Source organism: Roseovarius sp. THAF8, assembly GCF_009363735.1.
GTDB lineage: Bacteria > Pseudomonadota > Alphaproteobacteria > Rhodobacterales > Rhodobacteraceae > Roseovarius.
On the sequence record NZ_CP045410.1, the window covers coordinates 844,615 to 900,416 of the forward strand.

Genomic DNA, 55,802 nt, shown 5'->3' on the forward strand with positions numbered 1-55,802 from the left:
CCACGTCCTCCGTCGCGCCTTCGATGCTGATGGAAAGCTTGTACTCCGACACTTCCTCGCGCCGTGCGGCACTGCGCATCATGTAGACCGAGATCGTGTAGGTCCCCGACGCAGGCAGCACCCCGTCGAACTGGTTCAGGTCGGGCACCATCTCGCCCATGGTCCCGGCATTGGCAATCGCCTCGTCGCCCGGCCCCTTACCGGGGGCGTAGACGTTGAAGTACGTGGCCAGGTTCGATGGCTCCAGCCGCACCTGCATCCGCTGACCGGCCTCCGCGCCCAGGGTATAAAGCACGCTCTCATACCCGGTGATCCTGTCGGTGATCGTCGTGCCGGACGTGCCCGCGGCGAAGCGCACCGTTTCCGTTCGCGCCTCATCCTGCGCCACCAGGGCGGCGGGTGCGCCGCAGGCCATCGCAATTGCGAAAAAAAGATTCCGAGTATTCATCAGGGACCTCCCTCCACTGAAATCATGCAGCAAAAGGCCCTGAAACATATAGAGGTAACGCGCTTTCGAAAAGAACACGGGCCTGTCCGCCGAGCCACGGACAAGCCCATCATAGCACATTCCACGCCCCAGCGACCAAAGATCGGGCCAATGGTCGGCGCGGCAAATCCGCCGCGCGGGGTCAGAAGTCGAACAGGTCTTCCAGGAACCCGCCGCGCTTCTTGCGCTTCTCGGGGCGACTGTCGGCCTGCCACACGCGGGCATCCGGCGCCTCGGGCGTGGTCCGCTCGATGATCTTGTCCAGCTCGCCCCGGTCCAGCCACACACCGCGGCATTGCGGGCAATAGTCGATCTCGACACCGGCGCGATCGGTGATCACCAGCGTTTCTCCGTCAACCGGGCATTTCATCGGGCAGTCCTCCTGTAACCAAACTGATGGCCTTCCAGATGGGCATCGCATGCCGGTTTCTCAAGCCTCGGCCCAGGACATGGCACCGCGCAGGCGGCATGTCGCACACCACGTGACACGATGGCCCAAGGCCGCGCGCCCGGCCGCCGTGACATGGATCACCCCCGCCGCAGCACCCGCCCGTCCGTCACCAACAACCCCAGCGCGATCAGGCAAAAGCCGCCCCAGGCCGCAGCCCCCAGCCGCTCGCCCAGGAAGGCCGCGCCAAGCCCTGCCGCGAAGGGCGGGATCATCAGCGTCACCAGCATCAGGTTCGCCGCTCCCGCCCGCCGCAGGATGGCAAAGTAAAGCAGGTAGGCCAGCGCCGTCGACAGCGCCGCAACCGACAAAAGCGCCGCCCAGACATGACCCGACAGGTCGAGGCGCGGCACCCCGTCCACCCAAAGCGCCAACGGCAGCATCAGGACGCTCGATCCCATCAGCATCCCCAGCGCGTTCATCTGCGGCGCCTGCCCCGCCAGTGCTCGCTTGGCCCAGACGCTCGCCAGCGCATAGCTCAGCGCCCCTCCAAGCACCGCCAGCTGCGCAAGGTTGCGCAAATCCACCCCGCGCAGCAGGTCCGGCCCCATGATCGCCGCCACGCCCATCAACCCCAGCAACGCCCCCACGATCTTGCGCGGCAACAGCGGCTCGTCGCGCAAGAGCAGCCCCGCCACCACCGCGCCGAAGACCGCCGTCGTGCCATTCAGGATCGACGCCAGGCCGCTTTGCAGCTCCACCTGCGCCCAGAAGATCAGCGAGAACGGAATCGCGTTGTTCAGCGCCCCCATCACCAGGTACGCCCCCCACACCCCCGGCGCGCGCGGCAACCGCAGCCCCAGCACGCACACGACGCCCAACAGGATCGGCACCGCCCAGAAAACCCGGTGCAGCGCGATGGTCAGGGGCGGCACCTCGGCCAGCGCGATTTCGGCGAAAAAGAACGACCCGCCCCAGACGGCGGCCAGTGACAGCAGCATCACGGCCGAGGCCGCGGATATCGAAGGGCTTGTGGTCATGCCCCTTGCTGGCACGACCGCAAAGGTGTCGCGACCCGTTTCTTGCGGGAAGCACCGCCCCGTCAGCCGGTCTCGATAAATGCCGCGCTCAGGCCATCCCCTCGCCGGTGCGCTTGAGACGCACGCCGTTGATCTTCCAGCCGCCGGGGCCCTGGATCATCTCGTATTCCAGCTCGTGATACACCCCGTCCGCGCCCCGGATCAGCACGTCCTGCATCAGCGCATCGCCTTCGTCCCGCTCGCCCAGGAACTCGACCTCCGCAGGCCGCCAGACCATCGGATAGCCGTTGCGCACCATCTGCCCGAACCGCTCGGATGAGCCGAAGATGCCCTGGATCATCGGGCTGGCATGTGTAAAGGCGGTGTCGAAATCGTCCTGCTGAAACGCATCCAGCTGGTCCGAGATCACCTGCCGCGCCGCATCATCCGCGCGGGCCGGCAAGGCCAAAAGGAAGATCACTAGGATAAAAGACAGAAAACGGGTCATGACAAAACTCCTTTTCGCAGGAGATAGCCCGTCCCGCCTCCGCATCAAATCCGGCTGCGTCTACGGCGCCTGGATCGACCGCAGGAACGCCACCAGGTCCGCCACCGGCGGCGTCACCATCACCGGCTGTCCCGCCTCGGTGCGCACCGCCACCTGCTCGGTACTATCGAAGAAATCGCCATAGACCGGCATGCTCGACCCGTGTGCCACCAATGGGTCGCGCCCGTCGATCCGCTGCGCCACCCGCTCGACGGGAAAGGCGCCGCCATGGCGCGCGGTCAGCGTCGTCAGGTCCGAAGGCTGCACCAGCAGCACCTCGCGCATCGGCCCCCGGCCATCCGCCTGCGGCCCGTGGCAACTGACGCAATGCTGCGCATAAAGCGCGGCACCCGTCCCGGCGTTCCCCTCCGCCAGGACCGGCACCGCGCCAAGGACCAGACTTGCAACCGCCCCGCTCAGCCGCAGGTGTCTGGTCCAAACCTTCTGCAAACCGAACATTTTCATGCGCTCCTCCGGGCGTTTGGCGCCGCCGCGCTCCGCGACCGGAATTTGTGCTCCGGCACGACTCAAACGGCGTACACCGGCCAGTATGCACCGATCCGAGCACGCGCACCTTGATATGGATCATACAGGCGCAGTTCTCGCTCCCCCGGTACTCTAGCGCACCTGCAACCCCGAGATCCGGGCCTGGATCGTGCTGCCAGTGTCATCACTATCTCCGGACACAGCCAATCCCACCAGCGACGTCGCCTGCCCGCCGAACGCACGGGCGTAATCAGACGCCAGATCGACGCTTTCGCGCGCCTCGCCCGTGCCCGCGCCGCGCAGCACCACAGTCTTGCCCCGCGCGCCCAGATAGGGGCTGTTCAGCACCGCGCCCCGCGCGTGCGCGCCACCCCAGACATAGACCAGCACCCGCACATCGTCGTTCGACAAAAGCCGGGTCACGCGGCTGACTCGCACGCGCTCGGCCTCGGCTTCGGGCAGAAACACGAAGTACAGGGCCAGGTTGCGGTCGTCGCCGCCCTTGCGGGCCAGATCGGTGGGCGGCACGCTTTGCGACACCTGCCAGCTCCACGACGCGCCATTGGCCTGCCATGCGCTCTGTGGCAATTCGCGGTAAAGCAGCGACACCGCGCCGTCCGACTCCACGTCCAGTGCCCTGCCCCTCAGCGAATACTCATTCCTCGAAAACAGCGAGAACCGCTGATGTTTCCAGCTTCCATCAAAGGTCACCGGCGCGGACCATGCCGCAGGCGCCGGAAGGCAGGTCAGGGCGGCCAGGGCGGCCGACAGAACAATACGCATAACAGTTCCTCCTCGTTACCCGCGGTGACCTAGCCGGCCCGCCCGCACGCGCCAGTCACCCTTGCGTGAGCCTCAGATGATCCCGTTCGGCGTTTGAACCCCTCCGGCCGCGACCCCGACCCATCTGCATCCGACACGCCACGAAGGACACGCCGCCCATGCCACCGCCCCTCGCCTTTCCCTGGAAACCCGCCCTGCGCCTCGGCGCCAGCCTGCTTGTGATGGCCCTCACCGGCCCCGACGCCCACAGCGCCGCCCTGCCCTGCGCACCGGAACTGGACCGGCTGCCGCCCCCCGGCGCCCGGGCCGCTTCGATTGATGCCTGCCACCCGGCAGACTGAAACCGCTCTTCTGTTTTTGCGGCCCGCGCCCTATATTTCCGGTACCAGACAACAGGAGCCTTTTGATGCACCGCGTCCTCACCATGACAGCCCTCTGCGTCAGCCTTGCCGGCGCCGCCCTCGCACAGGATTACGAAGAGCCCGACCCGGCCGACCTGGTGCCCGCCCATTTCAGCGCCGCCACCTTCGCTGAACTCGATCAGTACGATCTTTACGACGTGACACTGGCGCTCAAGCGCGGTCGCAACATCCGGTTGGCCGATTGCACCCCGTCGCAAAGCCGTGCCATCATCGAGGCGTCCTACGACCGCCGCGCCCCCGCGATGGACATGCTGCGCGCCACCTGCTCCGGCTAATCCGCGCCCGCCAGCCGCTGCGCCAACGCCCAGACGTCGGGCTCGACCGTCACCGGATCGCTGACCGCGCGCGCCTGCCCCGGCATCCGCGCGCCCTCGTCCCGCTGCACCGCTTCGGAAATCTGGCGGAGCCGGTCGAAAAACGCCCCGCCCGACACCTCCGGGTCCATGATCAGGTAGAAATCCCCGATATCATGCGGATCGCCCTCGGGCACCTTCAGCGGCCCCAGGTCCACACCCGCGCGACTGCCGGTCATGCCCGCTGCCAGCAGCTCCGCCATCAGGCCGAACCCCCAGCCTTTGTAGCCGCCCATGCTGACCAGCGAGCCCTTGAGCGCCGCCTCCGGGTCGGTCGTGGGCCGGCCCTCGGCATCCACCGCCCACCCTTCGGGGATGCTCTCGCCCGCAGCCTTGGCCATGGTGATCTTGCCCAATGCAACGGTTGTGGTGGACTGATCGAACAGCATCGCCACGCCGCCTTCGCCATCCGGTACGGCAAAGGAAATCGGATTGGTGCCGATCACGCGATGCTTGCCGCCCGGCGGCGCCACCACCGGCGTCGCGTTGGTCATGCCCAGCACGATGAACCCGGCCCGCGCGGTCTGTGCCGTGAAATAGCCCAGGCTGGTGCAGGTATGCGCGTGACAGACCGCCAGGCTGATCGTGCCCGCCTCGCGCGCGGCCTTCAGCGCTTCCGGCAGCGCCCTGGAAAACGCCGCCTGCGCGAAGCCGAACTTCGCATCCACCTCGACGACACCGGGCCGCGGCCTGCGCACCTCGGGCACCGCGTCCCCCTTGACGCGCCCCGTCCGCTATTGCCGGCAATAGCTTTCAAGATAGTAAAGCCCGCAGATCCGGTTGCCCAAACCTTCCGCCTTGCGCACCGCCGCCGCCACTTCGCCCGCGATCCAGTCCTCGGCGCCATGCCCGACCAGGGCCGCCTTCGCCGTCGCCTCGATCTCGTCAGGCGATACCTGCATGGCACCCCCCGTTCTCGCTTGCGTAGGGTGGGGTTTCACCCCACCACGATCCGCCCGTTCTCCAGCTTCACCACCCGGTCCATCCGCGCCGCCAACTCCAGGTTATGCGTGGCGATCAGCGCGGCCAGCCCGGTGCCCCGCACCAGTTCCATAAGCGCCGCGAACACCTGATCCGACGTGCCGGGGTCCAGATTGCCCGTCGGCTCGTCCGCCAGCAACAAGCGTGGGCTGTTGGCCAAAGCCCGGCAGAACGCCACCCGCTGCTGCTCACCGCCCGACATCGCACTGGGCCGATGGCCGGCCCGGTCGGCAATACCGACCTGCGTCAGCAATTCCGCCGCCCGCGCCTCGGCCACCTTGCGGCCGATCCCGTCGGCCAGCTGCGGCAGCACGATGTTCTCCTCGGCTGTGAACTCCGGCAGCAGGTGGTGAAACTGGTAGACGAACCCCACCTCCTGCCGCCGCATGATCGTGCGCCGGCGGTCCGACCGGCCCACCATGTCCTCGCCGCCGATCTCGACCGTACCGGCGTCGGCGGTGTCCAGCAGCCCCGCGATATGCAACAGCGTCGACTTGCCCGCGCCCGAGGGTGCCACCAGCGCCACCATCTCGCCCGCGCCGATCGTCAGGTCGATGCCCGACAGCACGCTCACTTCGTTGACCTTGCCCTTGTTATAGGCTTTCTCGACCCCTGCCAGCTTCAGCATCGCCTCACTCATAACGCAGCGCCTCCACCGGGTTCATCCGTGCCGCCCGCCGGGCGGGGAAAATCGTCACCACGAAGCTCAAGAACAGCGACAGCCCCACCGCGCTCATCACGTCCCAGAATTCCAGCTTGGCGGGCAGGAAATAGATCCCCCGCGTGTCCGGCGTCCAGATCGGCTGATCGCTGAAACTGTCGATAATGCCAAAAATCTGGTCGATATAGACGGCAAAGAGACACCCCAAAATCGTCCCCATCACCGTGCCGATGATCCCGATAAAGGCCCCGCACATGAAGAATACGCGCAGCACCGATCCTTCTGTCAGCCCCATCGTCCGCAGAATGCCGATATCGCGCCCCTTGTTCTTGACCAGCATGATCAACCCGCTGGTGATGTTCATCGCCGCGATCAGCACCAGGATCGACAGGATGATGAACATCACGTTGTCCTCCACCTCCAGCGCCCGCAGAAACCCGCTGCTGGAATCCCGCCAAGTCCAGATCTGCGTGTTCTCTCCGGCGGCGCGCAAAAGGTCCAGCGACATCTCGTCCACGCGCTCAGGCTCCTCGATCATCACCTCTATCTCGTCGGCCTTGCCCTCGCTGTTGAAGAAACTCTGCGCCTCCTCGAACGGCAGGTACACGCGCACCTTGTCGATGTCGTACCGCCCCGCGCTGAACACATAGACCACGTCATAGGCATTCACCCGCGGGCTGGTTCCCAGCGCAGTGCGGTTGCCGGTGGGATTGATCACCTTGATCTTGTCGCCCACGCCGATCCCCAGCGTGCTGGCAACGCCCGACCCGATGGCGATGGGAAAGACGCCCGTCTCGGCCGAGTCCTGCACGAAATCCTCGATATTCCCCTGGGAGGTCTCGGGGTCCACGATCCGCGGCAACCCCTTCAGGTCCTCCAACGTGATCCCCCGCACCTCGACGCCCGCGTTGCGGTCACGCACGCTGGCCAAAACCTGGTTCTTGATCAGCGGTGCGGCCCGCGTGACGCCCTCGACCTCGCGCAACCGCTCGGCCATCGCCTCGTAATCGGTGATCTGCCGGTCGATCCGCCCCGTCTGCTGGTCCACAGTGCCGGCATTGTAGACCGTCACATGCGCGTTCGAGCCCAGGATCGTGTCCACGAACTCCGCCCGGAACCCGGCCCGCACCGCCAGCGTGGCAATCAGCGCGAATACCGCCAGCGTGATGCCAATGAGGCTGATCCACGTCATGACGCTGACCCCGCCCTCGGCCCGCTTGGCTCTCAGGTAGCGCCACGCGATCATCGTCTCGAAGGCGGAAAACGGCTTGGGCTGAACTGCCACGATAGGACCTCTGGGTATCTTATGTGTATCTGCGGTGTATCCGGTGCCGGGATAAGGTCAACCCCGGTTTCGCAAAGCCCGCGCGGAATCAAGGCGCAGCTTGCTGCGCCGCCGCGCGATCGCCAGACCGCCCCCCGGGCTGGCGATTGGGTGACGTTGGCGCTTCGATCCGAGGTTTTCCGGAAGCGGCAAACATAAAGTGCATTCAAAACCGCTGGGTTCGCCATCCCGCGGTCTGGCAATCGCGCGGCTCATCCGCTGCCTGATCAGACACTCTGAACCTCTCGAAGGTCTGCGCCTTCCGCGCCCCACCTACTCCGCCGGCGTCGCCTCCGGCCTGCGCCGCACCATCCGGCCCAATCCACCCAGCAGCATCCCGATCAGCGTATACCCCGCCAGGAACCCTCCAAGACCGAAACCAGCCCCCGCAATCGTCACCGGCACCGCAGGCTCGAAATCGCCCCAGGTCTTCTGCGCCAGTTCCGGGTCCAGGTATTGCCACCCGATCAGCGCCGCACTGATCGAGTTGGTCGTCCGCAGGTGCTCCAGATGGGCAGACAATCGCTCATGCCGGATCAGGACCTGCCCCATGCTCTCGCTCCGCGCCCGCGCCATGGCGGTGCCCCGCGCCAGGTCGGTCAGCGCCGCGTCCCGGCTCAGACCAAGTGCCGCGGCATCGGCATCGAACCGCTCCACAACCCAGGCCAATTCATCCACAGCGCCCGAAAGACGCTGCTTATACTGTTGGGAAAACTCGGGAAACTGCGACGCGGCCAGTGCACAGCACAGCCCGCCCGCCAGGGCCAGTCCCTTGGTAATCATTGCTCTGCCTCGTTATGTCGTCTTTTGTTTTGAGGCAAGTATAGCGCGTTTCGCGCAAATCCAGAAACAAGATTATCGTGACCGGGCGCGGCACCGGCTCAGGCCCCGCGCCGCAGGCCCTTACATCCAGGTGTGAAACGACCGATCCGCCATCGGTTCCACCGTGCCGGCCTCACCGCGATGCGGCGCGTAGATCTCCCCGATCCTCTCGACTGCGGCCTCCGGCGCCATCTCCTCGCTTTCGCCCGTACGGCGGCTGGTCAGCTCCACCACCCCGTTCTTGAGGCCCCGCGGCCCCACGGTGATCCGCCACGGCAGGCCAATGAGGTCCATCGTCGCGAACTTGCCGCCCGCCCGCTCGTCGCGGTCATCATAGAGCGGATCCAGCCCCTTGGCCTTTAGCGCCGCATACAGCTTTTCACACGCCGCATCCGCCTCGCCGTCCCCCTGTTTCAGGTTCACGATCCCGGCATGGAAGGGCGTCACGCCCTCGGGCCAGATGATGCCCTTGTCGTCGTGGCTGGCCTCGATGATCGCCCCCACCAGACGGCTCACGCCGATCCCGTGACTGCCCATGTGTACCGGCACCGGCTTGCCGTCCGGCCCCTGCACCGTGGCGCCCATCGGCTCGGAATACTTGGTCCCGAAATAGAAGATCTGCCCCACTTCAATGCCCCGCGCCACACGGCGGCGGTCCTCGGGGATCTGGTTGAAGATCGCTTCGTCGTGGGTTTCGTCCGTCCGCGCATAGCGCGACGTGAACTCCTCCAGCACCGCCTGGCACTGCGCCTTGTCGGTGTAATCGATCTCGCGCTCGCCGAATTTCAGGTCGGTGATCTCGCTGTCATAGAACACCTCGGATTCGCCCGTCTCGGCCAGCACCAGGAATTCATGCGTGTCGTCGCCCCCGATCGGGCCGGAATCCGCCCGCATCGGAATGGCCTGCAACCCCATCCGCTCGTAGGTCCGCAGGTAGCTGACCAGGTGGCGGTTATAGGCGTGCAGCGCGTCCTCCTTCGTCAGGTCGAAATTGTAGCCGTCCTTCATGAAGAACTCGCGCCCCCGCATCACGCCGAAACGCGGCCGGATCTCGTCACGGAACTTCCACTGGATGTGATAGAGCGTCAGCGGCAGGTCCCGGTAGCTGCCCACATGCGACCGGAAGATATCGGTGATCAATTCCTCGTTCGTCGGACCATAGAGCATATCCCGGTCCTGCCGGTCGCGGATCCGCAGCATCTCGGGCCCATAAGCATCGTAGCGCCCGCTTTCCCGCCACAGATCGGCGGATTGCAGCGTCGGCATCAGCATCGGGATATGCCCGGCCCGCACCTGCTCCTCGTGGACGATATTTTCCAGCTTGCGCAACACCTTGAAGCCCAGGGGCAGCCACGAATAGATCCCCGCGCTGGCCTGCTTGATCATCCCCGCCCGCAGCATCAGGCGGTGGCTCGCGATCTGCGCCTCGGCAGGCGTCTCCTTCAGGACCGGCAGGAAATACTTGGACAGGCGCATGGGAAACCTCTGGTCGTTGCGTGCTTAGGCCCCGTTTATGGCCTCAGCGCCCGCCAGACAAGCCGGAAGGCGCTTGCAACGCTGCGCCCCTTGCGCGAAAAACAGGGCGACGCGTTTTGTTCCCCCGAGGTGGCATGGCCCTTCCCGTCCGGACACAATTTCAATTCTGGGGCATCGCCATCGCGCTGTTCCTCGTTGTCATGTGGTTCCTGGGCGACGTGATCCTGCCCTTCGTGCTGGGCGGCGCCGTGGCCTATTTCCTCGACCCGGTGGCGGACAGGATCGAACGCCTGGGCGCCTCGCGCGCCATCGCAGTGACGATCATCACGCTGGTGGCCATCTGCATCTTCGTCATCATGGTGCTTCTGGTCATCCCCACGCTGGTCAACCAGACCGCCAACCTGATCGACATCGCGCCGAAACTCTTTCAGGACCTTCAGGACTTCCTGACCACCCGCTTCCCCGACATCGTCGACCAGGATTCGACCCTGCGGAAATCGCTGGCTAGCCTCGGCACCACCATCCAGGAACGCGGCGGACAGGTTGTCGAAACCGTGCTGGCTTCGGTGGGCTCACTCGTCAACGTGGTGGTCCTGCTGGTGATCGTGCCCGTGGTGGCCTTCTACCTGCTCTACGACTGGGACCGCATGGTCGCCGAAATCGACCGCCTCCTGCCGCGCGAACACGCGCCGGTCATCCGCCGGCTCGCGTCCGAGATCGACAGAACCCTCGCCAGCTTCATACGCGGCATGGGCACCGTCTGCCTGATCCTCGGCACCTACTACGCCGTCGCGCTTATGCTGGTGGGCCTGCAATTCGGCCTCGTCGTGGGGGCCTTCGCCGGCTTCGTCACCTTCATTCCCTACGTCGGCGCCGTCCTCGGCGGCGCACTCGCCATCGGCCTCGCCCTCTTCCAGTTCTGGGGCGACTGGCTGTCCATCGGCCTCGTCGCCGGCATCTTCGTGCTGGGACAGGTGGTCGAGGGCAATATCCTCACGCCCAAGCTGGTGGGCGACTCCGTTGGCCTGCACCCGGTATGGCTGATTTTCGCGCTGTCGGTCTTCGGCGCGCTTTTCGGCTTCGTCGGAATGCTGGTGGCCGTGCCCATGGCTGCCGCCATCGGCGTTCTTGCCCGCTTCGGCGTGCAGCAATATCTCGACAGTGCCCTATATAAAGGGCAGGACTCACGGGATACGGAATGATGGCACAGCAGCTCAGCTTCGACCTGCCCGCCAAACCGGCGCACGGGCGGGAGGATTTCTTCGTTTCCGCCGCCAACGCGCAAGCCGTCGCCATGATCGACACCTGGTACGCGTGGCCCGCCCGCAAGCTGGTCCTCTACGGCCCCCCCGGCGCGGGCAAGACCCATCTCGCCCATGTCTGGTCGGCACAAAGCAGTGCCCCCATCATCTCCGCGGCCGACCTCGCACAGGCCGACATCCCGGCCCTCGCTCAGAACCACGTCGCCGTCGAGGATTGCGACGGCATCGCCGGCAGCGAACCCGCTGAAACGGCTCTCTTCCACCTGCACAACCTGACCCTGGCCGAGGGCCATTCCCTGCTGCTGACCGCCAATGCCGCGCCCAAGTACTGGAACCTCGCGCTGCCCGACCTTGCCAGCCGGATGCAGGGCACGCCCGCCGTCGAACTGGACCTGCCCGACGACCGCCTGTTGACCGCGATCCTCGCCAAGCTCTTCGACGACCGCCAGCTGACCCCCACGCCGGACGTCATCCCCTATCTTCTGCGCCGCATCGACCGCTCGTTCGAGGCCGCTCGCGAAGTCGTCGCCCTGCTCGATTCCGCCGCATTGTCGCGCAAACGGGCCCTCACCCGCCCCTTTGCCCGCGATGTTCTGGACAACGCAGGGCTGTAACGGCAAAGTCGTCACCTTATCGTTACGTCGCAATCCCATAAGGGCCACATGACAAACGCAGATTTCCTCAAATCCACCGCCCCGGCCCCCGTGACGATCGACGGTCTCGACGTCACCGGCCCCGGGCGCTTCTTCAACCGGGAACTCAGCTGGCTGGGCTTCAACTGGCGCGTCCTGGAAGAAGCGCAGAACCCCCGCGTGCCCCTGCTGGAGCGCCTTCGCTTCCTGTCCATTTCCGCCAACAACCTCGACGAGTTCTACAACGTCCGCGTCGCGGGCCTGCGCGAACTGGCCCATGCCGGCAACACCACGCCCGCCGCCGATGGCCTCACCCCCGCCGAACAGCTCGTCCTGATCGACGAGGATGCCCGCAAGCTGCTGGCCCAGCAGCAAGGCACGCTCGAAGCCCTGCGGCAGGAGATGGAGGCCGAGGGCATCACCATCCTCGACATCGACAGCCTCACGAAAGACGACCGCGCCCATCTCAGCGACATCTTCCTCGAACAGGTCTTCCCGGTCCTGTCGCCCCTGGCCGTCGACCCCGCGCACCCGTTCCCCTTCATCCCCAACCTGGGCTATTCGCTCGCGCTCCAGATGCAGCGCAAGTCAGACAAGCGCCCGCTTCAGGCGCTCCTGCCGATCCCCAACCAGATCGACCGCTTCGTCACCGTCCCGTCCGAGCCGGGCCAGTACCGCGCCCTGCCGCTCGAGGACCTGCTGCTTCTGAATCTCGATCACCTCTTTCCCGGTTATACCTACAAGGCCCACTGCAACTTCCGCGTCCTGCGCGACAGCGATCTGGAAGTCGAGGAAGAGGCCGAGGACCTCGTGCGCGAATTCGAGGTGGCCCTGAAACGCCGCCGCCGCGGCGAGGTGGTGCGCCTGAAAATCTCCTCCGGCGCGCCCGAGGAACTGCGCAAGACCATCATGCAGAAACTCGAGGTCCGCCCCGAGGAGGTGGTCGAGGTCGACGGCATGATCGGGCTTGCCGACCTCAAGGAAATGGTGCTCGACAGCCGCCCCGACCTTTTGTGGCCCAGCTTCACGCCCCGCGTGCCGGAACGCGTACAGGACCATGACGGCGACATGTTCGCCGCCATCCGCCAAAAGGACATGCTGCTGCACCACCCCTACGAGACCTTCGACATGGTGATCCGCTTCCTTACCCAGGCGGCGCGCGATCCCAACGTGGTGGCGATCAAGCAGACGCTCTACCGCACGTCCAAGGACAGCCCCATCGTCGAGGCGCTCTGCGAGGCCGCCGAGGACGGCAAGTCCGTCACCGCCCTCGTGGAACTCAAGGCCCGCTTCGACGAGGCCGCCAACATCCGCCAGTCCCGGCGGCTGGAACGCGCCGGCGCCCACGTGGTCTATGGCTTTCTCGACCTCAAGACCCACGCCAAGATCTCCACCGTGGTCCGGCGCGAGGGCGACAAGCTGGTGACCTACACACATTACGGCACCGGCAACTATCACCCCATCACCGCCAAGATCTACACCGACCTCAGCCTCTTCACCTGCGATTCCTCGCTGGGCCGCGACGCGACCAAGGTCTTCAACTACCTCTCCGGCTACGCCCAGCCCGAAAAGCTGGAAAACCTCGCCATCTCGCCCACCACGCTGAAACCCCGCCTGCTGGAAATGATCGCCGCCGAGATCGAGCACGCCAAGTCCGGCAAACCGGCCGAGATCTGGGCCAAGATGAACTCGATCATCGAACCCGACGTGATCGACGCGCTCTACGCCGCGTCGCAGGCCGGCGTGAAGATCTGCCTTGTGGTGCGCGGCATCTGCGGCATCCGCCCGGGGATCAAGGGCCTTTCGGAAAACATCCGGGTGAAATCCATCGTCGGGCGCTTCCTCGAACATTCCCGCATCGTCTGCTTCGGCAACGGCGCCGGCCTGCCCTCGAAAAAGGCCAAGGTCTACATGTCTTCCGCCGACTGGATGGGCCGCAACCTCAACCGCCGCGTCGAAACGCTGGTGGAAATCACCAACCCCACCGTCAAGGCGCAGATCGTGGGCCAGGTCATGGCCGCCAACCTCGCCGACGTGGCACAGACCTGGGTCATGGCCCCCGATGGCAGCTTCACCCGCGACCTGATCGAGGAAGGCACCTTCGCCTTCAACTGCCACCGCTTCTTCATGGAAAATCCCTCGCTCTCGGGCCGCGGCTCCGCCGGGGCGGCGGACGTGCCCAAACTCACCCATACCGACGATTGACCCTCCCGGCCCCCTGTCGCATATAGGGGGCCGAGACCAAGCCGGGGATGTCATGGACGGCACGACCGATCCCGAACACAGCGAATGGGGCCCTTTCGGGCGCCCGCTTTTCGACAAGGACGCGGCCAAGGCGCTCAGCCGCGTGGGCGTGGTCGACGTCGGATCGAACTCCGTCCGCATGGTGGTGTTCGACGGCGCCGCCCGCAGCCCGGCCTATTTTTACAACGAGAAAATCATGTGCGGCCTGGGCCAGGGCCTCTCTGAAACCGGCCGCCTGAACCCCGAGGGCCGCGAACGCGCGCTCGCGGCCATGAAACGTTTTGCCCGGCTGGCCGAGAACATGGGCACCGGCCCGCTCACAGCCGTCGCCACCGCCGCCGTGCGCGAGGCCACCGACGGCGACGCCTTCCGCGAAGAGATCGAACGCGAGACCGGCGTCCACCTCTGGGTCATCGACGGCCCCGAAGAGGCCCGCCTCTCGGCCCAGGGCGTGCTTCTGGGCTGGCCCGGCTCCTACGGGCTGGTCTGCGACATCGGCGGCTCCTCCATGGAACTGGCCGAAATCAACGGCGGCCAGGTCGGCAAGCGCCTGACCTCGCGCCTCGGCCCCTTCTCGCTGCAGGAGGTCAAGGGCGGCAAGAAGGCCCGCAAGGCCTATATCAAGGACACGCTCGAGCGGATGCACGACCAGCTGGGCGAACAGAAGAACCGCCTGTTCCTCGTCGGCGGCTCGTGGCGCGCCATCGCCAAGATCGACATGGAACGCCGCGGCTATCCCCTCCACGTCCTGCACGAATACCGCATGACCCCCAAGGACGTGCGCAAGACCGCCGATTACATCGCCAAGAACGACGCCGAGGAGCTGCGCAACCGCGCCGGCGTCTCGTCCCAGCGCATGGCGCTGGTGCCCGACGCCGCCGAGGTGCTGCGCCGCCTGGTCAAGACCTTCGGCCCCCGCGACATCGCCGTCTCCAGCTATGGCATCCGCGAGGGGCTCTTGTACGAACAAATGCCCCAGCAGCTGCGCGACCGCGATCCCCTGATCGAGGCCTGCCGCTTTGCCGAGGCCAAGGATGCCCGCCTGCCCGGTTATGGCCGCGCCATCTATCACTTCGTCGAACCGCTCTTCCGCAGCGCCCGCCCCGACAAGCTGCGCATCATCCGCGCCGCCTGCCTCTTGCACGACGTCAGCTGGCGCTCGCATCCCGACTACCGCGCCGAGGATTGCTTCGACAACGCCACCCGCGCCAACCTCGGGGGGCTGAAGCATTCCGAACGGGTGTTCCTGGGCCTCGCCCTCCTGCACCGCTATTCCAACAAGCGCGAGGGCACCCGGTTCGAGAAACTGGCCGAACTGCTGGACGAGCGCGGCCAGCACCAGGCCGAGGTCTTGGGCAAGGCCATGCGCTTTGCCGCGATGTTCTGGCTACGGGCCGACACCCAGCTGGGCGAGCTGACCTGGCATCCCAAGAAGAAACAGCTGATCCTGCGCCTGACCGAAGAGGCCGTGCCGCTTTACGGAGAGGTGGCGCAAACGCGCCTCGCCTCGCTCGCCGATACGCTGGGTGCGGAATTCGACGTCAAGCTGCTGCGCCCGCGCCGCGCAAGGGCCACGCCGGGCAAGTCCCCGGGCTGATCGAAACGCCAGCGGCGCGCCGCCTCAGATCTCGATTTCCTCGCCCGGGTCGATTTCCTCTTCCAGCGGGGTCTTGCGGCGGATGATGATGTCGCCATTGGGCATTATCTCGGGCGCATGGTAATTGCTCAGATCGTCGATCTGCCCCATCAGGTCGGCAAAGGCCGGGCCCATTTCCTCGACGAAACTGCGCAAGGCCGGCTGCATCTCCTTCGCCATCCCCTCGATGTCGCGCATCGCCGGTTCCATCTCGCGCATGATGCCTTCCATGAACATCTGCGCCCCCCGCTCCATCAGGGAAAAACCTTCGTCCTCTTCCTCCTGCGCCAGTGCGGGCGCGGCGGCAAGGGACAGCGACAGGGCGGCGATGGGCATGATCCGTTTCATGACCCCAATATAGCGCGTCCCGGTGACGATTTTAAGATGTCAGGTCGATATCCAGCGTCACCGGAAAGTGATCCGACGCCGCCAAGAGCGCGTCGCGCAACTCCGGCGCCTTCCAGCACCCCGGGTCCTCGAACGGGTGCCATATCCGCCATTTCGGCCCCATCGCCCGCAACCCCCTGGAAATCATGATGTAATCCAGAAGCGCCTGCAAATACCGCCCCTCGTCCTTCAGATAGAACCGCGCCGAACTGTGCTGCGCGCCGATCCGCTGGTTCAGCGCCCGCCGCGCGTGCGGATCGTAAAGCCGCATCTCGCCCGGCTCGGCCCCGCCCATGATCACCTCGATCGACGAACGCCCAAAGAGGTTCTCGTACTCGTCCAGCCCCGGCCCGTCGTTCAGATCGCCCAACAGCATCAGATGCTCGCCCGCTTCCAGATGCGCGCGGATGCGCTTGCGCAGCCACACCGCCTGCGCCTGCTGCTTGCGCCGGTTGGCAATGGACAGCCGCATCACCTCGTCCCGCGTGGTGGCCCCGTGCGGCGCCTTCGACTTCAGATGCGCCCCGATCATGCGAAAGCCGAACCCGCCCTTCACCTCCACCGCCACTTCCAGCGGCGGCTTCGAGAACACCACCAGATCCTCGGTCGCGTCGATATCGAGGTCGATGCGGAACACGCCATCGAACCGCGGCGCCTCGCTCGACCCTTTCTTGCCGGTCTCCTCGCCCCTGGGATCATGCCGGCACGTCATCACGTCCGGGTCGTACAGCAGCGCGATCTCCTGCTGGGTGTCGTTGACGAACCCCATCAGCGCCTTGCGCGCCCGCAGATCCATCATCTTGGCGAACCCTTCCAGAGCTTTCACGGTGTCGCGCTTGCTGCCACTGTCCGGCGCCTCGATCACCATCACCGCGTCGGCATCCATCGCCGAGAACACCACGCCCAAGGCGGCCAGCTGATCGCCCCGCGTCACGCCGTACCGCGCCGATGGCCCGTCATCGTCCAACACCCGGTCATGGGCGTCGAACAGCGCGTTGAACCACTCGACGTTATAGGTGGCGATGCGCATCGGTCAGGCCGCCTCGCGCTGGATCTGCTCCCACGCGTCATTGACGTCGGTCAGCCGCTTCTCGGCCAGCTTGATCGCCTCCTGCGGCACGCCCCGCGCCACCATCCGGTCGGGATGCATCTCGCGCACCTTCGCGCGCCAGACCTTGCGGATCTCGGGCAAGGGCGTTTCCGGCGTCACCCCCAGCACCGCATAAGGGTCCGGGCTGGCATCCGGCACGAAGCGGCTTCTGAGCGTGTTGAACTCCCGCTCCGGCAGGCCGAAAATCGTCGCCACCTCCGACAGGAACACATCCTCGGCCGGATGATAGACACCGTCGGCCACCGCGATGTGAAACAGCCCTTCCAGAAGGTCGTTCAGGGTTGCCGCGTCGTCGCCGAACATCGTCTTGATCCGACGTGCATATTCCTCGAATCCCGCCACGTCCTGCCGCGCGAGGTTGAAAACCTTCGCAGCCCCCGCCTCGTCGTCGCTGGCGATCAGGAACACCTCGCGGAACGCCGTCACCTCGTCGCGCGTCACCTGGCCGTCCGCCTTGGCCATCTTCGCCCCCAGCGCGATCACCGCGATGGCAAAGGCCACCGTCCGCTCCGGCGGCGTGCGCAGCCGGTCGAACACGCTGGTCAGCGGCTCGCCACTGGCCAGCGCCGACAGCGCTTCGGATATGCGACTCCAGATCGACATGGGCCGCAACCTAAGACGTGCGGCCCCCGGGGGACAGGAGTTTCTGCATCAACACAAGGTCGATCCGCCGCCCGAATTTCAGCCCGGCCTGCGCCACGCGCCCCACCTCGACAAACCCGATCCTGCGATGAAACGCGATCCCGCCCGCATTCTCGGCACTAATCCCGCCGATCAGCGAATGCACGCCGCGCGCCCGCGCGTGGTCCTCCAGCGCGTCCATCAGCGCCCGGCCCACCCCGTTGCCCTCGGCCCCGGGGCGCAGCAGCACCGTATGCTCCAGCGTCTCGCGATAGCCCGATCCGTTGCGGTACGGCCCATAGGTGGCATAGCCCAGCAGCCCGCCCGCGTTCTCGGCCACCAGGAACCCGTGCCCGGCCTCGTCGCGCGTCTTCACGGCCAAGGCGATTTCCAGCACGGTCTTCTCGTCTTCGGTGAAACTGACCGTCGTCTCGCGGATGTAATGATTGACGATCCCGGCCAGCGCCTTTGCATCGCCCGCCTCCGCCGCCCGGATCTTCATGCCAGCACGCACGCCCCGCGCGGCGTGGTCAACTCGGCCCGCAGGCCCGCCGCGCCGGTCTCATAGACCACCCGCGCGTCGCTCAGCACCGGCGCCAGCGCATCCTCCAGCGCATCGGCCTCCGGGTGCGTCACCACCAGACGGTCCAGCCGGCAGCCCGACGCCGGCAACATCTGCGCCGGGTGCTGCGCGCACTGCCATTCGATCACCGCCGGAAAAAGGTTGTCCCACGGAAGCCGCCCGCCCTGCGGCACCGCCATCTGCCAGCGCAGGTCACCGCGCGCCAGCGGCACCGGCACGCCCGCCTGCGGGAACCGCTCCACGACGCCCCCCAGGTCCGGCGTGTTGCAGATCCAGTTCGTCGGTCTCGGCCGCCCCCCAAAGCGATCCAGATCGAACCACCGCGCATACTCCGGCGCGGGTGCCTCGGGATCCACCGCGATCACCTCTAGGTAAAGCCCATCCTCAAGCCCCAGCAGCATGTTATGCGTCCCGAAATGCGCGTGCTGCCCGCCGGGCCGCAGCGCCACGCCCAGCGCCTCCTCGGCATAGGCGCGGCCCGCCTCCAGCGTCTCGGCCGCCACCGCGAAATGATCCAGTTTCAGCATCGCTTACCCCACTGTCAGCCGCCACAGCACCCAAAGCGCCGCCAGCACCGTGGGATAGAACGTCGCCGCGAATCCGAACGCCCGCAAGGGCGGCGCCACGTGATACCCCACCCAGAACGCCACTCGCGCCACGGCAAAGCCGATTCCCAGCGCCAGCACGGTGCCCGCGCCCAGGAAAAACCCCACCAGCGGCCAGATGCACAGCGCCAGCACCACCTGCTCGACCGTGTTCTGCAAGACCTTGGCGTCGATCGCAGCCTTGCCGGTCAACGCCTGCCCGTCGATTGCCGCGTCGCTATTGAACCGCCGCTGCGCCAGCACGCCGATCATCAGCGCCAGCACCACCCCGGGGCCAAAAGCCGCGCCCATCAGCGTCGGCTGCATCATCGCCATTGGCACCGGGATCTGGCGTCCGATCGACAGAACGGCCACGGCCCACACCAGCCCCGCCGCCATGCCGATCAGGATCTTGGGCCGCTTTCGCATCAGGCCGCCCGCGCCTCGCGGATCAGCTTCAGGATATCCTGCGCCGCCTCGGGGATGTTGGTGCCGGGCCCGAAAATGGCCTTCACGCCCACGCCCTTCAGAAACTCGTAATCCTGCTGCGGAATGACCCCGCCGCAGATCACGATGATATCGCCCGCGTCCTTTTCCTTCAGCGCGTCAATGAGCTGCGGCGCCAGCGTCTTGTGCCCCGCCGCCTGGCTGGAAATGCCAATCACGTGCACATCGTTGTCGATGGCATCCTGCGCCGCCTCGTCCGGCGTCTGGAAAAGCGGGCCCACGTCCACGTCAAACCCGATATCGGCGAATGCCGTCGCGATCACCTTGGCGCCCCGGTCATGGCCGTCCTGCCCCATCTTGACGACCAACATCCGGGGCCGCCGCCCCTCGTCCTCGGCAAAGGCCTCGACCGATTTCTGGATCGCGGCAAAGCCCTCGTCGCCCTCGTAGGCCTTGCCATAGACGCCCGCCAGCGTCTTCACCTCGGCGCGGTGCCGTCCGAATTCCTTTTCCATGGCCATGCTGATTTCCCCCACAGTCGCCCTTGCCCGCGCCGCTTCCACCGCGGCCTCCAACAGGTTGCCGCCCTCCTTGGCGCGGCGCGTCAGTTCATCCAGCGCCTTGGTGCAGGCGTCCTCGTCGCGTTCCGCGCGGATGCGCTCCAGTGCCTCGACCTGCCCCTTGCGCACCTTGACGTTGTCCACGTCCAGGATGTCGATCGGGTCTTCCTTGTCCTTGCGGTACTTGTTGACGCCGACGATAACCTCGTCGCCCCGGTCGATCATCGCCTGCCGGGTCGCGGCACTTTCCTCGATACGCAGCTTGGGCATGCCGCTGGCCACCGCCTTGGTCATGCCGCCCATCTCCTCGACCTCTTCCATCAACTCCCAGGCCTTTTCGGCCAGCTCGGCGGTCAGGCTCTCGACGTAGTAGGACCCCGCCAGCGGATCGACCACCGCTGTCACGCCGGTCTCTTCCTGCAGGATCAGCTGCGTGTTCCGCGCGATCCGCGCGCTGAAATCCGTGGGCAGCGCGATGGCTTCGTCCAGCGCGTTGGTGTGCAGGCTCTGCGTGCCGCCCAGCACCGCGCTCATCGCCTCATAGGCGGTGCGCACCACGTTGTTGTAAGGGTCCTGCTCCTGCAACGAAACACCGCTGGTCTGGCAATGGGTCCGCAGCATCTTCGAGCGGTCGTTCGTCGCCCCGAATTCCGTCATGATCCGGTGCCACAGCAGGCGCGCCGCCCGCAGCTTCGCCGCCTCCATGAAGAAATTCATGCCGATGGCGAAAAAGAACGACAGCCGCCCGGCAAAGCGGTCCACGTCCATCCCCGCCTCGATCGCGGCCTTCACGTATTCACGCCCATCGGCCAGCGTATAGGCCAGCTCCTGCACCAGGTTCGCGCCGGCCTCCTGCATGTGATAGCCGGAAATGCTGATCGAGTTGAAGCGCGGCATCTCGTTCGCCGTGAACTCGATGATGTCGCTGACGATCCGCATGCTGGGCTCGGGCGGATAGATATAGGTGTTGCGCACCATGAACTCTTTCAGGATGTCGTTCTGGATCGTGCCCGACAGCACGCTGCGGTCGTGCCCCTGTTCCTCGCCCGCGACGATGAAGCTGGCCAGCACCGGGATCACCGCGCCGTTCATGGTCATCGAGACGCTCACCTGGTCCAGCGGGATGCCGTCGAACAGCACCTTCATGTCCTCGACGCTGTCGATGGCCACGCCCGCCTTGCCCACGTCGCCCACCACGCGCGGGTGGTCGCTGTCGTAACCGCGATGCGTCGCCAGGTCGAAAGCCACCGAGACGCCCTGCTGCCCGGCGGCCAGGTTGCGGCGGTAGAAGGCGTTCGATTCCTCGGCCGTCGAGAACCCGGCATATTGCCGGATCGTCCAGGGGCGCCCGGCATACATCGTGGCCTTCACGCCCCGGGTGAACGGCGCCTGTCCGGGGATGGTGCCAAGGTGGTCCATCCCCTCGACATCATCCTCGGTATAGAGCGGCTTGACGTCGATTCCCTCCAGGGTCTTCCACGTCAGGTCCTCCAGCGGGCGCCCCTTCAGCTCGCCTTCCGCGATCTTACGCCAATCGTCGGTCTTCGATCCCATCGTCTTGTCCTCTTTTCCTCTGGTCCGGGCGCGGGGTTGTCCCCGTCTTGACCGGGCCGGTTTCCTCTGTCAGCTGCGCCAATCCCTCCGCCCCGGCACGCAGCCAGAACAGATCATCGGCATAGGCTTCGCGCATGTCGCGCAGGGCGGTGTCGTCGAACGGTTGCCACTTGTCCGCCCCTTCGGGCAGTCGCGCGGGGTCGCCGCCTCGCTCGCCCACGATCCGGCGCAACTGGCCCAGGCCGGGGCCCTGGTTCCTCCAGTCCCGCGCATGGGCGCGCGGCATCGCGCCAAGCCCGGTCATGTGTTCCAGCACCCGCTCGGGCAGTCCGCCGAAGATCTCGTAGGGCATCACGCTCAGCTCCACCCCCGGCAAGGCGCAGGCCACGTCCAGCACCACGTCCCGCCACAGCCGGGGCGCGGCCGTCAGCGCCTCCAGCGCGGCACGGTCCGGCACCCTGTTGCCGCGCGCGATGCTGTAGGACACGACCGACGCCCAGAACGCGTCATGACTGCGGACCGTCAGGTGCGCCCGCGTCACCTGGCCGTCGAAGGCATGGGCAAAGCGCGCCAGGCGCTGGCCGATATCGGGATAAAGCCGCCCCTGCCGCAGGCAGCGGCGCGGCGCCCCGATCATGTTCTCGTCGCTGATCACCAGCACCTTGGCCCCGGCCCTGCGTTCGCGGGCGATGTTGATCGCCACCCTCGCGCGGGCGCGGTCCAGCTGCTCCTGCGGCGGGCGCGCGCTCTCGATCGGTATCACCCCGGTCAGCAGACCGTCACGCGTCTGTTTCGGCCCCCAGACGGCAATGCCCATCCGCCCCAGCGCCGCCCGGTTCGCCGCCAGATAGGCCTGGAACGTGGTGGTGGCCGTCCGGTGAGCCCCGATATGCAGAACAACGTCCATGATCCCGCGCCTTTCCCGTGCGGCCCGCGGCCTGCGGGCGATCGACCTTGCGTCGCGCCAGCCTGCACCGCGGGACCTGACCACGGGATTAACGGTAAAATTTTCGCGGGCCTGCGGCCAAACGGCCTTCGCATTCGGCGCGTCGGGCCTTATATCTGGTCCAGCAGGAGGCCCAATGCGCAAGCTGATCGTTCTTTCTTTTCTGGCACTTACGTCGATATCACTCGTCGCGGGCACGGCCCGCGCGACCGACGGATCGCCGGAGGACGGGATCATACTTGACGGCGAAAGCGTCGATTTGAACGAATTTCTCTGGATAAAGCGCCCTATCGTCGTCTTTGCCGACAACGCCTCGGACCCGCGCTTCATCGAACAGATGAACTTCATCACCGACCGGCTGGACGATCTGGACCGGCGCGATGTCGTGGTGCTGACCGACACCGACCCCTCCGCCGACAGCGACCTGCGCCGCAGGTTGCGGCCGCGCGGCTTCATGCTGGCGCTCATCGGCAAGGACGGCAAGGTCGAGCTGCGCAAACCAGCGCCGTGGAGCGTGCGCGAGCTGTCCCGCGCCATCGACAAGATGCCCATACGGCAGCAGGAAATCCGCGACCGGCTCAGCGGCAACTGATCCCGCGCAGCGTTCATGTCCGCTCTCCCGCCGCGACCACCAGAACCCGGTTGGCGCGGTCCATCAGCATCAGCGTGCCGTCGGTCGTCTCATAGGCCAGCACGGTGTCCGGGCGCATCAGCAGGCGGCGGAACTCCACCCCCACCTTGCCGTCCATGCAAGGCCGCGCCTCCAGCCCCGCACGGCGCATCTGCATCCCGAACGTGCGCTGCGTGTTGACCGCGTCCACCATCGCCGCATCCGGCGTCATATCGGGGTCGTCCAGCGCCGCCACGCCCCGGCGGGGCAGCGCGCGCAGCATGTCGGGCACATTGCGCTCCACGGGCACCGCGGCCCCGATATCGGCGCTCACCAGCCGGAACGCCGCCGCGGCACAGCGCGCCCTGGACGAAAACGCCAGCGTCTCGCCCAAGGCGAACCACGGCGACAGCCGCGCGCGCATCGACGCCTCGTCATCGCGCGCGCAGGCCCCCAGAAGGACCGCGCCCGCCATCGCCGCCGGCAGGATATGAGGACCGCGCAGGGTCACCGCGTCATTCGAACTCCATGATCACGTCATCCACCGCCAGGCTGTCGCCCGGTCCGGCGTTGATCTTCGTCACCACGGCCTTCTTCTCGGCCCGCAGGATGTTCTCCATCTTCATCGCCTCGACGGTGCAGAGCGCCTGGCCTTCCTGCACCTCGTCGCCCTCCTGAACGTTCACACTGACGATCAGGCCCGGCATCGGGCACAGCAGCATCTTGGATGTATCAGCGGCAAGTTTCTCGGGCATTAACAGCGCCAGTTCCGCCTGCCGAGGCGTGCGCACATGCACCTTCAGGTCCGCGCCCCGATTGCGGATGCGGAACCCGCCCGACACCTTGCCGACCTTCAGCACCACCGTCTCGCCATCCACGTCCAGCACCGCCAGCGCGTCGCCCGGCGTCCAGTCGCTCGACACCCGGTGCGTGGCGCCATCCTCGAAGGTCACCGTGGCGCCACCGCGATCGGCGGCAACGCTGACCTCGTAACTGATGCCTTGCAGGCTGACCACCCAGTCGTCGCCCACCTTGCGCTCGTGGTTGTCCATCCGGCCCGACACCCGCGTGCGCCGGATTTCCGCAACCCGGTGCATCGCCGCGCAACCGGCCGCGATCCGCCGCAGCGCCGCCTCCTCCAGCTCCACGCCCTCGAACCCGTCCGGGTACTCCTCGGCGATGAAGGCCGTGGTCATGTCGCCCGACACGAACTTGGGGTGGTCCATCACCGCGCTCAGGAACGGCAGGTTATGCCCGATCCCTTCCAACTCGAAGCTGTCCAGCGCCACGCGCATCGCCTCGATCGCCGCGCCCCGGTCGGGCGCCCACGTACACAGCTTCGCGATCATCGGGTCGTAATACATGCTGATCTCGCCGCCTTCATAGACGCCGGTATCATTGCGCACCGCCGTCTCGCCGGCCTCGGCCTCGTCCTGCCACTTGCCCTTGTCCAGCAAGGGACCAGCCGCCACCTCCACCGGCGGGCGATAGCGCACCAGCCGCCCGATCGAGGGCAGGAAGTTCCGGTAAGGATCCTCCGCATAAAGCCGGCTTTCCATCGCCCAGCCCGTCAGCGTGATATCATCCTGGCTCAGCGACAGCTTTTCGCCCGCTGCCACGCGGATCATCTGCTCCACCAGGTCCACGCCGGTAATCAGCTCGGTCACCGGATGCTCCACCTGAAGCCGCGTGTTCATCTCGAGGAAATAGAAGTTCTTGTCGCCATCCACGATGAACTCCACCGTGCCCGCGCTGGAATAGCCCACCGCATGGGCCAGCGCCAGGGCCTGCTCGCCCATCGCCTTGCGGGTTTCGGCGTCCAGAAACGGGCTCGGCGCCTCCTCGATCACCTTCTGGTTCCGCCGCTGGATCGAGCATTCCCGCTCGCCCAGGTACACCCCGTTGCCGTGGCTGTCGCACAGCACCTGGATCTCGATATGGCGCGGTTGCGTCACGAATTTCTCGATGAACATCCGGTCGTCGCCGAAACTGCTCGCCGCCTCGTTCTTCGACGCCTGGAACCCCTCGCGCACCTCTTCGGCATTCCACGCGATCCGCATCCCCTTGCCGCCGCCGCCCGCGCTGGCTTTCAGCATCACCGGAAAGCCGATCTCTTCCGAGATCTTCAGCGCCTCCTCGGCGTCCTCGATCAGGCCCATGTGACCCGGCACCGTGTTCACATCCGCCTCGGCGGCGATCTTCTTCGAGGTAATCTTGTCGCCCATCGCCTCGATGGCCTTCTTGGGCGGCCCGATAAAGGCCACGCCGGCGGCTTCCAACGCCTCGGCGAACTTGGGGTTTTCCGACAGGAAGCCATAGCCGGGATGCACCGCCTCGGCGCCGGTCTGGCGGATGGCCTCCATCACCTTGTCGATGACGATATAGCTTTCCGACGCGGGCGGCGGGCCGATATGCACCGCCTCGTCGGCCATTTCCACATGCAGCGCATGGGCGTCGGCGTCCGAGTAAATCGCCACCGTCTGAATGCCCATCTTGCGCGCCGTCTTGATGACGCGGCAGGCGATCTCGCCCCGGTTGGCGATCAGGATTTTCTTGAACATCTCACGTCCCCTTCAGTCTTGCCCGCCCCGGCGAGCCTGCCGGACGGGGATGATACGAAAAAACCACCGCCCCGCTGGCGCGAGGGGTGGTTTCATGCAGGTTGAGCCGCCCGGTGAAGGGCGCGGAATTCAGGCTACAGGCATTTGTCCGGGTAGACCTGGCAGAACGCCACGTTGCCCGCGGCCCCCACCGCCGCCCCGGTAAGCAGTGATCCTCCCACGACGGCCGCCGCGCCGGTGCCCGCGGCCCCGCCGAACAGCGCCTGTTCCGGCACGGTGTCGCCGCAGGCCGCCAGGAAAACCGGAAGGCACAGGAAGAGAGGAAGGGATTTACGGAACTGCATCGGATGTCGCCTCGCGCGTCTTGTTCTGAATTGCGTTCACTCAACGCCAGTTCCGCGGCGGAATCAAAGCCCGTCCTCCGGCGCCGGGAGATTTGGGCGCAACCTCGCCTATCCGCGTAAGGCTTTGACTCGCACGTAAAAAAGGGCGGCCTCTGCAAAAATGCATAAGGCCGCCCATCAGGGGAAGGGTAACGGTTTAGACGGTATGTCTCGGCCCATTGGGGGAAGGCCGCCACTACGATAGTGACGGTGCACGCAATCTGGCATTGCGCCAACCCCCAAGTCTCATCCTGCGGGTGATCGGCTGCAATTCGCGTGAATCCGCGCGTCGTCGGCAAAAACGTGCCCAAATAAAGGACCGGAGCTGCGCCAATCATGCCGGCCCTCCCTCCTCGAACGCATCCGGAAAGGCGCGCCTTGCCGCCGCCACGTCCAGCACCAGCAGCGCTTCGTAGCTTTCCGAATCGAACGGGTCCTCGGCCGGCAGCACTTCGCGACCGTAAAGCCAGCTCAGCCGCCCGGCATCCAGGTTGCCCCGCTCGAAGGGCTGATCGCCGAAAGCCTCCCACAGGGCACGGACAAAGGCGGTGTCGGCGCGCTTGTCGGCCGGACGCCGGTCGCGATAGCGCTCGCGCCGCACGATGGCGGTGGCGCCCTTGGGGTTGGCGCGGCGAATGGTGAACTGGAAATCGCTGCCGGGCAGACGACCCGGAAAGCCGCGGTGCTTGATCATGACCCGCCTCCGCAACCGCGCAGGGACCGCCGGGTCTCGCCGTCCATCAAGACAGAGTGGATCAGGACAGGCCCGAGGGCCTGCCCCTGTCGTGCGTTCGGGTGCTTACTTGAGCTTGCCGGTATAGGTCGGCTCGACCGAGATCGGCTCCGGATCGACCACGACGAATTCTTCTTCTTGCTGCTGCTGACCGCAGGCTGCCACGATGGCAACCAGACCAACCGCGAGGATGCTCTTGATGCTGTTCGACATGTTTGTCTCCTGTCTCTGTACTCCAGCACATGGCGCGCCAAACGCCCCATCTGCCCCTCGTTCGAGGAATGGGTCACGGATATGTAACCAAGTGTGACAATAGCGGAATCCGTCAACGTTTCATATCTGCCCGGCGCGATCCCGCCTGCCTGTGTCTGGAAAGCCTCAAACCCGCGCAGGGCCGCGCTTTGATCCGCAACATATTGTGTATTCATCAGAACAGCTCCAAGATACAGGTTGCGTCCTTGACCGAGAAACTCTCGAAAATCTGCGTCACATCGGGGTCGAACCGGCCGAATTCCGACGGCCTGTCGGCCACCGAGATCACCACCCTGTCGGGCGGGCTTTCCCCAGGCGCCAGACGTGGCAGGGCATAGTCGTTGCACAGGTATTCAAGGTCCGCGGTCTGCACCTCGAAATCCTCGGTGCCGGTGAAATCCTCCGCCACGAAGCGGAAGCGCACCGTCATGCCCATCGCCGCCTCGCCGGTGATGGTCTCCTGCAATTCCGCCTCCAGCCCCGATGGCAGGACAAGACGCTCCTCCTCTTGCGCCTCGCCCTGCTCTGGGGCGGCCAGCGCCATCAGCGCGGCCAGCGCCCCTGCCAACATCCCCTTCATCGCGCCCACCTCGTCCAGCGCGCCACATGGCGCGGATCGGCCAAGAGCCCCGCGACGGTCTCCTCCAGCCGGGCGCGGTCATGCCGCCCCTCGACCTGCCCGCCCGCGGTCAGCGTCACGCCATCCTCGGCCTCCACGACCCTGACGACCGGCGCAAACCCCCGCACGTTTTTCAAGGCGCGCCACAGGTCCTGCCGCACCTGTTGCGCCAGCGCCAGCTTGCGCAGCGGGCCAAAGCGCGCCTCGGCGCTCACGTCGAACCGCACCGGCACCCGCCGCGCCACGGTCACCGCGCCTGTCTCGCGCAGGATATGAAACCCCCGGCTCATCTCAATTCGTACCTTCGACCAATCTCGTAGGGCGGGGTTCACCCCGCCGCCCATGGCGGGATAAATCCCGCCCTACAACGGAATATTGTCGTGCTTCTTCCACGGCAGCTTGCGCTTCTTGTTGCGCAGCGCCGCAAAGGCCCGGCTCACCCGCTTGCGCGTGCTGCGCGGCTGGATCACCTCGTCGATAAACCCGCGCTCCGCCGCCACGAAGGGGTTGGCGAACCGCTCCTCGTAATCCGCCGTGTGCTTGGCGATCTTCTCGTCATCGCCCAGGTCGCCCCGGTGGATGATCTCCGTCGCCCCCTTGGCGCCCATCACCGCGATCTCCGACGTGGGCCAGGCATAGTTGATGTCGCCCCGCAGATGCTTGGAACTCATCACCACGTAAGCCCCGCCATAAGCCTTGCGCGTGATCACCGTCACCTTAGGCACCGTCGCCTCGCCATAGGCAAAGAGCAGCTTCGCCCCGTGCTTGATGACGCCGTTATGCTCCTGACTGGTGCCGGGCAGGAAGCCGGGCACGTCGACAAAGGTCAGGATCGGGATCTCGAAACAGTCGCAGAACCGCACGAACCGCGCCGCCTTGCGGCTCGAGTCGATGTCCAGGCACCCGGCCAACACCATCGGCTGGTTCGCCACCACGCCCACCGTGCGGCCCTCCAAGCGAATGAACCCGGTGACCATGTTCTTGGCAAAATCCTCCTGGATCTCGTAGAAATCGCCCTCGTCGGCGACCTTCACGATCAACTCCTTCATGTCGTAGGGCATGTTGGGGTTGTCCGGGATCAGCGTATCCAGGCTCGTCTCGGCGCGGTCCGGGTCGTCGAAGAACGGGCGCACCGGCACCGGCTCGCGGTTGTTCAGCGGCAGGAAGTCCACCAGCCGCCGCACCTCGGCCATCGCCTCCACGTCGTTCTCGAAGGCCGCATCGGCGACCGAGGATTTTTTCGTGTGGGTCGACGCCCCGCCCAGTTCCTCCGCCGTCACCTGCTCGTTGGTCACGGTCTTGACCACGTCGGGGCCGGTCACGAACATGTAGGAGCTGTCGCGCACCATGAAGATGAAGTCGGTCATCGCGGGCGAATAGACCGCGCCCCCCGCGCAGGGCCCGGTGATGACGCTGATCTGCGGCACCACGCCCGACGCCTCGATATTGCGCTGGAACACCTCGCCATAGCCCGCCAGAGAATCCACGCCTTCCTGGATCCGCGCCCCGCCCGAGTCGTTGATGCCGATCACGGGCGCGCCGTTCTGCATCGCCATGTCCATGATCTTGCAGATCTTCATCGCGTGGGTATGCGACACCGACCCGCCCAGCACGGTGAAATCCTGGCTGAACACGTAGACTTGCCGACCGTTGATGGTCCCCCAGCCGGTCACCACGCCGTCGCCATAGGGCCGGTTCTTCTCCATCCCGAAATCGGTACAGCGATGGGCCACGAACATGTCGAACTCTTCGAAACTGTCCTCGTCCAGCAACAGGTCGATCCGCTCCCGCGCGGTCAGCTTGCCTTTCTCGTGCTGTGCGTCGATCCGCTTCTGCCCGCCGCCCAGCCGCGCATTGCCGCGGCGCGTGTCCAGTTCCTGAAGGATATCTTTCATCGAGGCCCCCTTGATTTGCTGGCGCGACCCTACCGGCTGCGCGCACCCCATCCAAGAGGATTTCCGCAAATTTGCCAAATCCCGCGAAGCGCTGCCTGCTAACTTGCAAAACTGCAAACCGTCCGCTCCGTCAGCAACCCGCCCGGCATCTTTCCGGTCGCGATGCACGACCCCTGTCGCTCGCACGGCACGCCGATCACTTTGTATAGCCGCCCTCGCCGAAGGCCGCCGGATCGAGAATGGCAAGACAGGCATAGTCACTGTCATACACGCCCAGTTTCTGGCAGACGTGCCGTGACACCATGTTGTCGGACCGCACCCCGGTATAGAATTCCTCGACACCGAATTGCGCGTGCATGATGCACGCCACCATCGCCCCCAGATACAGCGACAGGCCCTGGCCGCGATCTTCTGCGCGCGTCGCAAGCATGCCCCACCACGCGGCCTGTCCGAAGCGGCTGTCGGAATGATTGCGCATGCAGGCCCCCGCGCAGGCCGCAACACCTCCGTCCGGGGCTTCGAGGCAGAAGTAAGCCGCCTTGCGCAACTGCCCGAACAGAACGGGCGTCATGGGTGGCAACACACCGCAGGCCGATGCGGTCTGTTCAAGCGCGTCGAGAATGGACGCCGGCGTCTCCGGTCCGACCCGGTGCAGACGGTACCGATCCGGCACGGCAAATCCCTCAAGGAAGTCCGCGCAACGGGACAAACAGTTCCGCCCTCCCATGAACTGGTCCCATCTGTCATTCGCCAGACCCAGGCGCGCATAGTCCTCGGCAAATCGCGCTTCGCGGGATTTCGGAACATAATGGTTGACCGTGGCCCCCTGCAGCCAGGCAAGCGCGGCCACCTTGTGGGTCTCGGCAAACTCGGGCGCGTCGATCCCCCACATACGGCCTTCGGTGCCGAAGTCAGGATCGTCCTCCAGCAAGAAAGAAAGCTGAAAGGCCATCTTTTGCATGCGCTTCTGCGCATCCGTCCCGAAATATCTTGGGAACATGGAATACCTGTCCCGATCGAATAACCTTGGGGACATGCTGCTCCGGCGACGCGCGTTTATCAAGGGTCCGCACCGCGCCCGCCTTTGAGCCGGGCCATGGAGATCCACTGCAAACGTGCCGGCCCCGGCCGCCCGTTCCCGGAAATCACCCGGCGGACTCCGCCCCATCTGGACATCCCCCGCACTCCGGGATAGCGCCTTTGCCATGCCCACAGTTCGCCTCCTCGACCGCACGACTCCGCCGCACATCTTTACCCTGATCGTGCTGGCGGGGATCTCGACACTGGCGCTCAACATCTTCCTGCCGTCCCTGCCCGGCATGACCGCCTATTTCGAGACGGATTACGGCGTGATGCAACTCGCCGTCGCCGGATACCTTGGCATCAACGCCATCCTGCAACTGCTGATCGGCCCCATCTCAGACCGCGTCGGGCGCCGCCCGGTGATCCTTGGCGGGCTGGTGATCTTCCTGCTGGCGACACTGGGCTGCCTGATGTCCACGAATATCTGGGTCTTCCTGATCTTCCGCATGTTCCAGGGCGGCATCGTCGCCGCCATGGTCCTGTCGCGCGCCGTGGTGCGCGACATGGTGCCCGCCGACCGGGCCGCCTCGATGATCGGCTACGTTACCATGGGCATGTCCGTCGTGCCCATGATCGGCCCGGCCATCGGCGGGATGCTCGACGCCGCCTTCGGCTGGCACGGCAGCTTCTGGGCGCTCTTCGCCATGGGCGCGGCCGTGCTCTGGCTGGTTTGGACCGACCTTGGGGAGACCGCCCCGCTGGAAGGCCGCACCTTCGGCGACCAGTTCGCAGAATACCCCGAGCTGTTCACCTCCTACCGTTTCTGGGGCTACGCGCTTGCCGCCGCCCTCTCCTCTGGTGCCTTCTTCGCTTATCTCGGCGGCGCGCCCTTCGTGGGCACAGAGGTCTTCGGCATGACACCCTCGGAGCTTGGCCTCTTCTTCGGCGCCCCCGCCGTGGGCTATTTCACCGGCAATTTCCTGTCGGGCCGCTTCTCCACCCGGATCGGCATCAACCGCATGGTGTTCTACGGCGCGCTCGCCAACGCCATCGGCCACGCCGTCAACCTCGCCACGCTCTATGCCGGGGTCAGCACGCCCTACACGTTCTTCGGCCTGATGACCCTGATGGGCTTGGGCAACGGCATGACAATCCCCAACGCCACCGCCGGCGCATTGTCCGTGCGCCCCAGCCTCGCCGGCACCGCCAGTGGCCTTGCCGGCTTCCTGATGATCGGCGGCGGCGCGGGCCTCTCGGCGCTGGCCGGCGCCCTGCTCGGACCCGGCACCGGGGCCTTCCCGCTGGTGTGGCTGATGCTGCTGACGGCGCTTGGCGGCATTCTCGCCATCACCCTGGTCATCCTGCGCGAACGGCAGGTGGGCGTGCCCTCGATCTGAACACCGCCCTTGCGCATATGGCTTTGCAAACCTAAACCTGCGCCCACGCAAACCTGCAAAGCGAGCCGCCCATGGCCACTCAGAAACTCTATGCCGGCGCCAAGCTGCGCGAAACGCGCCAGCGCCTCGCCCTGACGCAAAAGGATTTCGCCGCCAAGCTCGGCGTCTCCCTGCCCTATCTGAACCAGATGGAGAACAACAACCGCCCGGTCTCCACCACGGTGATCCTGGCGCTGGCGCAGGAATTCGGCTTCGACGTCACGGAACTGGCCACCGGCGACGCCGAACGGCTGGTGACCGACATGCGCGAGGCGCTGGCCGACGCCGTCTTCGCCGACGACATCCCCGGCCTCAGCGACCTGCGCCTGACGGCCTCCAACGCCCCCGCCATGGCCCGCGCCTTTCTCGAACTGCACCGCGCCTACCGCGACACCCACGAACGCCTCGCCTCCCTCGACGAGGCGCTGGGGCGCGAGGATGCCCGCCCCCAGACCTCCCCCTGGGACGAGGTGCGCGACTTCTTCCATTACTGCGACAACTACATCGACGCCGTCGACCGCGCGGCCGAGCATTTCGCCGGCCCCGCCTCCGGCCCCCGCCGCATCACCGAGCTGGCCGAGGCGCGGCTGGACACGCTCGGCATAAAGGTGGTGGACAGCGACGACGCGCGCCTGCGCCACTACGACCGTGACGCGCGGATCCTCTATCTCTCGAACCACGCCGAACCCGAGACACGCCGCTTTCAACTCCTCCTGCAAGTTGCCCTGCTGACACAGGAAAAGCTGATCGAGGCCACGCTCGACCTCGCCCGGTTCCAGTCCCCCGCCGCGCGCGACATCGCCAAGATCGGTCTGGCCAATTACTTCGCCGGGGCCGCGCTGATGCCCTACACCGCCTTCCTGCAAGCGGCGCAGGAGCACCGCCACGACCTCGAACGCCTCGCCACCCGCTTCGGCGCGTCGATCGAACAGGTCTGCCACCGCCTGTCGACCCTGCAACGCCCCGGCGCCAAGGGCGTGCCCTTCTTCTTCGTCCGCGTCGACCAGGCCGGCACGATCACCAAGCGCCACTCCGCCACGCGCCTGCAATTCGCCCGCTTCGGCGGGGCCTGCCCTCTCTGGAACGTGCACCGCGCATTCGAGACCCCCGGCCGCTTCCTGCGCCAGCTGGCCGAAACGCCCGACGGTGTGCGCTACATCAGTCTCGCGCGCGACGTCTCCAAGCGCGGCGGGCACTTTGGCGCACCCGTCCGCCGCTTCGCCATCGCCCTGGGCTGCGAGGTGAAACACGCCGACGCGCTAGTCTATGCCGACGATCTCGACCTAACGCTCTCGCAAGCCTACGAGCCCATCGGAATCTCCTGCCGCATCTGCGAGCGCACCCACTGCCACCAACGCTCCGTGCCGCCCCTGGAACGCCGCTTGCAAGTCACCCCAGACGAACGTGGAGTCTTACCCTACAAGGTCGGATAGCCGTGCGATGGCACCAAGATACACCCGTCCCGGACTTGATCCGGGACCTCTCGCGTAGGGTGGGTTTCCAACTCACCTCCCTCCGCCAAAAGAAAAACCCCCGGCCAAACCGGGGGTCCTCCAAATCTCACGAATAAACCCGAATATCAGGCCATCCACCAGCGCTCCATCCAGCGCTCGCCGTCCATGTCCCAGTTCGACGCCATCTCGCCATGCGCGACCTTGTCGCCCACCGCAAAGACGTAATTGGCGAACATCGGGATCACCACGCCGCCCTGGTTGGCCACCAGGTCCTGCATCTCGTAATACATCTCCCGGCGCTTGTCCTCGTCCAGCTCGGCACGGGCCTTGACCAGCAGTTCCTCGAACCGGTCATTGCACCAGAAGCTGTCGTTCCACGCCGCCCCGCACTGATAGGCCGTGGCGAACATCTGGTCCTCGACAGGCCGGCCACCCCAGTAAACGGCGGTGAAGGGCTTCTTCATCCACACGTCCGACCAGTAGCCATCCTTCGGTTCGCGCACCACGTTGATGTTGATGCCCGCTTCCTTGGCCGACGCCTGGTACAGGATCGCCGCATCCACCGCGCCGCCGAACGCCGCATCCGACGACGACAGGTTGATGTCGATGCTGTCCATCCCCGCTTCTTTCAGGAAGAACTTCGCCTTGTCGGGGTCATAGGTCTTCTGCTCAAGCTCGGAGTTGAAGAACCGCTGCCCCTGCCCGATCGGATGGTCGTTGCCGACCGAGCCGTAGCCGAACAGGATCTTCTCTACCAGCTCCTCGCGGTTGATTCCCCATTTCAGGGCCTGACGGATGTTGTTGTCTGTATAGGGATCGGTGTTGGTGGACATTGCGAAGGTGTAATGCTGCGTGCCCGCCACCGACTCGATGGTCACGCCGGGGTTGCGGCCCAAAAGGCCCGCAGCCTTCAGGTCGACCCGGTCGATCGCCTGCACGTCGCCCGAGACCAGCGCCGTCGTGCGCGCGTTCTGGTCTACCACAGCCAGCATCTCGACCGTGTCGAACCAGGCCACGTCGTCGCGCCAATGGTTCGGGTTGCGCTCGAACTGGCTGCTGACACCGGCGTTGAAGTTCTTCAGGACATAACTGCCGCAGCCATTGCCCGACTGCCAGTCGATGCCGTCCTCCGTCGCCGGGCATATCACCAGGTGATAATCCGACAGGATGAAAGGAAAGTCGGCGTTGCCGCCATCCAGCGTGAACACGACCGTGTCGTCACCCTCGGTCTTGACGTCCGTGATCGGCGCCACGATCGGCCCCGCGGCCGAGGTCGAATCCTCGCCGCGGTGGTGGTTGATCGACGCGACCACGTCATCGACGGTCAGTGACTTGCCGTCGTGGAACGTCACACCCTGGCGGATCTTGAACCGCCACTCGCTGGCATCCTCGGACGCTTCCCAGCTTTCGGCCAGTTCCGGCACCAGCGACCCGTCGGGCGCCACTTCCGTCAGACGGCCGTGAATGCCGAAGCCCAAGGCCAGCATGTAACCGTTCTCCCACTGGCCGGGGTCCAGCGTGTCCGTCGTCTGTCCGTGGCCCTTGGCCACGCGCAGGTCACCGCCGCGCTTTGGCGTGCTCTGGGCAAAGGACGCCCCTGGCAGACCCGCCGCGACACCCGCCGCGACCGTGGTTTTCAGAAATCCGCGACGGTCCAGAAGTCCGCCTTTGATCAATGACATGTCATGTTCTCCCTTGTTGACACGATACTCTGTTATGCTCTGCGCATGACGCGCGTATGTCCGGGGCCGCCAATTTCAGGGTTGGCGTCAAAAGCCTCTTGGCTGCGCTGAGATCCCTCGGCGTGGCCCGAAAACGACATCCCGGCAACCTTAGACGCCACGTGCGACCCCGTGCAACGCGAAAGCTTCGCCTCTCCCATTCTTGATCCCTATCCCCTGTTGACGCAGACAATACGTTTATTGATTGACGAGTCAATCAAAACTCAATACCGCATGGGGCCGTCAGTCACGGAGGACCAATTGCCCAAGATCGGAATGGAACCGATTCGACGCTCCGCGCTGGTCGAGGCCACGATCCATGAGATCGGCGCGCGCGGCTCGCTCGACGTCACCGTCAGCCAGATCGCCCGCCGCGCCGGCATGTCCTCGGCGCTGGCGCATCACTATTTCGGCTCCAAGGAACAGATCTTCGCCGCCGCCATGCGCCACATCCTCACCCTCTACGGGGCCGAGGTGCGCGGCGCGCTGATCATGGCCAAAACGCCCCGCCAACGGCTCGAGGCCATCATCCGCGCCAGCTTCGCGCCGGGCCAGTTCCGCGACGAGATGATCGCCGCCTGGCTCAATTTCTACGTCCAGGCCCAGAAATCCGACGAGGCGCGCCGCCTTCTGCATGTCTACCACCGCCGCCTGCGCTCGAACCTGCACCACGCCTTCCGCCAGCTTGCCCCGGCGGAAGACGCCCGCACCCTCACACGCGGTCTGGCCGCGATGATCGACGGCCTTTATATCCGGCAGGCGCTGCACAGCGCACCGCTCTCGGGCGAAACCGCCATCGGTGTGCTGTTGCACTACATCGACACCTCACTTCCCAAAGGCGCCCCCACATGACACGTCCCAACATCCTCATCTTCATGGTCGACCAGCTGAACGGAAAATTCTTCCCCAACGGCCCCGCCGACTGGCTGCACGCGCCCAACCTCAAGGCGCTGGCCGAACGGTCTACCCGCTTTCAGAACGCCTACACCGCCTCGCCGCTCTGCGCCCCCGGCCGCGCCAGCTACATGTCGGGCCTTCTACCCTCGCGCTCCCGCGTCTACGACAACGCCGCCGAGTTCTCCGCCGACATTCCCACCTACGCCCACCATCTTCGCCGCGCCGGCTACCAGACCTGCCTCTCGGGCAAGATGCATTTCGTCGGCCCCGACCAGCTTCACGGCTTCGAGGAACGCCTCACGACCGATATCTACCCCGCCGATTTCGGCTGGACGCCCGACTACCGCAAACCGGGCGAGCGGATCGACTGGTGGTACCACAACATGGGTTCGGTCACCGGCTCCGGCGTGGCCGAGATCTCCAACCAGATGGAATATGACGACGAGGTCGCCTACCACGCCACCCGCAAGGTCTATGACTACGGGCGCGGCCATGACGACCGCCCCTGGTGCCTGACGGTCAGCTTCACCCACCCGCACGACCCTTACGTGGCGCGCCGCAAATACTGGGATCTCTACGAGGGTTGCGAGCACCTCCTGCCCGACGTGCCCGCGATGGACTACGAGGATCACGACCCCCATTCGCAGCGCATTTTTGATGCCAACGACTGGCGCAGCTTCACCATCACCGACGAGGACATCCGCCGCTCCCGCCGCGCCTATTTCGCCAATATCTCCTATCTCGACGACAAGATCGGCGAGGTGATGGAGGCCCTGCGCGGCACGCGGCAAGAGGACGACACCATCATCCTCTTCGTCTCCGACCACGGCGACATGCTGGGCGAGCGCGGCCTGTGGTTCAAGATGTCCTTCTACGAGGGCTCGGCCCGCGTGCCCCTGATGATCTCCGCCCCAACGATGAAACCCGGCCTCGTCACCGAGCCGGTCAGCAATATCGACGTCTGCCCCACGCTCTGCGACCTCGCGGGCGTCGACATGTCCGAGGTCATGCCCTGGGTCGCCGGCGAAAGCCTGGTGCCAACGGGCCAAGGCTCGACCCGCAAAAGCCCCGTGGCGATGGAATACGCCGCCGAGGCCTCCTATTCTCCGCTGGTCTGCCTGCGCCACGAGCACTGGAAATACACCAACTGCGCGCTCGACCCCGAACAGCTCTTCGACCTCGACGCCGACCCCCTGGAACTCACCAACCTGGCCGAGGACCCCGCGCACAAATCCACCCTCGAGCGCTTCCGCGTCGAGGCCGCCGCCCGCTGGGATCTCGAGGCCTTCGACGCCCAGGTCCGCGAAAGCCAGGCCCGCCGCTGGGTCGTCTACGAAGCGCTGCGCCAGGGCGGCTATTACCCGTGGGACTACCAGCCCCTGCAAAAGGCGTCCGAGCGCTACATGCGCAACCACATGGATCTCAACGTGGTCGAGGAAAACGCCCGCTTCCCGAGGGGCGAATGATGCTCACCGTCTATGGTCGCGCCACCTCCTCGAACGTGCAACTGGTCATGTGGACCCTCGCCGAGCTTGGCCTCGACTGCGAGCGGCTCGACTACGGCCACGCCCATGGCGGCCTCGACACGCCTGAATTCGGCGCCATGAACCCGCACCGCAAGGTACCGGTCCTGCGCGACGGCGACCTCGTGGTGTGGGAAAGCACTGCAATCCTGCGCTACCTCGCGTCGCGCTACGGCGACGGCGGCGCCTTCTGGCCCGCCGACCCCGCCGGGCGCGCCCCTGTCGACATGTGGGCCGAATGGGCCAAGACCACGCTGGCGGCGAGCTTCACCCACCCCATCTTCTGGCCCCGCGTCCGCACCCCCGCCGCCGACCGCGACGAGGCCCGTCTCGCCGCCGCCATAACCGCTTTCGACGGGCACCTCGCGCGCCTCGCCGACCAGCTCGACGCACAGCCCTACATCTGCGGAGACCACTTCACCGCCGCCGACATCGTCGCGGGCCACCTGCTCTACCGCTGGTTCACCATCGACGTCCCCCGCGCCGCAAACCCGACGGTCGAGGCCTATTACAACCGCCTCACCGGGCGCCCCGCCTACCAAACCCACGTCATGGTCCCCTACGACACCCTGCGGGCCGAGGGCGCCTGATGCCTCTTCCTCTGGCCATAAATATCCCGGGGGGAGCGGCGAACCGCAGGTTCGCCGTGGGGGGCAGCGCCCCCCTCCTTCCGCGAGCGGGCAGCGCCCCGCTCCTTCGCCCACCATCCAAGCGAGGTCCCTGATGCAAGCCGATTACGTCATCGTCGGGGCCGGCAGCGCCGGCTGCGCCATGGCCTACCGCCTGTCCGAGGCGGGCCATTCCGTTCTGGTCATCGAACATGGCGGCACCGATGCCGGCCCCTTCATACAGATGCCCGGCGCGCTTTCCTACCCTATGAACATGAAGATGTATGACTGGGGCTACCGCACCGAGCCGGAACCCCACCTGAACAATCGCCGCCTCGCCGCCCCGCGCGGCAAGGTCATCGGCGGGTCCTCCTCGATCAACGGCATGGTCTACGTGCGCGGCCACGCCCGCGATTTCGACCATTGGCGCGACGAAGGCGCCACCGGCTGGGGCTATGCCGACGTCCTGCCCTATTACAAACGCCTGGAAAACTGGACGGACGCGGGCCATGGCGGCGACCCCGACTGGCGCGGCCATGACGGCCCCCTGCACGTCACCCGCGGCCAGATGGCCAACCCCCTCACCCGCGCCTTCATCGAGGCGGGCCGACAGGCGGGCTACCCGGTGACGCCCGACTATAACGGCGAACAGCAGGAAGGTTTCGCGCCCTTCGAGATGACCGTCCACAAGGGCCAGCGCTGGTCGGCCGCCAACGCCTATCTCAAGCCCGCGCTCAGATCGGGCAAATGCGACGTCATCCGCGGCCTTGCGGGCCGCGTCGTCTTCGAGGACGGCCGCGCCATCGGCGTCGAGGTCACCCGCAAGGGCCGTCAGGAAATCATCGGCGCGAATGCCGAGGTGATCCTCTCCGCCTCCGCCTTCAACTCGCCCAAGCTCCTGATGCTGTCGGGCATCGGCCCCGGCGCGCATCTCTCCGACCACGGCATCGACGTGATCGCCGACCGCCCCGGCGTCGGCGCCAACCTGCAGGACCATCTCGAGGTCTACGTCCAGATGGCCGCCTCCCAGCCGGTCAGCCTCTACAAATACTGGAACCTGCCGGGCAAGGCCCTCGTCGGCCTCACCTGGCTGCTGGGGCGCACCGGCCCTGGTGCCACCAACCAGTTCGAATCCTGTGGCTTCATCCGCTCCGCAGCGGGCGTCGACTATCCCGACCTGCAATTCCACTTTCTGCCCATCGCCGTGCGCTATGACGGCCAGGCGGCGGCCGAGGGCCACGGCTACCAGGCCCATGTCGGCCCCATGCGTTCCGAAAGCCGCGGGGCGGTCACCCTCAATTCCGGCGACCCCGCCGCGCCGCCCCGGATCTTCTTCAACTACATGAGCTGCGACAGCGATTGGCAGGATTTCCGCCGCGCCATCCGCCTCACGCGCGAGGTCTTTGCCCAGGACGCCTTCGCTCCGTTCTCGAAACACGAGATCCAGCCCGGCGCGGACATGCAGTCCGACGACCAGCTCGACGATTTCATCCGCGAACACGCCGAAAGCGCCTATCACCCCTGCGGCACCTGCCGCATGGGCCGGGCCGACGACCCGCGCAGCGTGGTCGACCCGCAAGGCCGCGTGATCGGCGTCGAGGGCCTGCGCGTCGCCGACAGTTCGGTCTTCCCGCGCATTCCCAACGGCAACCTCAACGCCCCCTCGATCATGGTGGGCGAGAAGATGGCCGATCACGTCCTCGACCGCTCGCTTCCGGCGGACAATGCCCAGGCCTGGATTCACCCAGAATGGCAGACCGCGCAACGCTGATCCTCGCGCCGGTTTGATCCGCATCAAGGTGCGCGCCCCGGCGCGCGCCTAACCTCTCCTTCGACACGCGAACACAAAGGAGGACCCCGGATGTCACACACCCCGCACGAACTGCACGACGACTTCCCCGACATGGCCGACCGCATCTCGGCGCTGAAAAGTTCGGACGCGCATTTCGCCCGGCTGATGGAGGAGTACCACACCGTCAACCGGCAGATCCACGCGGCGGAAACCAACGTGACCCCGGTCTCGCCCGCCGCCGAGACGGACATGCGCAAGGAGCGCGCCCGGCTGAAGGACGAACTCTACGCAGTGCTCACGGCCTGACACGCAAATATGGATCGCCCCTTGCCGCGCCGCCCGGTGCGGCAAGGCCGCCCCCCGCGAAAAATCGCACCGACGCGATACCACCCGGATACCGACGTTATACCGACGTGCCGTTTTCGGCGTTCTTGCCAAAATTAACCAAGTAATTCAGAACTTTGTCTGATGCGCCGCCGGGGTCACCGCGCGGCGCTTCAGTACCGCCTCCCGCCAGCTGATGAAACTGACCGATCCCACGATCACCAACCCGCCCAAAATCACCCACGGATCAAAGGGTTCGGCGAAAAAGGTCACCCCCAACAGCACCGCCCACACAAGCTGCAAAAACGTCACCGGCTGCGTCACCGCCAAGGGGGCGGCGCGAAACGCCAGCGTCATGGTGTAATGCCCCCCCGTGGCAAAGGCCGCGACCCCCATCAAAATCGCCAGTTCCCAAAGGGTTGGCGGCACCCAGTTGCTCAGCGCCATGGGCGCCAGCCCGATCGTCACGGTGATCGACAGCATCGCCACCACCAGCCCGGGCGCACAGCGGTCGGACAGCATCTTGGCCAGCAGGTACGACCCGCCGAAGGCCACCGCGGTGAACAACATCGCGAAATGCCCCGGCCCCAGCTCGCGGAACCCCGGGCGCAGGATGATGAACGCGCCGATCAGGGCCACGACGATGGCCATGACCCGCCTCATGGCCAGTCTTTCCCCCAGAAAAAGCGCCGCCCCCAGCGTGACATAGATGGGCGAGAGATAGTTCATCGCCGTCACGTCCGCGAGCGGGATCCGTGCCATGGCAAAGAACCACAGGCCCACCCCGGCGGAATGCGCGAGCCCTCTCGCGGCGAACAGGCCCCAGGTGCCGCGGTCCAGCCGCAGGCGGCTCAGCGTACCCAGCATCGGCAAAAGAAAGATCAGCCCCAGCACGTACCGAAGAAACGCCGCCTCAGTCGCAGGGATTCGCGTGCCCAGAAGCTTCACCATGGCGGTCACACCGACAAACAGCACACCGGTCACGACCATCCAGAAAACACCCCAGCCGGGCCGCGCATTCAACTCTGAACTCATGGCGGCATAAAGCCCGCGGCGCGCCGGGATGTCGAGCGCAAAAGTACGGAATTTTCAGACCCCGTTAACCTCCGCCTGCCAGGATGGCGCCAAGGCACGCCTTGTCGCGGTGGCAAAATTTTTTCGAAAAAATTTTGCGCCCGGCGGCGCGGCAGGCGCTCAGATCTTCTGTTGCGTGTATTTGCGCAATTCCGTCCGCGCCACCTGCCGCCGATGCACCGCGTCCGGCCCGTCGGCCAGCCGCAGCGTGCGCAGATGCGTCCACATCGCCGCCAGCGGCGTGTCTTGGCTGATGCCCTGCGCGCCGAACATCTGGACGGCCTCGTCCACCACCTTCAGCGCCACCTTGGGTGCCACGACCTTGATCTGGCTGATCCAGGGCGCCGCCGCCCGTGCATCGCCCCGGTCCATCATCCACGCGGCCTTCAGGCACAACAGCCGCGCCTGCTCGATCTCCATCCGGGCCTCAGCGATATAATCGAAATTCGCCCCCAGCTGGGCCAGCGGTTTGCCAAAGGCCTCACGCTGCAAGGCGCGGCGGCACATCAGTTCCAGCGCCGCCTCGGCCTGCCCGATGGCGCGCATGCAGTGGTGGATGCGCCCCGGCCCCAACCGGCCTTGCGCAATCTCGAAGCCGCGCCCTTCGCCAAGCAGCATGTTCTCGGCCGGAACCCGCACATCGGTGAAACGGAAATGCATGTGCCCATGCGGCGCATCATCAGCGCCGTAAACCGTCATTGGCCTAAGTTTTTCAATGCCTTGCGTATCCGCAGGCACCACGATCATCGAATGCCGCTGATGCTTTGGCATGTCGTCATCGCCAGTCTTGGCCATCACGATATAGACCGCGCAGCGCGGGTCGCCTGCCCCTGTCGCCCACCATTTCTCGCCGTTCAGAACATAGTCGTCGCCGTCCCGCACGCAGCTCAGCGAGATGTTCGTGGCATCCGAACTCGCCACGTCGGGTTCCGTCATCAGGTAGGCCGAGCGGATGTCTCCCTCCAGCAGCGGCGCCAGCCACCGCGCCTTCATGTCGTCGGTGCCGTATTTCTGGAACACCTCCATGTTGCCGGTGTCCGGCGCGTTGCAGTTGAACACCTCCGCCGCCATCGGCGTCTTGCCGATTTCCTCGGCGAAATAAGCGTACTCGACCGTGCTCAGCCCCACGCCGCCTTCACCATCGGTCAGCCAGAAATTCCACAGGCCCGTCGCCTTGGCCTGGGCCTTCAGCCCTTCCAGGATCTCGGCCTGGCGCTCGGTATAGCTCCAGCGGTCGCCCTTCTCGACCTCCGCGTGGTACGGGGCCTCCATCGGCATGATGTCATCGCGCACCATCGCCCGCACCCGCTCCAGCAGCTCCGCGACATGCGGTCGGATTTCGAAGTTCATGAGGCGCCCTCCCGGTCGTGGCCTGGCCAGGCTCTGGTGATCGCATGTTGCCATGGCAGGGTCCAGTGCCCACCGTCAAATCCCCGCAAAAGCGACACAATCCGGGTGTATCCCTTGTGCCAGGCCGATCGGCCGCCTGCTGTGCCCCGTTGTGTTTTCAGGGCGGTCGTGACGCCTCTTATCTCAGCAGCCGCTGCGCCCCAGCACCATCACCCAGATACGTCCCGGCGCCTCGACCACCGCCATCTCCCGGGCCCGCGGGGCCAGCATGTTCCTGCGATGCCCGGACGATCCGGCCCAACCGTTCAGAACCGCGTCCAGCCCGCGTTGTCCCTTGGCGATGTTCTCGGCAATGAAACAATAGCCGTAGCCCACGCGCCGCGCCCTGTCCCCCACGCTGCTCTTGTCCGATCCGGTATGGCTGAAATACCCCTTTCGGGCCATGTCCGCCGCATGGGTCGAGGCCACGCGGGTCAGCCTGTCGGAAAGGCTCACGGGGGAAAGTCCGCGCGCGGCGCGAAAGCTGTTGACCCAGTCCCGCGCGGCGGCGCTCCGATCGGTCGCGTCCTGGGCCACGGCCAGTTGGCATGTCAAGGCGACGATGACCGCAAGAAGGCAGATCCGGACAGGCATGAGCCGACCCTATCCGCTGCAGCCGGATCACGCCAGACGCCAGCCCTCAGAGATGGCGCGCAAGGATCTCCAGGGCCGCCTCGTGCTGTTGCCGTCCCGCGGCCGCGACGGCGCGCCCGCCCCCGTGTGCCGGCCCGCCGCTCCAGTCCGTGACGATGCCGCCAGCGGCCTCGATCACCGCGATCGGCGCCTGGATGTCGTACGCGTTGAGCCCGGCCTCGATCACCAGGTCCACCTGCCCGCAGGCGACGAGCGCATAGGCATAGCAATCGAGCCCGTAGCGGGTCAGCTGCGCCTGGCGGGCCACGTCCCGAAATGCCGCGCCCTCGGCCTCGGTGCCGACCTCGGGAAAGGTGGTGAAGACGGTCGATTGCGACAGCGGCGCCTCCCCCCTTGTCTTCAACGCCCGCACGCCGTGCGGTCCGCGCATCCCGGCGCGGCCGAAGCCGCCCTCGAACCGCTCCCCGATGTAAGGCTGGTCGATCAGGCCATAGACCGGGCCGCCCTGATCGGCGACGGCGATCAGAACACCCCATGTCGGCGCCCCGGCCACGAAGGCGCGCGTGCCGTCAATCGGGTCCAGAACCCAGGTCAGGCCGCTCGTGCCCGGGGTTTCGCCCATTTCCTCGCCAAGGATCGCGTCGTCTGGGCGGCGCTCGGCCAACACCTCGCGCATCGCGGCTTCCGCGGCCCTGTCGGCGGCGGTGACCGGGTCGAATCCCGCCAACGCCTTGTTTTCCACGTCAATCGCCCCGACGCGAAACCACGGCAGGATGGCGGCGCGCGCCGCATCAGCAAGCGCGTGCGCCGTGTTAACAATTTCAGAGTCGTTCCGGGTCATTTTATCCCCACCTTTTAAATTCATGGCGGGGATAAACGGCTTCTAGGACCGGCTCAAGCGACGTCGCTGAGAACCCGTGCCAGATCGAACAGGCGACGGCGCTGGTTTTCCGGGATCGCGTAATAGGACCGGATCAGATCAAGCGCTTCCTTGTCGCCCAGCAAATCCGCCGGGATCATGTCGCTCTCGTTTCTTGCGTCGCCATCGTGGTCGATACCGTCAAAGAAAAAGCTGACCTCCACGTCAAGGGCATCCGCGATGTCCCAAAGGCGAGAGGCGCTGACGCGGTTCGCGCCGGTTTCATATTTCTGAATTTGCTGGAATTTGATGCCGACGCTTTCAGCCAGCTGTTGTTGGGTCATTCCAACCAGCCAGCGGCGATGGCGAATACGTTTTCCGACATGCACGTCTACGGGGTGCGGCATGGGCAGTCCTTTCCTCAGGTGCCAACCCGGTTTGAAGTCATAATTTCCCGGGCGGGCGTTAAAAAAATAATAGGCCGCGCATCCCAGCGACACTGACGAGAAAATAAGTGCTGAGATTCTGTATAGCAAGAAGTATTGCACCCCGAATAAGGGATCGGTCCCTTATACCTACAATCTAAACGGGCATATACTTCTTTTGTATAGGTTGTCCACAACCAGAGCACGCGTTTGACATCGTTTCGGGACTTCGATTATCCGGGCAAGATGCCGGTCCGATCCGACAATTATTGATGAGGAGCATCCAGATGCGCGCGTTCCGGATCGATTCGCACGATACAACCGCAACCCTTCAGGACATCGAGGCGCCCCGGCCCGCCGCCGGGGAGATCGGATTGCAAATCCATGCCTGCGGGCTGAATTTTGCCGATCTGCTGATGCTGAAGGGCGAGTATCAGGACACGCCCGACACGCCGTTCACTCTCGGCATGGAAGTGGCAGGCACGGTAGAGGCGCTGGGGGACGGGGTCGAAGGACCCGCCATCGGCAGCCGCGTTGCCGTTTTCGGCGGTCAGGGAGGCCTGGCGGAACGGGGCTGCTTTCCCGCCGACCGCGCAGTGGTCCTGCCCGATCAGATGAGCTTTACCGACGCGGCGGCGTTTCAGATCGCCTACGGCACCAGCCATGTCGGCCTCGATCACAAGGCCCGTCTGCAACCGGGCGAGACCCTGCTGGTTCTCGGCGCGGCGGGCGGCGTCGGTCTGACCGCGGTCGAGATCGGCAAGCTGATGGGTGCCACCGTCATCGCCTGCGCCCGCGGTGCTGACAAACTGGAGGTTGCCCGCAAGGCCGGGGCCGATCACCTGATCGACGCCGAAACCGAGGATATCCGGGAGGCGTGCCGCGCCCTGGGGGGCGTCGATGTCGTCTACGATCCCGTCGGCGGAGACCAGTTCAAGTCCGCGATGCGCGCCTGCCGTCCCGAGGCCCGCATCCTGACCATTGGCTTTGCCAGTGGTGAGGTGCCGAAAATTCCGGCCAACCACCTGTTGGTCAAGAATATCTCGGTTCTGGGGCTCTACTGGGGCGGCTACCTCGCCTTCCGGCCGCAGGTCGTCACCGACAGCCTGGCGCAGCTGTTCGCCTGGTATGCCGACGGCCGGCTGAAACCGCATGTCAGCCACATCCTGCCGCTCCAGAAGGCGCAGGAGGGGCTCGACCTGATGCGCGCGCGCAAATCCACCGGCAAGGTCGTCATCACGACCGGCTGAGACCTCGCGCTCAGGCCTGCCGCAACAGGGTCGGCGTCGCGGCCCGGTATCCCTGCCGCAGCAGATCGGCCATTTCGCGCGTGATCTCGTCGCGATTGGCCGACCCGTACATGTTGATCTGCTGATAGCCCAGCTCCGGCAGCGCCCCTTGCGTGTTGATCGCTTCCTGATGCGGCGGGATGCTGGTCTCCAGCAGCGCCCCGACCGCAAGATCCGCGCTGATCAGCGCCTCCACAGAGCGGTCCTCGTCCGACTCTATCGCCAGTTCCCAGTCGATCCCCGCCGCGTCCAGGATGCGCAGCACCGGCGCCCGGAAGATGCAGAAATTGCAGAACCCCAGCCGCAAGGGCCGTTTTCGCCAAGCCTGGCCACCCAGGGCACCGACCCATTTCAGCGGGATTTTCGTCAATGTCTCTCCGCCCGGCGTCAACGCTTTCTCGGTCGTCAGGATCAGGTCGATCTCGCCTTTCTTCAACGCGTCGTGCAGCCGGACAGTGCTGGACGATTTCAAGACCACATTCACCCTCGGGAAAACGCTGTTGAACGTCTTCAGAACCCGCGGCACGACGGGATAGATGATGTCATGCGGCACCCCCAGGGTCAGCGTGCCCTCGTAAACCTCGTCCGAAAGCCGTCCCACGGCCTCGTCATTCAAATCGACGATGCGCCGCGCATAGGTCAAGAGCTGCTCGCCCGAGGCGGTCAGCGCGATGCGCCGGTTGCTGCGATCCAGCAGTTCGATCCCAAGCAGGTCTTCCAACCGCTTGAGCTGCATCGATACCGCCGACTGCGTCAGATTCAGCACCTGCGCGGCGCGCGTCACACCACCTTGCTCGGCGACTTCCAGAAAGGACCGCAAGGTTGTCATGTCGAGATTACGCATTCATCATGTTCCTTGATGCAATCCAAGCCAAACATTCATTTTTCCTATATGACCCGGCATGCCATTTATATCAACAGTAATAATGATGCGCGCCACGCCATCACTGAAATTGAAAGGACGCACTCATGCTCACCTTGTCATTCCGTCGTCATGCGCCCTACCCGGCTCCTCGCCGCGCCCGCCTGCTGGATGCGCTCGAGATTTATCGCCAGCGCCGTGCCTTGGCGCGTCTCGACGATCACGCGCTTCAGGATATCGGCATCACTTGCCAAGAGGCGATGGCCGAGGCCCGCCGTCCGATCTGGGACATTTCATGTCGCTGACACGTGAACCGACTGTTTCCGCACGATTTCGGTTCGGATTTTCTTGAAAAGAGACGCCGGGCACACGATATTGTCTGCAAACCTCGGCTCGAGGTTTGAATGGGATACTTATTCGGAGGCTTGAATGGCTCAATTCGAAACGATCCGGTCGGCAACTGGTGCGCGTACCGCCGCGATCGACGAAGGCTTGCGCGCCCACATGAACAAGGTCTACGGCACGATGTCGATCGGCATGTTGCTGACCTTTGCGGCCGCTTGGGCCGTGGGCAACAACGCCGCGATGATGGAAACGCTGTTCACCGGCTTCACACGCTATATCGTGATGTTCGCCCCGCTGATCATGGTCTTCGCCTTCGGCGCGGTGATCAACAAGCTGTCGGCGGCTGCGGCACAACTCTTCTTCTACGCCTTCGCCGCGGTGATGGGTGTTTCGATCTCGTACATCTTCGTGGTGTTCACCGATTTCTCGATCGCCCAGGTCTTCCTGGCCACGGCTGCGGCCTTCGCAGGTCTTTCGCTGTGGGGCTACACCACGAAAAAGGACATCTCCGGCTGGGGCAGCTTCCTGATCATGGGTGTGATCGGCCTGATCGTGGCGTCTATCGTCAACATCTTCATCGGGTCCAGCGAAATCATGTTCGCGATCTCGGCCATCGGCGTGCTGATCTTCGCCGGCCTGACCGCCTATGACACGCAGTCGATCAAGAACGAGTACCTGGCCCACGCCCACCACGGCGACAGCGAGTGGCTCGGCAAGGCGGCCATCATGGGCGCCCTGCGGCTCTATCTCGACTTCATCAACATGTTCATGATGCTGTTGAACCTGCTGGGCCAGCGCGAATAACGACAGCGCACCAGGCTGAAACGAACAAGGGGCCGGTCATCAGACCGGCCCTTTTTCGTGGCCCGCCGGCGGCGGGAACACCTGTCCCGGGCCTGACCCGGAACCTCCCGTCGCAGCCCCCGGCTCAGGTCGCCGGCAGTCGCCACGTCTCGGCACGCAGCTTTTGAAAGCCCCAAAGCAAAAGGCCGCGCCCATCGGCACGGCCCTTGAAAACGCTCGGAGGGAAGATCCTACTTGATCTTGCCTTCCTTGTACTCGACGTGCTTGCGCGCGACGGGGTCGTATTTGCGCACCGACATCTTCTCGGTCATGGTGCGGGCGTTCTTCTTCGTCACGTAGAAGTGGCCCGTGCCGGCGGTCGAGTTCAGGCGGATCTTGATTGTGGTCGGCTTCGCCATGGGTATCTCTCCTGCGGCGGGATGTCAGCCACCCCGCGAAATTCGTCATGAAGCCCGCCTTTTAAACGCGCGGGCCTGCATGTCAACCGGATTCTCCGCCCCGCTCAGTTCGAGCTGACGCGCGTCGGCATCCGGTAGAAATGATGCACTCCGATCGTGGTGGTCCGGGCGAAATTGCGCGACCATTTCGGGCGCACGGCCTTGGTGTGGTAATGCGTCGCTCCGGCCGTCAGGTCGCGCCTGGCGCCCTTGACCATCAGATACGCCACCTTGCCGGCCCGTTCGAAGGCACGTTTCTCGCTGATCCGGTCGCTGGCGCCGTCACAGGTGTAGGTGAACTGGCACTGGTACTTGCGGCCCGTGCCCTGGTGCACAACGCCGCAGATCGTGTCGGGGAAGCGGGCGCTGTCGACCCGGTTCATGATGACCTCGGCCACCGCGAACTGACCCTTAACGCTTTCGCCGCGCGCCTCGTGGTACAGCGCTTCGGCCAGACAACGCCACTGCTCGCCGCCCGTCTGGGCCGACTGGGTGGCCAGCCAGTCGCGCGAATACGTCACGTCCACGCCCGGACGCTCCATGTAGCGCGCCACCATATCTTCGGGAATCGAACTCAGCACGCGGTTCTCGTGCGCATATAAACGGTTGATGTCCTGCTCTGCCGCGGCCGCGGTTCCAAGGCACATCATCAAGATCGTCGCGAGGGTTCTCAAGGCTCGCCTCCTTCAAAATAAGACCCTACGGGCCCGTCAAGTCGCGACGAGGTACATAAAAGGGGTATGCGAGTCCAGCCTGCGGCGCTGCAAGGGCGGTATGCAGCGGGATTGCAAGAGCGAAGATCGGCGGAATTATGGCAGATATGGCGAGAACCCGCCCGGGATCTACCCGATCTTGTCCTTCACGGCCAATTGTGCGGCAGCTAGTCGCGCCACCGGAACCCGGAACGGAGAACAGGACACATAGTCGAATCCCGCCGTCCGGCAGAAGGCAATCGATTCGGGGTTGCCGCCGTGTTCGCCACAGATCGACAGGGTCAGGTCGGGGGCCACCTCGCGGCCGCGCCGCGCCCCGATCTCCAGCAATTCGCCCACCCCGTCGACGTCCAGCACGTGGAACGGGTCCTCGGGGAACACGCCCTGCTTGACGTAATGCGACATGAACCGCCCCGCGTCATCGCGGCTGAGGCCATAGGTCATCTGCGTCAGGTCGTTGGTGCCGAAACTCAGGAACGCCACATGCGGCGCAATCTCGGCGGCGCGCAACGCGGCGCGCGGGGTCTCGACCATCACGCCCAGCCGATAGGTGAAGTCGCGGCCCGTCTCGCGGCGCACGGCATCGGCAACGTTGTCGACATTCTCGCGCACCAGTTCGACCTCGCGCATCGCCGACACCAGCGGGATCATGATCTCGGGCACGACCGGATCGCCTTCCTTGCTGGCGGCGACCGTCGCCTCGAAGATCGCCCGCGCCTGCATCTCGTAGATCTCCGGCACCGCGATGCCCAGCCGCACACCGCGCATCCCCAGCATGGGGTTGTATTCTCCCAGCGATTCCACCCGCTCGGTCACATCCGCCACCGGCAGGTCCAGCGCGTCGGCCAGCTCGCGAATGCCCTCGCGGTCGGCGGGCAGATATTCATGCAGCGGCGGGTCGAACAGCCGGATGCAGACCGGCATTCCCGACATGATCCGGAAAAGGTCGATGAAATCCGCCCGCTGCATCGGCAACAGCACCTCCAGCGCCGAGGCGCGGTCCTCGCTGGTGTCGGCAAAGATCATCTCGCGCATCGCCACCAGGCGGCTGGGTTCCACGAACATGTGCTCGGTCCGGCACAGCCCGATCCCCTGCGCCTTGAAGGTCAGCGCCAGTTCGGCGTCGGCCTGAGTGTCGGCATTGGCCCGCACCTCGATGTCGCGCACCTCGTCGGCCCAGCTCATCAGCGTCTTGAACGTTTCGTCCCGCGCGGCCTCCAGCAAGCGCGGCTCGCCGGCCAGAACCTCGCCGCTGGTGCCGTCGATGGTGATCTGATCCCCGGCCATCAGGCTGCGGCCGTCGGGAAAGACCAGCCGCTTGCGCTTGATCTGAAAGGTAATCGCAGAGGCGCCCACGACACAGGGCTTGCCGATGCCCCGCCCGATCACGGCGGCATGGCTGGTGATCCCGCCCCGCTCGGTCAGCACACCGGCGGCGGCGTGCATCCCGCGAATGTCCTCGGGGCTGGTCTCTCGCCGCACCAGGATCGCCGCCTCGCCGCGCGACTCCGCCGCCTGGGCGTCTTCGGCGCTGAAGACGATCTTTCCCGCGGCTGCGCCGGGGCTGGCGGCGATGCCGCGCGCCAGGACGTCGCGCTTGACCTCGGGGTCGATCTGCCGGTGCAGAAGTTCATTCAGCGCCCGCGGCTCGATCCGCATAAGCGCCTCCTCGCGTGTGATGATCCCCTCCTCGGCCAGCGCCACGGCGATGGCCACGGCAGCGCGGGCGTTGCGCGACACGCGCACCCCGTCCAGCAGGTAGACCTCGCCGTTCTCGATCGTGAATTCGGCCTGCATTTCCTCGCGCAGCTTCTCGCGCATCAGCTTGGTGCATTGCTTCAGCCGCGCGAACGCCTCCGGTGCCAGCTCCTCCAGCGACGGACCGCGCGGATCCTTCTGCAGGTACAGCGCCTCGTTGCTGGCCTTCAGCGCCTCGCGCCCCTGGCTCTGGCTCAGGTAGCGGCCGGTGCAGCGCCGGTCGCCCGTCGCGCTGTCGACCAGCTGCATCACGCCCGAGCCGCATTCGCCCTCGCCCAGGCCAAGCGCCATTTCCTGCACCACAAGGCCAAGGCCCGCATCGGCCGGCGCGCCCTTGGCCTGCCGCAAGAGCCGTGCCGTGGTGCCCTGCCACGCCCGCGCCATGGATCGCAGCACGCCCAGCAACTGCACTTTCGCATCCTGCGGGAACTCTTCCTCGACTTCCTCTTCGTAGGCGACCAGCGCCTGGCCCACCGCCTTGACCGGATCATCGTCCAGCTCGTCGAACATGTCCGGGTCGGCGCGGGCCACGTGCACCGCGTAGGCCTGCACGAACCGCAGGTATAGCGTCGCTGCCGCCGGCTTGCCGATCCGGTCCGACAAGTCGACGAACCGCGCATCGTTCATCCCGATGTTCAGAACCGCCCCCGGCCCGCCCCAGTCGGGGTCCTCGGACGACGGGCGCACGCACAGCACCGGCAGTTCGTCGAACGGGTCCAGCAAGGAGGCCATGTCCGGCACCTCGCCGTCCGCGATGCCCCTCACCGCGTCGAAGGACAGCGCGACCGTGCGCGGGACCGGCAAGTCCAGCCGCACGAGGCGTTGCAGGCACTTGGCCCGCCCGCCATGCGTCGGGATCGCGATGGGCGCGTCGGGAGTGATCGGCGTGATATGTTCAGGGCCCTGCTGCACTGCGGCAATTCCTTTTCTGGCCCGCAGAATACGCAAGCCGAATTTTTAGGCAAGGCCTGTCGGGTCCACCGCTGCGGTTTGCCCCACTATCCTTCCAACCGCCGCAAATCAGCCGCCTGCAGACAGATCTGGCGGATGGAATGCAGCATGTTCAAACGGTTGCGCCGCAGGATCGCATTCTCGGAATTGATCTGCACCGCCTCGAAGAACGCGTCGATCGGTGCGCGCAGCGCGGCCATGGCGCCCATGGCTCGGGCGAAATCCTCGTCCTTCCCGGCCGAGGCGATGGTTTTCTCCGCATCCTGCAACGCCGCGAAAAGCGCCTTTTCGGTCGCGTCCTCGGCAAACTTGGGATCGGCGCCAAAGGAGTACTCGACCCCGTCCTTCTCCTCGGCCTGCGTCAGGATGTTGTTCGCCCTCTTGAACCCCTGCACCAGGTTCTCGCCATCCTCGGTCTGCAGCACATCCTGCAAGGCCCGCGCCCGCTTTACCAGCAGAGCCAGATCGTCATTGCCCTCCATCGCGATACAGGCGTCGATCACGTCATGACGGATGCCCTGATCGCGCAGATAGACCTTCAGGCGGTCATGGAAGAAATCCATCAAACTCACGATTGAAACGCGATCATCAAGTTCCTTTAGTTCGACGTCTTTCCTATCTGGGCTGGCCTCTTCTTTGGCACGTCTCATGGCTTGATCGAAGAAATGTAGCATGCTCGTTGAGATGCCGTTCTCCAAGACCAACCGGATCACCCCCAACGCCGCCCGCCGCAGCGCGAAAGGATCCTTAGACCCCGTCGGCTTCTCATCAATCGCCCAGAACCCCGCCAGCGTATCCAGCTTGTCCGCCAGCGCCACGGTCACCGAGACCGGGTGCGAGGGCACCGTATCAGACGGCCCAAGCGGTGCGTAATGCTCCTCGCAGGCCGCTGCCACATCCTCGGGCAAGCCGGCCTCGGCGGCGTAATACCGCCCCATGATCCCCTGCAATTCGGGGAACTCGTAGACCATTTCCGAACTCAGATCGGCCTTGGCCACTTTCGCCGCCTGTTCCGCAAGGTCGGGATCAGCCCCCACCACCGGCGCGATTTCCCGCGCCAGCGCAGCAATCCGCGCTATCCTCTCCGCCTGGCTGCCCAGCTTGTTGTGGAAGGTCACGTTTTTCAGGCTGTCCAGCCACGGCCCCATGCCCTCTTTCGCGATGCGCAGATCGTTCTCCCAGAAGAACTTGGCATCCGCCAGCCGCGCAGCCAGCACCTTCTGGTTGCCCGCCAGGATCGTCGCGCCCTCGTCGGCGGTTTCGCGGTTCGCCACCGTCACGAACTGCTCGATCCGGCCCGTCTTCGGGTTGCGCACCGAAAAGAACTTCTGGTGCTCCTTCATCGACGATTGCAGCACCTCGGGCGGCAGGTCCAGGAACTCGGCCCCGATCCCGCCCATCAGCGGCACGGGCCATTCCACCAGCCCCGCGACCTCCTGCAACAACCCATTGTCCTCGACCACCTCAAGGCCACGGGCAAAGGCCAGGTTCGTGGCCTCCTGCCAGATATGACCGGCACGTTCCTCCGGGTTCAGCACGACCTTGGCGCGCTTCAGCTTCGCCGCGTAATTCTCGAAGGACGTGACGGAAAACCGCCCCGGCGCCATGAACCTGTGCCCTTCAGTGCTGTCGCCCGCCTTGATGCCGTCCACGTCCAGCGGCACGACCTGCGCCTCGCCCGCGTCGTCGGTCAGGATGCACAGGATCGAATGCAAGGGCCGCACCCAGCGCAGGCTGCCCGCGCCCCAGCGCATCGACTTGGGCCACGGGAAGTTGCGGATCGTGTCGTCCAGAACTTCGGCCACGATTTCCGCCGCCGGACGGCCCGGCTTGGTGATGGTCGCGAAATAGACCTGGCCCTTTTTCTCGTCGCGCACTTCAAGCGCGTCGCGCGTCACGCCGGCACCACGCAGAAACCCCTCGATCGCCTTTTCCGGCGCATCGACGCGCGGCCCCTTGCGCTCTTCGCGCAAGGTCGGGCTCTCGGACAGCAGCCCTTCCAGCGCCAGCGTCAGCCGCCGCGGCGTGGCAAAGGCCGCGGCCCCCGCATAGGTCAGGCCGGCCTCGACCAGCCCGTCGGTCATCCGCTTTTTCAGGTCCTCACAAGCCCTTGCCTGCATTCGGGCCGGGATTTCCTCGGAGAAGAGTTCGATCAGAAGGTCGGGCATGATGTCACCGGAACGTCTTGGGTCAACGTCCCGGTGCTTAACGGGCCTGCCGCGGCGCGGCAAGCCGATTGACGGCAATTAGCTGGCGGCAGCGCTCCGCGCCGTGGACTTGGCCCTCGCCTTGGCGGCCTGCGCCATGCTTTGAATGTCGCTGCTGTGGCCCACGCCCGGCACGATGCGATAGCGTGCCTCGACAAAGTTCTCGATGCCGAAGCCGATGATGCCCAGCGCGATCACGCCCAGCAGGACCCGCCCGCCGGTCATGCCGCGGATGTAGTCCAGCGCACCGCCGATCCCCATGGCCGAGGACGGATCGGAATTCATCGCCGCAAGGCCAAGGAACAGGCCGACGATGGCCAGGACGATGCCATAGCTCACGAACCCCCAGCGCAACAACGGCTCGAGCTTTTGCGTTGTCTCGTTGTTCTGGATGTACCGCTTGTACTTCTTCTTCCAGCCCTTGATCACATAGTGGACGCCCGCGCCCAGAATGCCGAGGGCCGCAGCGCCCACGATCCATTTACCGCCGGGCATCTGCATGACCTTCGCCGTCCAATCGGACGCGCCGCCGCCGCCGGAACTGCCGCCGACCCCCAGCGCCACTGACGCCATCGCGAACCCGAGACCCACGTGGATCAGCCCGGTCACCACCAGCGCAAGCCGCTGAAACAGGCCCTTTTCCTCGTCGCCGCGATTCTCAAGGTCGAAATAGGCCGCGATGAAGCGCCAGATGCCGTAGCACACGAACCCCAGCGCCACGAGCCACAGCAGGATCTGCCCGAACGGCGCATCGCGCAGCGTCTGCAACGCGCCCTTGGTCCCTTCGGCGTCGCCACCCCACAGGGCGGCGGACATCGTCAGCCCGCCGAGGATAAGGTAAACCAGCCCCCTTGCGGAATACCCCGCCCGCATCATCGGAATGACCCAGTCGGGTGCTCTCTGATCGGCCATTGCGCGTCCTCCGCGGCGTGTGGACATTGGTGGGACAGCGTGCGAAGCCGGTCTAAAGTTCCTTAATCTTCTGGATTATCTTCACGCGGCGGGCATTCCTCGCCCACCACGGTGCCGTCATAGGCCTTGTCGCCGCATTCGTTCAGCTCGTGCCAGGCATAGCCGCGCCCGTCCTCGGCGACGACGACGATGCGGTCGATTCCGTAATGGATGTTCTTCTCGCCCAGAAAGGCCAGCGCTGTGCCGGACTGCAGTTCCTCGGCAATCGCCTCGGCATCGAAACAGTCGAACCAGCCGGGTGCTGTCAGCGGCTCTGCGCCCTCGTACATCTCGTAGGTCTCGGTCAGCATCGCCTGGCTCATCTCGGTGGTGAAACAGGCGCGATAGCGGATCGGGCTGCTGGCGGCGTCGATGGCCTGGAAATCGTCGTAAAGCACCGGCTCGGGCGCGCCGGTGGCCAGATTCACCATGCGCACGTCATCGGTGCCGGTCGCCTCCACCGGCTCGTAGAAATGGTAGACCTGCAGGTAATACATGGCCGCCCCGGCCAGAAGTGCGATCATGACGATCCCGATCCCGATAACCTTGCCCATCAGTCGCCCCTTCCGCGCGGCGTCACGCGGCATACCCGGCATCGGCGGTCAGAACGTAGGCGTCGGCGCATTTCTTCGCCAGCGCCCTTACCCGCCCGATATAGGCCTGCCGCTCGGTCACGCTGATCACGCCGCGCGCGTCCAGAAGGTTGAAGATGTGGCTGGCCTTGATGCACTGGTCATAGGCCGGCAGCGCCATCACGATCCGGCGGCCGGTCTTGGGGTCGGTCTCGGGCTGGTCCAGGATGCGCTCGCATTCCTGTTCCGCGTCGATGAAATGCTGCAACAGCATGTCGGTGTCGGCCACGTCAAAGTTCCAGCGCGCATATTGCGCCTCGGCCTCGCGGAAGACGTCGCCATAGGAAAGCGGGATCGGCGCATCGGGGTCATTGAACGGCATCTCGTTGCCGTCGTCATAGCCCAGCACGTACATCGCCAGCCGT

58 protein-coding genes and 1 pseudogene (2 of these 59 only partly in view) are annotated in these 55,802 nt (G+C 65.5%); 17 read left to right on the top strand and 42 right to left on the bottom strand.

Annotated elements, in window-relative coordinates; genetic code table 11:
• The 6 genes from FIU85_RS04125 to FIU85_RS04150 form a co-directional block, all read right to left on the bottom strand.
• Window positions 1-448: the 5' portion of an SH3 domain-containing protein gene (locus FIU85_RS04125; RefSeq protein ID WP_172978791.1), read on the bottom strand. Its footprint begins 521 nt before the window's first position; the window shows 448 of its 969 coding nt (coding positions 1-448); the start codon lies at window positions 446-448; its stop codon lies off the left edge, out of view.
• A gap of 181 nt (window positions 449-629) precedes the next feature.
• Window positions 630-857 (bottom strand): zf-TFIIB domain-containing protein, encoded by a 228-nt coding sequence (locus FIU85_RS04130; protein ID WP_152491944.1) that lies wholly within the window; start codon window positions 855-857, stop codon window positions 630-632.
• Window positions 858-1,015: 158 nt separating this feature from the next.
• Window positions 1,016-1,915 (bottom strand): DMT family transporter, encoded by a 900-nt coding sequence (locus tag FIU85_RS04135; RefSeq protein WP_172978792.1) that lies wholly within the window; start codon window positions 1,913-1,915, stop codon window positions 1,016-1,018.
• Window positions 1,916-2,003: 88 nt separating this feature from the next.
• Entirely contained in the window at window positions 2,004-2,402 is a 399-nt protein-coding gene (locus FIU85_RS04140; RefSeq protein WP_152495956.1) for a DUF4864 domain-containing protein, read from the bottom strand.
• Window positions 2,403-2,462: 60 nt separating this feature from the next.
• Window positions 2,463-2,906: a cytochrome c gene (locus FIU85_RS04145; RefSeq protein ID WP_254701815.1), complete on the bottom strand. Its 444-nt coding sequence runs from the start codon at window positions 2,904-2,906 to the stop codon at window positions 2,463-2,465.
• 153 nt (window positions 2,907-3,059) lie between these two features.
• Window positions 3,060-3,710, bottom strand: a complete 651-nt coding sequence (locus FIU85_RS04150; protein WP_152495957.1) for a DUF3047 domain-containing protein — start codon at window positions 3,708-3,710, stop codon at window positions 3,060-3,062.
• Between the two features lie 158 nt (window positions 3,711-3,868).
• On the opposite strand from FIU85_RS04150, the gene FIU85_RS04155 reads away from it, so the two are divergent.
• Entirely contained in the window at window positions 3,869-4,051 is a 183-nt protein-coding gene (locus FIU85_RS04155; protein WP_152495958.1) for a hypothetical protein, read from the top strand.
• 65 nt (window positions 4,052-4,116) lie between these two features.
• Window positions 4,117-4,407 (top strand): hypothetical protein, encoded by a 291-nt coding sequence (locus tag FIU85_RS04160; protein ID WP_152495959.1) that lies wholly within the window; start codon window positions 4,117-4,119, stop codon window positions 4,405-4,407.
• Here the strand turns inward: FIU85_RS04160 and FIU85_RS04165 are convergent.
• The 5 genes and pseudogenes from FIU85_RS04165 to proS form a co-directional block, all read right to left on the bottom strand.
• A pseudogene (locus FIU85_RS04165) lies at window positions 4,404-5,387 on the bottom strand (Ldh family oxidoreductase). The gene FIU85_RS04160 and the pseudogene FIU85_RS04165 sit on opposite strands and share 4 nt — an antisense overlap.
• A gap of 35 nt (window positions 5,388-5,422) precedes the next feature.
• A complete protein-coding gene (locus FIU85_RS04170; protein ID WP_152495960.1) occupies window positions 5,423-6,106 on the bottom strand; it encodes an ABC transporter ATP-binding protein in 684 nt (227 codons plus the stop codon).
• Entirely contained in the window at window positions 6,099-7,412 is a 1,314-nt protein-coding gene (locus FIU85_RS04175; RefSeq protein ID WP_152495961.1) for a lipoprotein-releasing ABC transporter permease subunit, read from the bottom strand. Before FIU85_RS04175 ends, FIU85_RS04170 begins: the two co-directional genes overlap by 8 nt.
• 312 nt (window positions 7,413-7,724) lie before the next feature.
• Window positions 7,725-8,234, bottom strand: a complete 510-nt coding sequence (locus FIU85_RS04180; protein ID WP_152491937.1) for a DUF2937 family protein — start codon at window positions 8,232-8,234, stop codon at window positions 7,725-7,727.
• Between the two features lie 120 nt (window positions 8,235-8,354).
• Window positions 8,355-9,749 carry a proline--tRNA ligase gene (gene proS, locus FIU85_RS04185; RefSeq protein WP_152495962.1) on the bottom strand — a complete coding sequence of 465 codons (1,395 nt, stop codon included), beginning with the start codon at window positions 9,747-9,749 and terminating at the stop codon, window positions 8,355-8,357.
• Window positions 9,750-9,883: 134 nt separating this feature from the next.
• Between proS and FIU85_RS04190 the strand changes: the two genes are divergently transcribed.
• The 4 genes from FIU85_RS04190 to FIU85_RS04205 are packed head-to-tail and all read left to right on the top strand — an operon-like array spanning window position 9,884 to window position 15,484.
• A complete protein-coding gene (locus FIU85_RS04190; protein WP_152495963.1) occupies window positions 9,884-10,951 on the top strand; it encodes an AI-2E family transporter in 1,068 nt (355 codons plus the stop codon).
• Window positions 10,951-11,625 (top strand): DnaA/Hda family protein, encoded by a 675-nt coding sequence (locus FIU85_RS04195; RefSeq protein ID WP_152495964.1) that lies wholly within the window; start codon window positions 10,951-10,953, stop codon window positions 11,623-11,625. The genes FIU85_RS04190 and FIU85_RS04195 overlap by 1 nt, the downstream gene beginning before the upstream one ends.
• Window positions 11,626-11,673: 48 nt before the next feature.
• A complete protein-coding gene (locus FIU85_RS04200) occupies window positions 11,674-13,848 on the top strand; it encodes an RNA degradosome polyphosphate kinase (protein WP_152495965.1) in 2,175 nt (724 codons plus the stop codon).
• Between the two features lie 52 nt (window positions 13,849-13,900).
• Complete coding sequence (locus FIU85_RS04205; RefSeq protein ID WP_152491932.1) at window positions 13,901-15,484, top strand: Ppx/GppA family phosphatase; 1,584 nt, start codon at window positions 13,901-13,903, stop codon at window positions 15,482-15,484.
• A gap of 24 nt (window positions 15,485-15,508) precedes the next feature.
• Here FIU85_RS04205 and FIU85_RS04210 read toward each other — a convergent pair whose 3' ends face one another.
• The 8 genes from FIU85_RS04210 to FIU85_RS04245 are packed head-to-tail and all read right to left on the bottom strand — an operon-like array spanning window position 15,509 to window position 22,277.
• Window positions 15,509-15,871, bottom strand: coding sequence for a hypothetical protein (locus FIU85_RS04210; RefSeq protein WP_152495966.1), 363 nt, complete (start codon window positions 15,869-15,871; stop codon window positions 15,509-15,511).
• A gap of 31 nt (window positions 15,872-15,902) precedes the next feature.
• Window positions 15,903-16,940 carry an endonuclease/exonuclease/phosphatase family protein gene (locus FIU85_RS04215; protein WP_152495967.1) on the bottom strand — a complete coding sequence of 346 codons (1,038 nt, stop codon included), beginning with the start codon at window positions 16,938-16,940 and terminating at the stop codon, window positions 15,903-15,905.
• Window positions 16,941-16,943: 3 nt separating this feature from the next.
• The gene (locus FIU85_RS04220) at window positions 16,944-17,624 is read right to left on the bottom strand and encodes a molecular chaperone DjiA (protein WP_152495968.1); all 681 of its coding nucleotides are present in this window, start codon (window positions 17,622-17,624) and stop codon (window positions 16,944-16,946) included.
• Between the two features lie 10 nt (window positions 17,625-17,634).
• The gene (locus tag FIU85_RS04225; RefSeq protein ID WP_152495969.1) at window positions 17,635-18,144 is read right to left on the bottom strand and encodes a GNAT family N-acetyltransferase; all 510 of its coding nucleotides are present in this window, start codon (window positions 18,142-18,144) and stop codon (window positions 17,635-17,637) included.
• Window positions 18,141-18,752, bottom strand: a complete 612-nt coding sequence (locus FIU85_RS04230) for a VOC family protein (protein ID WP_152495970.1) — start codon at window positions 18,750-18,752, stop codon at window positions 18,141-18,143. The genes FIU85_RS04225 and FIU85_RS04230 overlap by 4 nt, the downstream gene beginning before the upstream one ends.
• A gap of 3 nt (window positions 18,753-18,755) precedes the next feature.
• Window positions 18,756-19,238 (bottom strand): MAPEG family protein, encoded by a 483-nt coding sequence (locus FIU85_RS04235; protein WP_152495971.1) that lies wholly within the window; start codon window positions 19,236-19,238, stop codon window positions 18,756-18,758.
• Window positions 19,238-21,370, bottom strand: a complete 2,133-nt coding sequence (gene scpA / locus FIU85_RS04240; protein WP_152495972.1) for a methylmalonyl-CoA mutase — start codon at window positions 21,368-21,370, stop codon at window positions 19,238-19,240. Before scpA ends, FIU85_RS04235 begins: the two co-directional genes overlap by 1 nt.
• A complete protein-coding gene (locus FIU85_RS04245; RefSeq protein WP_152495973.1) occupies window positions 21,342-22,277 on the bottom strand; it encodes a hypothetical protein in 936 nt (311 codons plus the stop codon). The genes scpA and FIU85_RS04245 overlap by 29 nt, the downstream gene beginning before the upstream one ends.
• Window positions 22,278-22,452: 175 nt before the next feature.
• Between FIU85_RS04245 and FIU85_RS04250 the strand changes: the two genes are divergently transcribed.
• Window positions 22,453-22,908 (top strand): DUF4174 domain-containing protein, encoded by a 456-nt coding sequence (locus tag FIU85_RS04250; protein WP_152495974.1) that lies wholly within the window; start codon window positions 22,453-22,455, stop codon window positions 22,906-22,908.
• A gap of 13 nt (window positions 22,909-22,921) precedes the next feature.
• On the opposite strand, the gene FIU85_RS04255 is transcribed toward FIU85_RS04250, so the two are convergent.
• The 9 genes from FIU85_RS04255 to FIU85_RS04290 form a co-directional block, all read right to left on the bottom strand.
• Complete coding sequence (locus FIU85_RS04255; protein ID WP_152495975.1) at window positions 22,922-23,437, bottom strand: hypothetical protein; 516 nt, start codon at window positions 23,435-23,437, stop codon at window positions 22,922-22,924.
• 4 nt (window positions 23,438-23,441) lie between these two features.
• Entirely contained in the window at window positions 23,442-25,487 is a 2,046-nt protein-coding gene (locus FIU85_RS04260; protein WP_152495976.1) for an acetyl/propionyl/methylcrotonyl-CoA carboxylase subunit alpha, read from the bottom strand.
• Window positions 25,488-25,621: 134 nt separating this feature from the next.
• The gene (locus FIU85_RS04265) at window positions 25,622-25,831 is read right to left on the bottom strand and encodes a hypothetical protein (protein WP_152495977.1); all 210 of its coding nucleotides are present in this window, start codon (window positions 25,829-25,831) and stop codon (window positions 25,622-25,624) included.
• A gap of 373 nt (window positions 25,832-26,204) precedes the next feature.
• A complete protein-coding gene (locus FIU85_RS04270; RefSeq protein WP_152495978.1) occupies window positions 26,205-26,564 on the bottom strand; it encodes a hypothetical protein in 360 nt (119 codons plus the stop codon).
• Window positions 26,565-26,669: 105 nt separating this feature from the next.
• Window positions 26,670-26,816: a hypothetical protein gene (locus FIU85_RS21905; RefSeq protein ID WP_172978052.1), complete on the bottom strand. Its 147-nt coding sequence runs from the start codon at window positions 26,814-26,816 to the stop codon at window positions 26,670-26,672.
• Between the two features lie 214 nt (window positions 26,817-27,030).
• Window positions 27,031-27,435 (bottom strand): DUF6497 family protein, encoded by a 405-nt coding sequence (locus FIU85_RS04275; RefSeq protein ID WP_254703000.1) that lies wholly within the window; start codon window positions 27,433-27,435, stop codon window positions 27,031-27,033.
• A complete protein-coding gene (locus tag FIU85_RS04280) occupies window positions 27,432-27,764 on the bottom strand; it encodes a hypothetical protein (RefSeq protein WP_152495979.1) in 333 nt (110 codons plus the stop codon). The genes FIU85_RS04275 and FIU85_RS04280 overlap by 4 nt, the downstream gene beginning before the upstream one ends.
• 72 nt (window positions 27,765-27,836) lie before the next feature.
• Window positions 27,837-29,369 (bottom strand): acyl-CoA carboxylase subunit beta, encoded by a 1,533-nt coding sequence (locus FIU85_RS04285; RefSeq protein ID WP_152491917.1) that lies wholly within the window; start codon window positions 29,367-29,369, stop codon window positions 27,837-27,839.
• A gap of 196 nt (window positions 29,370-29,565) precedes the next feature.
• A complete protein-coding gene (locus FIU85_RS04290; protein ID WP_172978793.1) occupies window positions 29,566-30,321 on the bottom strand; it encodes a hypothetical protein in 756 nt (251 codons plus the stop codon).
• 253 nt (window positions 30,322-30,574) lie between these two features.
• Between FIU85_RS04290 and FIU85_RS04295 the strand changes: the two genes are divergently transcribed.
• Both FIU85_RS04295 and FIU85_RS04300 read left to right on the top strand, forming a co-directional pair.
• Entirely contained in the window at window positions 30,575-31,789 is a 1,215-nt protein-coding gene (locus FIU85_RS04295) for a multidrug effflux MFS transporter (RefSeq protein ID WP_152495981.1), read from the top strand.
• A gap of 71 nt (window positions 31,790-31,860) precedes the next feature.
• A complete protein-coding gene (locus FIU85_RS04300) occupies window positions 31,861-33,261 on the top strand; it encodes a short-chain fatty acyl-CoA regulator family protein (RefSeq protein WP_152495982.1) in 1,401 nt (466 codons plus the stop codon).
• 146 nt (window positions 33,262-33,407) lie between these two features.
• Here the strand turns inward: FIU85_RS04300 and FIU85_RS04305 are convergent, their stop codons facing one another.
• Complete coding sequence (locus tag FIU85_RS04305) at window positions 33,408-34,964, bottom strand: ABC transporter substrate-binding protein (RefSeq protein ID WP_152495983.1); 1,557 nt, start codon at window positions 34,962-34,964, stop codon at window positions 33,408-33,410.
• Between the two features lie 315 nt (window positions 34,965-35,279).
• Here FIU85_RS04305 and betI point away from each other — a divergent pair, with 315 nt between their 5' ends.
• The 5 genes from betI to FIU85_RS04330 all read left to right on the top strand — a co-directional run bounded on the left by betI (window position 35,280) and on the right by FIU85_RS04330 (window position 40,129).
• Window positions 35,280-35,855 (top strand): transcriptional regulator BetI, encoded by a 576-nt coding sequence (betI, locus tag FIU85_RS04310; RefSeq protein WP_152498175.1) that lies wholly within the window; start codon window positions 35,280-35,282, stop codon window positions 35,853-35,855.
• Window positions 35,852-37,366, top strand: a complete 1,515-nt coding sequence (betC, locus tag FIU85_RS04315; protein ID WP_152495984.1) for a choline-sulfatase — start codon at window positions 35,852-35,854, stop codon at window positions 37,364-37,366. Before betI ends, betC begins: the two co-directional genes overlap by 4 nt.
• The gene (locus tag FIU85_RS04320; protein WP_152498176.1) at window positions 37,366-38,013 is read left to right on the top strand and encodes a glutathione S-transferase family protein; all 648 of its coding nucleotides are present in this window, start codon (window positions 37,366-37,368) and stop codon (window positions 38,011-38,013) included. Before betC ends, FIU85_RS04320 begins: the two co-directional genes overlap by 1 nt.
• A gap of 133 nt (window positions 38,014-38,146) precedes the next feature.
• Window positions 38,147-39,802, top strand: coding sequence for a choline dehydrogenase (gene betA, locus FIU85_RS04325; protein ID WP_152495985.1), 1,656 nt, complete (start codon window positions 38,147-38,149; stop codon window positions 39,800-39,802).
• A 90-nt stretch (window positions 39,803-39,892) separates the two neighbouring features.
• Window positions 39,893-40,129 (top strand): YdcH family protein, encoded by a 237-nt coding sequence (locus FIU85_RS04330; RefSeq protein ID WP_152495986.1) that lies wholly within the window; start codon window positions 39,893-39,895, stop codon window positions 40,127-40,129.
• Window positions 40,130-40,276: 147 nt separating this feature from the next.
• On the opposite strand, the gene FIU85_RS04335 is transcribed toward FIU85_RS04330, so the two are convergent.
• The 5 genes from FIU85_RS04335 to FIU85_RS04355 all read right to left on the bottom strand — a co-directional run bounded on the left by FIU85_RS04335 (window position 40,277) and on the right by FIU85_RS04355 (window position 44,470).
• The gene (locus FIU85_RS04335) at window positions 40,277-41,182 is read right to left on the bottom strand and encodes a DMT family transporter (RefSeq protein ID WP_254701812.1); all 906 of its coding nucleotides are present in this window, start codon (window positions 41,180-41,182) and stop codon (window positions 40,277-40,279) included.
• 159 nt (window positions 41,183-41,341) lie between these two features.
• Window positions 41,342-42,571 (bottom strand): acyl-CoA dehydrogenase family protein, encoded by a 1,230-nt coding sequence (locus FIU85_RS04340; protein WP_152495987.1) that lies wholly within the window; start codon window positions 42,569-42,571, stop codon window positions 41,342-41,344.
• A gap of 183 nt (window positions 42,572-42,754) precedes the next feature.
• Window positions 42,755-43,204: a CAP domain-containing protein gene (locus tag FIU85_RS04345; RefSeq protein ID WP_152495988.1), complete on the bottom strand. Its 450-nt coding sequence runs from the start codon at window positions 43,202-43,204 to the stop codon at window positions 42,755-42,757.
• Between the two features lie 46 nt (window positions 43,205-43,250).
• Window positions 43,251-44,045, bottom strand: a complete 795-nt coding sequence (gene hisN / locus FIU85_RS04350) for a histidinol-phosphatase (RefSeq protein ID WP_254703001.1) — start codon at window positions 44,043-44,045, stop codon at window positions 43,251-43,253.
• 53 nt (window positions 44,046-44,098) lie between these two features.
• A complete protein-coding gene (locus FIU85_RS04355) occupies window positions 44,099-44,470 on the bottom strand; it encodes a helix-turn-helix domain-containing protein (protein WP_152491905.1) in 372 nt (123 codons plus the stop codon).
• A 305-nt stretch (window positions 44,471-44,775) separates the two neighbouring features.
• Between FIU85_RS04355 and FIU85_RS04360 the strand changes: the two genes are divergently transcribed.
• Complete coding sequence (locus FIU85_RS04360; protein ID WP_152495990.1) at window positions 44,776-45,738, top strand: NADPH:quinone oxidoreductase family protein; 963 nt, start codon at window positions 44,776-44,778, stop codon at window positions 45,736-45,738.
• A gap of 10 nt (window positions 45,739-45,748) precedes the next feature.
• On the opposite strand, the gene FIU85_RS04365 is transcribed toward FIU85_RS04360, so the two are convergent.
• Complete coding sequence (locus tag FIU85_RS04365; RefSeq protein ID WP_152491903.1) at window positions 45,749-46,621, bottom strand: LysR family transcriptional regulator; 873 nt, start codon at window positions 46,619-46,621, stop codon at window positions 45,749-45,751.
• 125 nt (window positions 46,622-46,746) lie between these two features.
• Between FIU85_RS04365 and FIU85_RS04370 the strand changes: the two genes are divergently transcribed.
• On the top strand, window positions 46,747-46,944 hold the full coding sequence (locus FIU85_RS04370; protein ID WP_152495991.1) for a DUF1127 domain-containing protein: 198 nt from the start codon (window positions 46,747-46,749) through the stop codon (window positions 46,942-46,944).
• 124 nt (window positions 46,945-47,068) lie between these two features.
• Window positions 47,069-47,788, top strand: coding sequence for a Bax inhibitor-1/YccA family protein (locus tag FIU85_RS04375; RefSeq protein WP_152491901.1), 720 nt, complete (start codon window positions 47,069-47,071; stop codon window positions 47,786-47,788).
• 230 nt (window positions 47,789-48,018) lie between these two features.
• Here FIU85_RS04375 and rpmG read toward each other — a convergent pair whose 3' ends face one another.
• From rpmG to FIU85_RS04410, 7 genes are all read right to left on the bottom strand, one after another.
• Window positions 48,019-48,186, bottom strand: coding sequence for a 50S ribosomal protein L33 (gene rpmG, locus FIU85_RS04380; RefSeq protein ID WP_050927593.1), 168 nt, complete (start codon window positions 48,184-48,186; stop codon window positions 48,019-48,021).
• Window positions 48,187-48,290: 104 nt separating this feature from the next.
• A complete protein-coding gene (locus FIU85_RS04385) occupies window positions 48,291-48,899 on the bottom strand; it encodes a cell wall hydrolase (protein ID WP_254703002.1) in 609 nt (202 codons plus the stop codon).
• 168 nt (window positions 48,900-49,067) lie between these two features.
• Window positions 49,068-51,608 carry a putative PEP-binding protein gene (locus tag FIU85_RS04390; protein ID WP_152491900.1) on the bottom strand — a complete coding sequence of 847 codons (2,541 nt, stop codon included), beginning with the start codon at window positions 51,606-51,608 and terminating at the stop codon, window positions 49,068-49,070.
• An 86-nt stretch (window positions 51,609-51,694) separates the two neighbouring features.
• On the bottom strand, window positions 51,695-53,815 hold the full coding sequence (gene glyS, locus FIU85_RS04395; protein WP_152495992.1) for a glycine--tRNA ligase subunit beta: 2,121 nt from the start codon (window positions 53,813-53,815) through the stop codon (window positions 51,695-51,697).
• A gap of 78 nt (window positions 53,816-53,893) precedes the next feature.
• Window positions 53,894-54,766, bottom strand: a complete 873-nt coding sequence (locus FIU85_RS04400) for a DUF1206 domain-containing protein (protein WP_172978050.1) — start codon at window positions 54,764-54,766, stop codon at window positions 53,894-53,896.
• Window positions 54,767-54,828: 62 nt separating this feature from the next.
• The gene (locus tag FIU85_RS04405) at window positions 54,829-55,359 is read right to left on the bottom strand and encodes a DUF6446 family protein (RefSeq protein WP_152491897.1); all 531 of its coding nucleotides are present in this window, start codon (window positions 55,357-55,359) and stop codon (window positions 54,829-54,831) included.
• 22 nt (window positions 55,360-55,381) lie between these two features.
• Window positions 55,382-55,802, bottom strand: the 3' end of a protein-coding gene (locus FIU85_RS04410; protein ID WP_152495993.1) for a glycine--tRNA ligase subunit alpha. It continues 509 nt past the right edge of the window; the window shows 421 of its 930 coding nt (coding positions 510-930); its start codon lies off the right edge, out of view; the stop codon is at window positions 55,382-55,384.

Bases quoted from the DNA above. Each gene is read 5' to 3' on its own strand.
- FIU85_RS04160 (WP_152495959.1), top strand. From the start codon at position 4,117: ATGCACCGCGTCCTCACCATGACAGCCCTCTGCGTCAGCCTTGCCGGC.
- FIU85_RS04210 (WP_152495966.1), bottom strand. From the start codon at position 15,871: ATGAAACGGATCATGCCCATCGCCGCCCTGTCGCTGTCCCTTGCCGCC.
- FIU85_RS04205 (WP_152491932.1), top strand. From the start codon at position 13,901: ATGGACGGCACGACCGATCCCGAACACAGCGAATGGGGCCCTTTCGGG.
- FIU85_RS04140 (WP_152495956.1), bottom strand. From the start codon at position 2,402: ATGACCCGTTTTCTGTCTTTTATCCTAGTGATCTTCCTTTTGGCCTTG.
- FIU85_RS04265 (WP_152495977.1), bottom strand. From the start codon at position 25,831: ATGCAGTTCCGTAAATCCCTTCCTCTCTTCCTGTGCCTTCCGGTTTTC.
- FIU85_RS04270 (WP_152495978.1), bottom strand. From the start codon at position 26,564: ATGATCAAGCACCGCGGCTTTCCGGGTCGTCTGCCCGGCAGCGATTTC.
- FIU85_RS04370 (WP_152495991.1), top strand. From the start codon at position 46,747: ATGCTCACCTTGTCATTCCGTCGTCATGCGCCCTACCCGGCTCCTCGC.
- FIU85_RS04135 (WP_172978792.1), bottom strand. From the start codon at position 1,915: ATGACCACAAGCCCTTCGATATCCGCGGCCTCGGCCGTGATGCTGCTG.
- betC (WP_152495984.1), top strand. From the start codon at position 35,852: ATGACACGTCCCAACATCCTCATCTTCATGGTCGACCAGCTGAACGGA.
- FIU85_RS04145 (WP_254701815.1), bottom strand. From the start codon at position 2,906: ATGAAAATGTTCGGTTTGCAGAAGGTTTGGACCAGACACCTGCGGCTG.
- FIU85_RS04225 (WP_152495969.1), bottom strand. From the start codon at position 18,144: ATGAAGATCCGGGCGGCGGAGGCGGGCGATGCAAAGGCGCTGGCCGGG.
- FIU85_RS04150 (WP_152495957.1), bottom strand. From the start codon at position 3,710: ATGCGTATTGTTCTGTCGGCCGCCCTGGCCGCCCTGACCTGCCTTCCG.
- glyS (WP_152495992.1), bottom strand. From the start codon at position 53,815: ATGCCCGACCTTCTGATCGAACTCTTCTCCGAGGAAATCCCGGCCCGA.
- FIU85_RS04285 (WP_152491917.1), bottom strand. From the start codon at position 29,369: ATGAAAGATATCCTTCAGGAACTGGACACGCGCCGCGGCAATGCGCGG.
- FIU85_RS04375 (WP_152491901.1), top strand. From the start codon at position 47,069: ATGGCTCAATTCGAAACGATCCGGTCGGCAACTGGTGCGCGTACCGCC.
- FIU85_RS04155 (WP_152495958.1), top strand. From the start codon at position 3,869: ATGCCACCGCCCCTCGCCTTTCCCTGGAAACCCGCCCTGCGCCTCGGC.
- FIU85_RS04320 (WP_152498176.1), top strand. From the start codon at position 37,366: ATGCTCACCGTCTATGGTCGCGCCACCTCCTCGAACGTGCAACTGGTC.
- FIU85_RS04335 (WP_254701812.1), bottom strand. From the start codon at position 41,182: ATGAGTTCAGAGTTGAATGCGCGGCCCGGCTGGGGTGTTTTCTGGATG.
- FIU85_RS04295 (WP_152495981.1), top strand. From the start codon at position 30,575: ATGCCCACAGTTCGCCTCCTCGACCGCACGACTCCGCCGCACATCTTT.
- FIU85_RS04330 (WP_152495986.1), top strand. From the start codon at position 39,893: ATGTCACACACCCCGCACGAACTGCACGACGACTTCCCCGACATGGCC.
- FIU85_RS04130 (WP_152491944.1), bottom strand. From the start codon at position 857: ATGAAATGCCCGGTTGACGGAGAAACGCTGGTGATCACCGATCGCGCC.
- FIU85_RS04170 (WP_152495960.1), bottom strand. From the start codon at position 6,106: ATGAGTGAGGCGATGCTGAAGCTGGCAGGGGTCGAGAAAGCCTATAAC.
- FIU85_RS04400 (WP_172978050.1), bottom strand. From the start codon at position 54,766: ATGGCCGATCAGAGAGCACCCGACTGGGTCATTCCGATGATGCGGGCG.
- FIU85_RS04220 (WP_152495968.1), bottom strand. From the start codon at position 17,624: ATGTCGATCTGGAGTCGCATATCCGAAGCGCTGTCGGCGCTGGCCAGT.
- FIU85_RS04300 (WP_152495982.1), top strand. From the start codon at position 31,861: ATGGCCACTCAGAAACTCTATGCCGGCGCCAAGCTGCGCGAAACGCGC.
- FIU85_RS04215 (WP_152495967.1), bottom strand. From the start codon at position 16,940: ATGCGCATCGCCACCTATAACGTCGAGTGGTTCAACGCGCTGTTCGAC.
- FIU85_RS04235 (WP_152495971.1), bottom strand. From the start codon at position 19,238: ATGCGAAAGCGGCCCAAGATCCTGATCGGCATGGCGGCGGGGCTGGTG.
- betA (WP_152495985.1), top strand. From the start codon at position 38,147: ATGCAAGCCGATTACGTCATCGTCGGGGCCGGCAGCGCCGGCTGCGCC.
- FIU85_RS04290 (WP_172978793.1), bottom strand. From the start codon at position 30,321: ATGGCCTTTCAGCTTTCTTTCTTGCTGGAGGACGATCCTGACTTCGGC.
- FIU85_RS04275 (WP_254703000.1), bottom strand. From the start codon at position 27,435: ATGAAGGGGATGTTGGCAGGGGCGCTGGCCGCGCTGATGGCGCTGGCC.
- FIU85_RS04200 (WP_152495965.1), top strand. From the start codon at position 11,674: ATGACAAACGCAGATTTCCTCAAATCCACCGCCCCGGCCCCCGTGACG.
- FIU85_RS04305 (WP_152495983.1), bottom strand. From the start codon at position 34,964: ATGTCATTGATCAAAGGCGGACTTCTGGACCGTCGCGGATTTCTGAAA.
- FIU85_RS04195 (WP_152495964.1), top strand. From the start codon at position 10,951: ATGGCACAGCAGCTCAGCTTCGACCTGCCCGCCAAACCGGCGCACGGG.
- FIU85_RS04250 (WP_152495974.1), top strand. From the start codon at position 22,453: ATGCGCAAGCTGATCGTTCTTTCTTTTCTGGCACTTACGTCGATATCA.
- FIU85_RS04365 (WP_152491903.1), bottom strand. From the start codon at position 46,621: ATGCGTAATCTCGACATGACAACCTTGCGGTCCTTTCTGGAAGTCGCC.
- FIU85_RS04245 (WP_152495973.1), bottom strand. From the start codon at position 22,277: ATGGACGTTGTTCTGCATATCGGGGCTCACCGGACGGCCACCACCACG.
- FIU85_RS04355 (WP_152491905.1), bottom strand. From the start codon at position 44,470: ATGCCGCACCCCGTAGACGTGCATGTCGGAAAACGTATTCGCCATCGC.
- proS (WP_152495962.1), bottom strand. From the start codon at position 9,749: ATGCGCCTGTCCAAGTATTTCCTGCCGGTCCTGAAGGAGACGCCTGCC.
- FIU85_RS21905 (WP_172978052.1), bottom strand. From the start codon at position 26,816: ATGTCGAACAGCATCAAGAGCATCCTCGCGGTTGGTCTGGTTGCCATC.
- FIU85_RS04405 (WP_152491897.1), bottom strand. From the start codon at position 55,359: ATGGGCAAGGTTATCGGGATCGGGATCGTCATGATCGCACTTCTGGCC.
- FIU85_RS04280 (WP_152495979.1), bottom strand. From the start codon at position 27,764: ATGAGCCGGGGGTTTCATATCCTGCGCGAGACAGGCGCGGTGACCGTG.
- rpmG (WP_050927593.1), bottom strand. From the start codon at position 48,186: ATGGCGAAGCCGACCACAATCAAGATCCGCCTGAACTCGACCGCCGGC.
- FIU85_RS04360 (WP_152495990.1), top strand. From the start codon at position 44,776: ATGCGCGCGTTCCGGATCGATTCGCACGATACAACCGCAACCCTTCAG.
- hisN (WP_254703001.1), bottom strand. From the start codon at position 44,045: ATGACCCGGAACGACTCTGAAATTGTTAACACGGCGCACGCGCTTGCT.
- scpA (WP_152495972.1), bottom strand. From the start codon at position 21,370: ATGGGATCGAAGACCGACGATTGGCGTAAGATCGCGGAAGGCGAGCTG.
- betI (WP_152498175.1), top strand. From the start codon at position 35,280: ATGGAACCGATTCGACGCTCCGCGCTGGTCGAGGCCACGATCCATGAG.
- FIU85_RS04180 (WP_152491937.1), bottom strand. From the start codon at position 8,234: ATGATTACCAAGGGACTGGCCCTGGCGGGCGGGCTGTGCTGTGCACTG.
- FIU85_RS04260 (WP_152495976.1), bottom strand. From the start codon at position 25,487: ATGTTCAAGAAAATCCTGATCGCCAACCGGGGCGAGATCGCCTGCCGC.
- FIU85_RS04190 (WP_152495963.1), top strand. From the start codon at position 9,884: ATGGCCCTTCCCGTCCGGACACAATTTCAATTCTGGGGCATCGCCATC.
- FIU85_RS04345 (WP_152495988.1), bottom strand. From the start codon at position 43,204: ATGCCTGTCCGGATCTGCCTTCTTGCGGTCATCGTCGCCTTGACATGC.
- FIU85_RS04340 (WP_152495987.1), bottom strand. From the start codon at position 42,571: ATGAACTTCGAAATCCGACCGCATGTCGCGGAGCTGCTGGAGCGGGTG.
- FIU85_RS04230 (WP_152495970.1), bottom strand. From the start codon at position 18,752: ATGCTGAAACTGGATCATTTCGCGGTGGCGGCCGAGACGCTGGAGGCG.